Genomic DNA, 44,190 nt, shown 5'->3' on the forward strand with positions numbered 1-44,190 from the left:
CTCGCGGCGCGGACCGCCGAGAGCCTAGCGCTAGCCCAAGGTCACAACCGTGCGCTGGAGGCCGAGCTTGGTCGCTCCCGCGAGAACGTCGCCAAGGTGCATGCGGCCCTGGTCGAGATGACCGGCCGCCTCGCGAACCGCCTGGAGTCTGAGGTCGCGTGACCAACCAGGTCGACCTACGGCAGGACAAGAGTTATCGGCGCGGCCTCGTCCTCGGTCTGACCATGGCTGAGATCATGATCCTCCTGATCTTCGTCCTGCTGATGGCGCTTGCGGCCGCGCTGCAGAAGCGCGACAGCCAGATCCGCCTGCTCGACAGCGGCGGCGCGTCTCGCCTCGTGGAGGCGGTGCAGCGGGCCTATCCGAAAGCCAAGACCGAGGAGGAGTACTTCAAGGAACTCACGCGCGCGATCGAGACGCGGCAGGCCGTGGAGGCGGCCGGCCTGGAAGCGGGCGGTAAGGCGCTGGTCGCCGACGCCGATCTCGGGCGCAGCGTCCGCGAGGCGGCCGACAAGGCCGGGATCGACAATCCGGAACGGTTCGTGCGGCAGGCGATGGCGACGGCCGGCAAGTCCAAGAAGGGCCAATGGCCGCCGTTCTTCAGCCTCAGCGAGGCCGGCGGCTACTACTTCGACAGCGGCAAGGCGACGCTGCGGCCGGAGTTCGAAGCGAACCTGCGGCGCGAGATCATCCCGATGCTGGCGCGCAGCGTGGCGGACTACGACGTCGACGTCATCGAAGTCATCGGACACACCGACGAGGTGCCGATGTCGGGCGAGAGCAACCTCGACGCCAGCCTGATCGCCGCCTCCCGCAACCGCTTCCCGATGGCCGGACTGCGGTCGACAGACAACGCCGGCCTGGCGATCGCCCGGGCGGTCTCGGTGGTCCGCATCCTGCGGGCCGACCCGCGGCTTAAGGGCGTCACCATCCTGCCCCTGTCCGGAGGCCAGATGATCGTGCCGGTTGACCACATGGCCGATGGGGCCGCCCGCGGCGGCGACCAGCGCCGCCGGCGGATCGAGATCCGGCTGCGCAAGTCCACGCAGGAGGCGACGGCCGAGACGCCTGCGCCCGCCCGCAGGGACGCGCGCCGATGAGCGGCGACGAGCTAGACGCCAACCTCGAGCGCCTTCGGCGGGCGGTCGCGCGCCGGCGCCCAGCGCTCGTCGTGGCGCCGACCGCTCCGCCCAACCTCGAACCTGGGATCGAGATGCCGGGGCCGGCCTTGGCGGCCACGCGGCCGGCCTCGCCTGTCGTGGCCCCGCAGCCGTCGCGTCCGGCGATGCTGACGCCGACGGCGACGCCTCCGCCGATCACGCACGCCCCCTCCGCTCGGCCGGACGCGTCTGTCGAACCGCGTCCGTCCGGGTGGTTCGCCCGCCTCCTGCAGCGCCTGCTCCCGCGCCGCGTCTCCCCGGACGCCTGACCCATGTCACGCCGCGCACGCCGCGTACGCGGCCCATCTGCTCCGCCGACCAGCGTAAGAACCGGGCTCGGGCTGGGCGAGCGCTTGGTCCTCGGCCTGGCCTGCCTCGGCTTCCTCGTCGTGATGTTCGTGGTCTTCGAGCGTGGTCCGCGCGTACGCCATGCCGCAGCGCCAACGCCGGCGGAAGCGCCGGCGCCAGCAACCGACGGCGGGCGGCAGTTCGCTTGCGAGAGCGTCGCAGTGGTGGACGGCGACACCCTGCGCTGTGGCCGCCAGCGCGTGCGGCTTGCGTCGATCGATGCGCCGGAGATGCCGGGCCACTGCCGGACGGGCCGCGAATGCACCCCCGGTGACCCCTTCGCGAGCACCGAGCATTTGAAGCGGCTCATCGGAGGTAGCCCTGTGGCGTGCCGCGAAGTCGATATCGACGTCTATGGCCGCTCCGTGGCGTTATGCACTGCGAGGGGCGAAGACCTCTCTTGCGCCCAGGTCAAAGCTGGCGTCGCCATCGTCCGCTACGGAGAGCTCTCGTGCCGCTAGCGCGAGACCCTCGGGGGCGTCCGAAGCGGCGGGCCGCCTAGTGGCGATCGCTTTTGGCATTCTGGCCGTCCTCGCGATGCTCGTGACCTTCGGACTGCAGAAGGCCCATCACGACCAGACCGGCGTGTGGGGACCGTCGCGGGCGCAGATGCGCTACATCCGTCGCAAGGCCCGCAAGTCGGGCATTTCCGAGCACGACGCTTACGAGGCATGGCTCGCGCGTAACGAGCAGGCGCTGGTGGCGACGCCGGCGCCCGCGCTGGCGAACGCCCCGACCGCTGAGGGGCCGAAGCGCCGAGGCGGTTGCCTCGGCGCGTTGCTCCTCGTCCTCGCGGTCGTCGCCGCTTTAGCCGTCATCGGCACAGTGGCGGGCCGGCCGGGCCTTCGCTCCGCCACCGTCGACCGCGCCCGCGTAAACTGCCGGGCCGAGGCCGCCGCAGGCGCGAAGATCGTCATGACATTCTCCCGCGGTGACCCCGTGCGAGTCGTCGAAGAGAGCGGCGGATGGTCCAAGGTCATTGCCGGGGATGTTGGATACGGAGTGAACTCCTCGCGGCCCCTAGGAACGAGAGAAACTGAACGTCCGCTCCTCGACCCGAAACCAATGTCGGCTTATGGCGCATCGCGGAAGGAGGACGCTGACTTCCCTGGCGCATTGGAGACTTCGCCGTACTGCAGAGACTGGGTTCCCTCCCCGATAGGGCGTCTCTGGCGCACTTCTCAAGCCGCTGCGCGCCTGGGCTGGACCACGTCGCGGGCGTGGTCCAGCGCCCACTCCAGGGCAAAGTCAGCCACGGTCTCCCAGCCCGGATCGATACAGGTCCAGTGCGAGCGGCCTTCGAAGATCCTCAGTTCCGTCACCGAGGGCGCGCGCTTCTGCTTCGCGTAGATGGCGCGCGTCATCCCGGCGTCCGCGATCAGGTCCTCCCGCCGCCGATCAGCAGCAGCGGCGCACGGTGGGGTTGTCCCAACGAATGCGGCCTGAGGCGCCGGCGACGCCGTCCCGATAGACATTGCCGGGGGTCGGGACGATGTAGCGGTCGTAGAGGGCGTCCAGAAAGGCGGGTCGAAGAGGTAGAGCGAGGCCGCCTGCAGCGAGGCGGGCCCAAAACCCAGCCCTGTCGGAGTTTCCGCGATGACGACACACCCATGCAGCCGTCCGCTTGATCGGATGCTGCAGGCCAGCGGCCTTTGAGTGAGGCATAATCTCGCCCAGCTCGAGGACCTTTCAGTGAACTATTTTGGCGCCGGCGGCGAGCAACTGCATTGCTCAAAATCGAGGGGCAAATCGGCTTGGCCGACTTTTCAACAGAATAGGCGCTATCCCGGCATAGCGCTGCGCAGCTGCCGTCAGCGGACCACGAGGTCGTCGGTGAGTTCGAAGTAGTCCGGACTACTGTCCGGTAGGCCAACCCCCAGCATCAGAGTGGCGGTCAGCGCCAAACCGGCTGGGTTCGCTCGGGTCGTGAAGAGTAGGCTCTCGCACGACGGCGTCAGCCCTGGGGCGGGTAGAAAGTCCCAACTGACGGCGCATGGTCGAGGCGCGTGAGCGACTATGAACGGTTGATAAGCCTTCTCCGCCAGGTCGTCGAAGGCCGGTCGGCGCGTGATCGCGCCGTTGGCGTCAACACCCAGGCGGCCCGCGTAAGCGGCCGGCCGGCTAACAGTCGTAGGGAACTGCGCTAAGACTTCGGAGTCCGACATCTCGAACTGGATCCGCATCCAACTGATCTCATAGCGCGGGTCGACGCGCAGCTGCAGCCCGCAACGGGCGAGGACGAGCCCTGTCGTAGGGTCCGCAACGGCGACCGGGGTGGCAAACCGCGCCTCGAGTTCGGCGCCCCCGACGGCGGCTTCGTCCGCCCCCTCAGAGCGCCCTTGCCTGGGCGCCTGCCTTCGTAGCCGGGCGGGAGGGCGTAGGCGCAGCGGGACGTCCAGTGGTCTTGCGCTGATGCTGGTCACGAGCGGTTGCCTCCGCTGAAAACACCCAGGGACGCCCAGGCGTAGGGGTGTGGGTCTTGGTGGCGGATCTTACGCTGAGCCAGGGCGAGCGCCTCTTGGATCGACTGACCCGGAGACGGCATGGAAGCCTGGTACATGCCGTCCATGATCGCCGCGGCGGCTTGGTCGTCGAGTTGCCAGAACGCGCCCAACACCGCTTCAGCTCCGCTCGCGAGGAAGGCCGCGGAGAGGCTTTGTACATGACCTCCCAACTCGGGCCGCGCGCGTGCCGTTTCGCAGGCGCTAAGCACGACCAACGGGGGCGCATGTCGTGCGTGCAAGAGCTCAAAGGCGAAGACCGGACGGTCTGCCAGGAGCAGGTGAGACAAGAGGGGCGCTTCGGGAACGAACACGCCATGACAGGCGAGATGCAAGATGTCGCTCTCACGCAGAGCGCTGAGCAAGGCGTCAGCGGTGGCGGCGTCGCCGAGCTTCAGATTTGGCGCCGCGAACTGCTGAGCCACCTGGCGCAATTCGGGTTCGACAAACGCCAGAGGCTGGGCCAATGCGTAGCGTGGGTGAGGGCAGCCAATGCCCTGCCACCGCTGCTCGTGTGTGACAGTCGCGCGCGGTGACCCAGAGATCCGCTGCGCGGAAAGGGCGTAGCCGACGCTATGGGTGGCGATGAGGGGCTGGCCATTCAGTGGCATCGCGGCGAACGAGACGCCCGCCAGGACTTGCGACGTGATGATACGCAGAGCACGCACCTGGTGCAGCGTCTCTGTTAGTGGATCGAGCAGGTGGCGACCGAGTTGCGCGAGTGCGTCGGTCGGAAATCGGCCGAGGATCTCATGCTGTGCTGCGGTCGCCAGCAGCCCGATTTCCAGCGCCGAAACCTCAGTCTGGTGGGCGTAGATCTTTGAGGGCGTCAGGCAGAAGACCACCATCTGTCCGCCAGCTTCCGCGTACTCCAGAAGCGCCGTGTCGGGGGGCAACGAGCCCTGAACCCGTTCGCACCATTTGAGGAGGACACTGCGCGAGATTGGAGCTTCGGCGCGCCGCGAGCGGAGCACATCAGCATGCCCTAACAGCCATTCCGCCTCGTTCTGGATGGCGGCAAGATCTTGTTCGTCCCCGCGGTCCGTCGCCTCCTGGGCCTTCAATATGAGGGGGTCAAGGCGCGTCTCAGGCATCGATGGTGAAGCCGGCGCAGCGCCCGCGACGCTGTCGGGCTGGAATGCCGCCGGGCCGGCCAGGAACAGTTCTGAGAGGCCGAAGGCGGTCGCCGATGCATCGGCAGCGACCGCCGCGACGATCCCCGCCTGAAAGATCTCCTGCGCTTGCCGCGCGTCCGATCGCCGAAAACGGTCTGACGCAGCGCCGCGGATAGTGCGTCCGGCCAGGAGACAGCCTTCGATGTAGTCTTCGAGGGACGCGCTCCGATCGCCAGACTGGGCTCGTAGGTCGCCACGCATCAGATATGGGCGATGGGTGCTAGCGCCGGATTCGATCCAGGACGCGAGGATGGCCTCAGCCTCAGCGTTGCGGCCAAGCGTGAGGTCGCAGGCAGCTTCCTCGGCATAGAGCCGCTCAGTCCACTCTGGCGCGACGTCGCTTGGGGCGACGAACTCTCGAGCGGTGGCAAAGGCTTCCAAGGCGCTAATCGGTAAGCCGATCCGTCGACAGATCGTACCGCGCTCGTAGTGGGCCGCGAGGAGCAGGGCTGGATCGTTAAACTGGTGCCCGCGTTGGACGGCGTGGTCGAGCGCGGCGAGAGCATCATAGTCCACACCGGCCGCCTTGAGGGTCACCGCGAGTTCCAGGTAGGCGCGCCCGACCCGATGTTCGGCACCAACGGCGCGAAGCATCATGGCGGCCTGAACCACGAGATCGATCGCTTCCTCAGGGGAGGTGTCGCCACGGGTGCAGCGGAGGTACGATAGGTAGGTCTCAGCCAACGAGATACTCGGTCCGTAGGGCTGCAGGATCTCAGCCGCAGCCTTGAGGCCGGTCGCCAGCAGTTCGCGGTCCAAACCCTGGCGCGCGACGAATGCCTCAAAGAACGGCCGGGGGAGAAGGATGGCTTCCGGGGCCAAGCGTATGGTGGTTGTCGACGACGCCTTGAGGACCATGGCGTCAAGGCCCTGGACACCAAGGCGGCCCAGCTCCGCCACCAGTTCGCCAGGAGCGCCTTGCCGCGTCATGTCGACAAATCGCGCGCTTGGCCGGCCTGCCGAGCGAGGCCGACAAGCGGGTTGTTGGGATCAATGGCTCGAGCTTGATCGAGGGCGGCCTCGGCGGCCGCGTCCTCATCCGCTAGGCGGGCGACGATCGCAAAGAGCGCATGGCCGAGGGCTTGCTTCGGTGCCGCTTGCCGGTAGCCGTTCAGCAACTCGAGAGCGTCGGTCCACCGCTCCAGCAAGGCATAGGTTACTGCAAGCGCTAGGAGATGCTTGGCGTCGTAAGGGGCCAATCCGAACGCGAACTCGTAGCCCTTGCCGGCTTGGTCCAGCGCCTTGAGGCGGTCATCATCGAGGGTCTGCGAGGCGACGAGTTCTTGGACGGCGTCGTGGATCACGGAGCCATCAATGGCGCGATCGCCGATCTGGATTAGGGCGGCGAGTTCGAACCAAGCGTCAGCGGAGCGCGGCATGGCGCCCACAAGAGCTCGGAGTTCCATCAGGTCGGCGCCGCGATTGCCTTGGGTGAACGCTCTTGAAATCCGTTGAAGGATGCTCGGCGTAGCCTCGGCGCTCGGCGCGGCCGTGGGGTATCGCGTCCGAGCCGCGGCGACGACGTCACCGACGAGCCCGGATGGATCGGCCGCGATCGCGCGCGCATCCGCCAAGTCAGCCACATCCAGGTGGCCCTCAACCCGCATGTCGCGACCGAACATGAGCAGGCTCAAAGCGTCGTGTCGCCCATTGCCCATCATCTCAAGCTGGCTCAGCGCATCCAGGGGGCGGCCGCGGGCCAGGTAGGATTCGACCAGATACTGCCGCGGACTCGGGTCAGTGGTTCCCGTGGCGACTGCGCGAACCCAATGTTCGTGAGCCTGGTGCTCATCGCCTTGGCTCCGACAAAGCAGGGCAGCGCAGATGTGCAGTGTGCCGAGCATGTGCTGAAGTCGCGCCTGCGGGTCTCTATCGCGTCTTGCGGTCAGTTCGACCGCATCCAGGTAAACGCCGCGGAGCGCTTGGCGCGCGGCGCGGATCTGTTCTTCAACGGCTGCCAGCGCCTGATCGAGATCTCGGCCGCTCGACACGGCCGCCTGTGCGCCGTGGATCGCCCGATCCGGGGCCACGTGTAGGGGCTTGGCCGCTTGCGCCAAGGGCAAGTCGTCCAAGAGGTGTGAAAGCATGAGGTAGGGGTGCACGGCCAGCCCTATGCGTCGCCATAGTCGGCTAGACGAAGTCGGGTGGTCTCGATCTTCGGGGACGCGGCGTTTGACACATCGCGCGCTTTCAACGTCGGGCGCGCCATGAGCCGGTTGTGGAGGGATCGCGCGCGGAACAGCGGAGCCAAACCGCCCTGAGCGACCAGTTGCGTGCCGATGTCTCGCGACTGAGCGATGGAGAGGTCTGCGCTCAGATCCACCATCGTCGCTGGCGCCAGCGACGCGCCGGCCTTCGCCTTCAACTCGATAAGAGCATTCCCCGAGGAGGAAATGACGATCGTCGCTGCTTGCGCTTCGACAACCTCCGTCACGACGACATAGTCCTTCTTCCAGTCGCCTTTCTCCGCTGCGGCCACGATCTGCTGCTCTAGGACGAGTAGCGGTGCGATCTCGGACGTTTTGCACTGAGCGGCCTGGAAGAACACAGCCTGCTTCTCAGCGAAGCTGAGTTGGATCCCAGCGTCGCCATGCGCGAGCGCCGAGCCTGCCGCCGGCGTCGCACCGGCCGCCTTGGCAGTGAAGGTTACGGCGTTGGAGGAGACGTAGCTGAGCTCAGCATACGCGACGCCGGTCCTGGTCTCAAAGCCGATGCCGAAGTCCGCAAGGGACCCTAGTGGCTCATAGCCCCCGCCGGTCAGTCGTCCGACGTCCCCGAGGCGAAGAGCGATCGTCGGCAACCAGGTGGCCGAATAGCCGAAGTGCTCACGCATCTCGCGCACGTAGCGAAGATTAAGCTGCACCACCTCCCCCCATTCCGCGCCCCGTTGAAACTCAACCATGGAATGAGCCATTGGGCGATTGCAAGAACGAAGCTCTCCGAACTGGGCGCCGTTGCCGACCGTGGCCGGGCGGGTCCCGCCCGGGGTCAGGTCGCTGCAATCGTGGGGCTGATCGCCACCCGGTCGCGCATGCCGTGTTTGGACGTGCCGGTGATCATGAGCGCACTTGCATTCTCGTCGAACTTGGAGATCTGGGAGGCCAGCGGGAACGGTCGTTGGAGATCTTCGACGGAGATGCGGCTCGTCTCGTCGAGGTCGATCGTACCGTCTCCAGGTCCTGACCCCACGGTGACCCGGAAGATGGTCTCGAACGCGATCGTGCGGCCGCCGAGCCGAATCTCATAGTCGACGCGCACAGGGTACACGACGCGGTCGTTCGCCCGGTTGTTCTCGGGGTTCTCTGGGCTGTCCATCCAGTGCTGTCGAAAGTCACTGAGTTGAAGGATGTTCTGGACTTGGTCACCCTCGGACAAAGCCTTCACGCGGGTAGCTCGCCTGTGATTGTGCCGCCCATGATAACAACCTTTGTCTTGGAGACGCCAAGCCGGAGCTGGTGCGAGAGCGAGGCGAGGGCGATGCAGGAGAGCGTATGGAGTCTGCCAAGCCAAGCTTTGCCGTACATGGCTGGGGAATCTGAGGCCATTGAATGGCTGCTCTCCGGCTGGAGCCCAACTTCAGCTACTGGCGCAACGCTGACGCTCGCTGAACGCTAGCCGTTCAGTCGATCCCTTACCAGAAGGCGATATTCCAGCGGACGGTCGCCCGCATCTACCGGACCTTGTCGGTCGCGGTCCTACGCCGAGCATCCCAAGCCTTCATGATGTTCTTCTGCCGTCCCACGGGGGTATAGCCAATCACGGTGTAGAGCTGCGCCGCACCTCCCAGCCTGGCCAGGCACGTCGTCGGGCTGGGAAGCTCGCTGTCCTCGTGAATGAGGCGCGACGTCAGTCGCCCCTCCCGCGCCAACAGCGCCTTCAAACGCGCGATGAGTTCCGCATCCGACATTGCGGACTTCCGGGCCCACTTCTCCCCCGGCGCCTTGACGCGCGCCCGCGAGGTGCGCTGCCGATACGAAAGCCGCCAACCTGCCAGCTCATAGGCCGCCGTAAGGCTGCCGAAACGCCTGCGGATGATGTGCACGCTGTGAACCCCAGGCGTGGATGCGATCAGCTCCATGTCCAGGCGGCCGTGCTGCCCAATGATGGTGCGAAGTTCTTCGATCAGCGCTTCGTCTGGGACCCCTCGGCCGGAGTGGTATTCCGCCCGTCGGGCCTGGGCTTTGGCAAACAGGCCCTTCGACACCAGCGGGGGACAGGCGTCATGGACCCGGACCCAATCTTCCTTCGGCTGCGCCTGGGATTTCCGCAGCCTTGCGCGCCGCCGATTCAGCACCAGCGTCCCGACATAGGCCTCGTTGGCGATCAGTGCGCGGACGCCCCAAGGAGCCCAAGTGCGACCACTCGGTCCTGTCACCCCTTCCAAGTTTAGACGACGCGCAATGTCCGTGGCTTTCAGGCGCCGGGTCGCATAGTCGGCGAAGATCCGACGCACCGTCGCGACCTCAATCTCGGGTCCCCGTACCAGCTTGCTGCGATGGCCGTGGAGCGCCTTCCGCTCGCCGGGCTCCATCACAGCGCCGGCCTTACCGTCGAAGCGGACCATCTGGCGGCGAAAGCCGTAAGGCGCGGCGCCGCCCCGCCAATATCCCTGCAGTGCGACCCCTCTCTGGGCCCGGATAACCTTGGCGGACAGCTCCCCCAGATACTCGGCAGCCATCGCCCGCTTGATCTGCTTCATGATGCTGGCCGCGAGGCTCGCTTCGTCGCCGAACGCCTCAGCGCAATAGGTGACCTGGACGCCGTAGGACCGGCAGATGAACTCGTAGTGCGCGGCCTCGTCCGGATCCTGGAAGCGTCCCCATCTACTGACATCGAGCACCAGGACCACCTCGAAGGCCGCCGACCCGCTGACAATGTCGGCGAGGAGCTGCTTGAGGCCGCCGCGGGTCTCGAATTCCAGTCCGCTCACGCCAGCGTCGACGTAGCTCTTCACCACGTCGAGGTCACAGGCTTGCGCATAGGCCGCGATAGCTCGGGTCTGGCTCTCCAGCGAGTAGCGCTGGTGCTCCGCTGACATGCGCAGGTACTGCGCTGCGCGCCTCGTCCCTGCGCCTGCCATCCACGCCTCCAAGGTCAACTGCTGAAACAACCTCGAGCGTGCGCCTCGCGTTCCGCGCCGTGCGTCAGGGCCCGAAGGCGAGGGCGGCCAGGCCGACGCCCGCAAGGGCGCCCGCTAGGACGAGGACGGCCCAGCCACTGGCCTTTGCTTCGAGCCAAGTGCCGATCTTCAGCGACAGCGTGGCGGGGGGAGGGGATGAATGTTCTCGGTGCTGCGTCATGGCTGTATCTTAAATACAGTATACGTCAGGAACGGTCGCATGCTTGCCCGCACCTGCGCTTCATCGCATTGATCCCCAACCTCCAGACGACGTCCAAGGTGTCCGTGTCCGAAGCTTCATCGACGATGGCGGTCATGCGCGCCGAGCCCGACGGCTACGACATGGCCAAGATCCAGCTCATGGGACGCCAGGCGGCGGGCCACGGCTTCCTCCGCGCCGCCGTCCAGGCCCGGGGCGACAATCCCGTCCACGCGTTCACCGGCACGAACCGGGCCGCTGAGGGGTTCAAGGCGATCGTACGCAAGATCGACCCGACGGCGACGGTCGAGTGGATCCACACAGAGCATCTTCACCGGGTCGCCGACGTCGGCGTCCTGTTCCTGGCCGACGCGACGGTCGCGTCCCACGCCAAGATGCGTCAGCGCGTCGGGCTCACCGCCTTCTCGTTCTGCGGCGTGACCCACACCACCGCCACCCACGGCGCGATGGACGAGATCGCCGGCCTCCTGCGCGAACCCGTGGCGCCCTGGGACGCCCTGATCTGCACCTCGACCTCCGTCGCCGAGACCGTCCGACGTATTCATGAGGCCGAGGCCGACTACCTCCGTTGGCGCCTGGGCCCCGAGGTGCGGATCCAGGGGCCGCAGCTGCCGCTCATTCCGCTGGGCGTCCATTGCGACGACTTCGTCTTCAGCGAAGCGACCCGGACGGCCGCCCGGACGGCGCTGGCCCTCGAGGCGGACGAGGTGGCCTGCCTGTTCACCGGCCGCCTGGTGTTCCACGCCAAAGCTCACCCGCACGCCATGTTCCGCGGCCTCCAGCTCGCGGCTCAACGAAGCGGCAAGCGGCTGGCGCTGATCCTCTCCGGCTGGTTCCCCAACGCCGACATCGAGGCCGCCTTCCGCGACGGCGCACGAGACTTCGCTCCCGACGTCCGGCTCATCGTCATCGATGGCCGCCAACCCGTGGGGCGCGAGCACAGCTGGGCCGCCGCCGACCTGTTCATCTCCCTGTCCGACAGCATCCAGGAAACCTTCGGCCTCACGCCGATCGAGGCGATGGCCGCCGCCCTGCCCGTCGTCGTCACCGACTGGGACGGCTACAAGGACACGGTCCGGGACGGCGTCGACGGCTTCCGCGTGCGCACCTGGGCGCCGGACGGCGGGGCCGGCGTGGCGCTCGCGCGCGCCCATGAGAACCAGACGCTGAACTATGACTCCTACTGCTGGGCCGCGACCGCAGCGACCGCGGTCGACATGGGCCAGGTCGCCGAGGCGGTCGCGACGCTCGCCGCCAATCCCGACCTGCGACGGCGCATGGGCGAGGCCGGCCGGGCGCGGGCGCGGGCGATCTACGACTGGCGAGTCGTCTTCCATCAGCATCAGGAGCTGTGGGCCGATCTGAACGCACGCCGACGCGCCGCCGCCGCCGATCCCGCCTTGCAGGACCATCTGGGCCGCATGCCCCGCGCGTCGTCAGCCCGCCTGGATCCCTTCCACGCTTTCGGCCACTACCCCACCGAGCTCCTCACGCCCCAGACCCGCCTCGCGCTCGCGCCCGGCGTCACCCGCGCCGACCTGACCGTCGTGCTCAACCACGCCCTCTTCAGCGGCCTCGCCTTCCCCGCCTCGAAGGCCGAAGACGTCTTCGGCGCTCTGGAGTCCGCCGGCCCCGCCACCCTCACCGAAACCGCCACCCGCTTGAACGCCAACCTCGCCCTCATCACACGAGCGGCGGCGTTGCTTGTGAAGGCTGGATTGGTGGGGGCACACTAGGTCAGCACATCGGACAGGTGCGGGGGAACCAGCACTACCGTTCTGTCGAGCTAGCCACGCCATCCCGCTGGCGAGCATTGCCTCATATACGTCCCGCAAAATGCGGCGTCTGGCGCCAGCTTGGCGCGAGGAGGCTCTCGCGCCACACGCGAACGACGTTGACGCGTCACATCACAAGCCAGGAGTGTGGCGGCGTTAGGGGAGACTCTAGAAGATGCAAACTCTCAGGTTTGTGGGTGCCGTCCTCGCGGCCGCTGTCGCTCTGCCGGCTCATGCGGCGATCATCGCGTTCGACAGCGGGACACCCGTGACTAACCCCACCAACCAGACCGGCTTCGAGCGGTTCACGCAGGTGAGCAACCCTGCGAACGTCCCATATGTCGAGGATGGCATTGCGGTGACCTTCGTAAGCACGTCAGGCATCGCGCAGGTTTCCAGCTTTCTGCCGCGGACCGGCGACGACAACTTTCAGATCGGTGGGGCGGGCGACTACGTGCGGATCCGAATGACCAATGGCAGCCTGATCGACGGTATTCACTGGTGGGCGCGCGGCCGGAGCAACCAGGCGATCTACTGGCAGGCCTTGCGCGGCGGCAATCTGGTGCAGGCCAATCACTTCAGCGCGTTCGGAAGCGACGACTTGTACCGCGCCTTCGGTCTCCTTGTGACCTCGCCCGGCCAGCAGTTCGACGAACTGCGCCTGGTGACTGTGCGGGACGGGACGCCGTTCGCGCCGAACAATTCCAGTTCGTTCTTCCTGGATGATTTATTCATCCACGCCATCGATCCGCCGACAGCGGTGCCGGAGCCGGGTGCGTGGGCGCTGATGGTCGCGGGGTTTGGCCTTGCGGGTGCTGGGCTACGCCATCGCCGTTTCCGGGGCATGAGACCTGGGGCGCTTTAGGCGCCGATCCGCGAGTTCGATCGCAGCGCGTACTTTGAAGATCCAATCTGCTTAGCAGAAACTCATGGCTTTCTGGGGCGGTTCGACGACTGTCGATAGGGAGAGACGAGGGGCCTAGCACAGTTCCCTGTCATCCAGGCCATAGCAGGAATATGTGAAACGGCTTGGGAGGCTATCGTCCGTATCCACCTTCACGCACCCCCGCGGCTCGCATGAGGGCCCCTAACTCACGGCCCTGGAGGTTACACTTGGCGACCACGCGGTCATGGCTGCGATGCTGGGCCAAGCACTTCACGCTGCGGCCCTTGGCAATGCGGGCCAGCGCTACCTTTGCTTCTTGGCCGCCCGGGTGCGCCAGTTCGGGCGCGTAGAAGTCGGCTAGGCGAACTTCGGCCCATTGCTGCGGTTCAGGGCCTAGCGCCACGCACAGGCTGTCTCCGTCGCCCACATAGACGACAGGCCCGCTGAACGTCCGGCCAGATTCTAGCGCCTCCGGCATAGGTCCCTTATCGGGGATCAGCTTGCAGGGATCAGCAAGTGCGGGAGAGGCGACCGCAAGGCCTGCAAAGACTGCCGCACGAAGGCTCACGCGGCCACTGGCTCGGGCGGATCGAAGGCTAGTACGCGACTGCCGGGGGGCTTCAGCACGCTACGATAGTCAGCGCTCAGGTCCAGCCAGATCCGCGCGCTCTCGCGGTCCAGAAACACGGGTTGCCGGTCATGGAAGCGGACCATGTCACAGGCGTCGGTCACGCCTTGCATCAGCATCGTGTAGCTCTCGGTCGTCTCGCCCTGCCATGTGTGGCGCGCCCACAGGCCGGCGAGGAAGAGGGGTGAGCCATCGGCCGGGCTAATGGCGTGCTTTGTCATCCGACCCTTCGGTCCCGTGTGCTCGACGAAGTGGGTTGCCGGAATGATGCAGCGCTTCTCTTTGAGGATCTGCCGGAAAGTCGCCTTCTCGTGCATCTCCTCGGAGCGGCAGTTGTTCGTGGCGGCCTTCCAGTCCTTTGCCGGGCCCTTGTGGAAGAACGGCACGACGCCCCACCGGCCCACGGCCGGCTCCAGGCCCGCGGAAGGATTTGCCGGATCGATCGGCCGGACGAAGAGGCCCTGGTAGCGCGGCCAGACCGACTCCGTCGCCCAGGGCTGGTTCGCCAGCGTGGCGTCGCCGGCCGACAAGACCAAGTCGAGGCCTAGCAGTTCCTGAAACTGCCTCACCAGGTCCGGCAGGCTGGCGTTGTTGCTGTAGAGGTTGCACATGTTCCGAACCCTGTGGCGCGGCCTGCAGGGAGTCCATCGGAGGGCTGGAAATCTCCACAGGATATAGCGACAGGAGGCCCGCCTTGACCGTGTCCGAGCAGACCTGGGCCCGTGAGAGCGAAGCGGATCGGCGACGCCTTGTTCTCGAGGCCGCCACCCTGGGCTTCCGCTTGGTCGTCGTGACTCAGGAAGGCACGGAGTGGCAGCCTGATCCAGATCCATCGACCTGGTAGGTCGGCTCACGGACGCGCCCGACACCCTTTTTGCGTCCTCCGAGACAGGTAAGGTCGGGTTCGTTTGGCAGGGGTCGCAGTTGAGCCCATCGGATGTTCCGCGACCGTGCACTACCCGGGTAGGATAGCGAGATGGACCTTGAGGAGCAGCACCGCCGCGCCGTGCACTTACTCTGCGAGGGGCGCTTTCAGGAGGCGTGGCCGCTCTACGAGGCGCGGCGACAAATGCCCGGAACGACAACGCTGGAGCCCGTGGCCGACTACCCGGAATGGCTAGGCGAAGACGTCAGCGGTAGAACGGTGATGGTCGTGGCCGAACAAGGCTTCGGCGATCAATTGATGTTCGCGCGCTACCTACCGAAGCTGGCAGCGCGAGGGGCGACGATCAAGCTCCTGTGCCATCCCTCGATCTGGTTGCTGTTCGGCAGCTTGGGCTACGCAGGTCACCCGTACTTCGTGAACGCGCCTGCCCCGCCGGCCGACTATTGGGTTCTGATGGGCTCTCTGCCCCTTCGACTTGGGATCCCCGAGCCGCCTGAGGCCGTCTACATGTCCCGCACGACGGGGCAGGGCGTGGGCGTCAAAACTTCGGGAAGCCCAACGCACCTGAACGACGCCTTTCGATCCCTGCCGCCGTCCGCTGCATCCCGGCTGCTGTCGATGGGCCGCGATCTGGACCCTTCGGCGACCGGCGCCCGCTCATTCCAGCAGACCGCAGAGATCGTCGCCAAGTTGGGCTTGGTGGTCTCCGTAGATACGTCCGTCGTTCACCTGGCGGGCGCGATGGGAAAGCCTTGCTGGGTCCTCTTGTCCCGTCAGGGCCTAGACTGGCGTTGGGGTGATGGCGTCCGCTCGCCTTGGTATCCGGAGATGCGGCTCATCCGACAGCAGCGGGACGGGGATTGGGATGCCGTCCTCGACGTCGTCAGCCGGGATCTTGAGCGGGCATGATGACGCGGCCAGGGTCCGTCTTCCCGGTAGCGCTAAATCCAGACGCGGGCCGAGCCTCCGCAGACTCTGCAGACAAGCCGGGCGCGAATCTCCATCGGCGTTGCGTCCGAGCCGAAGAGCCTTACCGCCTCGGGACGGGCGAACGTCACACGGCGATCGCATCCTTCGCACTGCGCCTTGAGGACCTGATCCGTCCGCAGGGAGCGGTTCAGGTTCTGGAAGAGCTGTCCCATGTCAGCGCCTCGAGCCCGGCACAGGCTTCGGCCCGTCACGACGCTTTCGGGACCACGCCGCTCGCTCGGCCTCGTGCATCGGCCAATAGACCAGCGTGCGGCCCTTCCATTTCCCCAGCACCTCGCCGCTCGTGCCGCCGCCACTAAGGACGCCCACGCGATAGGGCACATCGAGGTCGTTGAGAGCACTGGGCGCGAAGTTGGCGGTGGCCTCCTCGGCCATGAGCCGGATGCGGATGATGTCGCGCTTCGTGAAGCCAAACTGAGCCAGGAAGACCTTGCGGACGGCGTCGTTCATGTCGCCGGTGATCATCGGCCGATAGGGAGTGCCCGGGGCCGGGGAGGCCATGTAGTGGCCGCGGGCGCCGCACTGTGCGCAGGGCGGCCGGTCATCCCAGAGGCAGGCGTCCCAGCCCAGCTCGCGAGCCAGCGCGGCGAGATCCTGCTCCACCCAGGCTTTGCACCTGGGCGCCGTGCAGCAGAACGCCAAGCGCGTCCCTAGCCGCTTCATCTCCCGGAATGTGCCTTGCCATGTTTGAGGTTGATGCTCGTTGCCGCCGGTCGCCATGACGTGAACGAACAGCGAACATATGCAGACAGTCAACTGACAGTGGAGTGACCCTGGTTGATGGAGGACCGGACGTGACTACGGTTGACCGCGCCCACGAGGCGCGTTCCAGTTGTGCCGTCTGAGGGGGAGTTCATCTTGCGTAGGATCGGTGGGGCAATCGTTGCGGTCTTGGCTCTGGCCGGCGCTGCCGGCGCTCAGGAGACTTCGGCTGGCCTGATGCTGAGCTGCGAGGGGACCGATGTCGCCGTCCAGAAAACGGGATCGACCACGACGGTGAAGACGACGCCGGGCGTCGATCCGGGGATTGGCTCTGCGCAGCACCGCGCCGCAGTCATCGCCGGGTCGACGCGTACGGAGACCACTACGACGCCGGTCTACTCCGACGTACGCGTTCCGGCACGGCTCAGCGTCGCGATCCAAGGCGATGCCATCCGGGTTCGTCCGTCCGACAACACTCGCCCCGGCCTCGGCGCCAAGAGGTCGCCAGACGGCTGGTACGACTTGGCGGAGGTGGCGATCACTGAGGCCCAGATCCGCGGTAAAGCGGCGTACGGCGGAATCCTGAGCGGAAAGTACCGCCTGTCCATCGATCGCCAGACGGGCGATGCCCAGTTCGGGAGCTTCCGGGGCGTTTGCGACAAGGCGGCAAACGGCCCAAAGGAGCGCAGGTTCTAGGCTGTCAGGGCATCTGAGGCCGTATCCTGGAGCTAGACCCCGAGGTTGATGGCCGCATCTGGCGCTTCTTTGATGCCCCAGGCATATGCGCCGCTCTTGCAGAAGCCGACCCCCCAGGGCCTTGCGAGCAAAAAGTTTCAGCGTGCTGAGATGGAAACCTTTGGAGGTGGCTAGCCCGCCTTGTGCAGGTGGCCAACCCGCCGCTTCAGAAGTGCCGTCATACTGGAGCCCCGCGTCGCATCAAAAGCGACGACCAGCGGCTGTTCGGCGACACCGACGAGGTGGGCCAGATTGCCGCCAATGCCTCAGCTTTCACAAGAGGTCGTGCTGGAGGGTGTATCCATCAGGACGCCGATCTCAGGTTCTGGTGGAAGTATCGGCATTTCGTCGACCGAGTGCGGATCATTCTGGCCCCTCCAACAAGGGCCGGGCTTGTCGCGTAGCATGTCGCGTCGAGCCGCCGACGCAATTTCGGAGCCGTTGAAATCCCTTGGGAATTCTTCGCAACATCGACGCAACATGCTATGTCCGGGTAGCGTCTTGCTCCGCCTCAAGGCGCTGAATTCGCAAGGGAAAAATTGGAGGCCCGACCGAGAATCGAACTCGGGTGCACGGATTTGCAGTCCGCTGCGTCACCACTCCGCCATCGGGCCGCCTGAGGCCCGTCAGGGCCGCCAACCGACTTGGGGCGTGACAGCAGGCTGTCATGCTCCAGAGGTGAGGGGCGGGTTGCTAACAGAACGGCCCTTAGGCCGCAATTGCCTTCCCATCGCGCGGGCCTATAACCCGCCGCAAGACGTATGCCGTTCCGCGCAAGGATTCCCGATGGCCGACTTCGCTGCCGCCCGCCTCAACATGGTGGAAAGCCAGGTGCGCACCCAGGATGTCACGGATGTGCGAATCCATGACGCCATGCGCACGCTGCCGCGCGAGCGGTTCGTGCCCGACACGAAATCGCACCTCGCCTACACGGACATCGAGGTGGAGTACGCTCCCGGCCGCTGGCTGCTGAAGCCGCGCGACGTGGCCAAGCTGCTGCAGGCGCTGCGTCCGATGCCGGGCGAGAAGGTGTTGGCGATCAGCGCTCCCTATGCGGCGGCGGTGATAGAAGAACTGGGGGGGCAGGTGACCCGCGCCGAGGCCGGCGAGGCGGTTCCCGGTGACGGCTACGATCTCATCGTCTGCGAAGGCGCCGTGACCCGCGCGCCCGACGCATGGGCCGCCGCGCTTGCGATGAACGGCAGGCTGGGCGTGGTCGAACGGGACGGTCCCGTGGGCAAGGCCGTGCTGATCGTGCGTGCGGCCGACGGCTTGGGCCGCCGCGACCTTTTCGATTCGTTCCCGCCCGTGCTGGCCGGTTTCGAGGCTCAACATGGTTTCGCCTTCTAGTTGGGCTTTGAAACACCCGCGAAACGGCGGCGTGAAAAAAGCTTAAGGTGACGGAGCTTGGTCCAGGCGGCAGACGGAAGCATATAAGGCTGCGTCTCTCGCGAGATCGGGGATAACGAATGTCGATGAACTTCCGTGGCCGCCTGTTGGCCGCGACTGTGTGTGCCGGCGCTCTCGGCGCCGCTGTCCCGGCCTCGGCGGAGACTTTGGCTGACGCTTTGGCGCTGGCCTATCAGAACAACCCGACCCTCCAGGCCCAGCGTGCGACGCAGCGGGCCCTTGATGAGAGCTACGTGCAGGCCCGCACGGGCTGGCGGCCCACCCTCGGCGCCCAGTTCACGGCCCAGTGGGCCGAGACCCAGACGCCGATCGCCGGCCGTGGGGTCGACCTCACCGGCGACGGCGTACCCGACAGCTTCGGCGCCGGCGGCATTCGCCGTTCGAACCGGGGGACCGCGGGTTTGAGCTTCACCCAGCCCCTGTGGACCGGCGGCCGCACGGCGGCGGCGGTCAATGCCGCCAACGCCGACGTTCTCGCAGGCCGCGAAAACCTGCGCCGGATCGAGGCTCAGGTCATGGCCTCGGTCATCACCGCCTATTCCGATACCCGCCGCGACCAGGAAGCCCTGCGGATCCGCCAGGAGAACGTCAACGTCCTGACGCGCCAGCTGCAGGAATCGCAGGCCCGCTTCGACGTCGGCGAAGTGACGCGCACCGACGTCGCCCAATCGCAGGCTCGCCTTTCGCAGGCCCAGGCGCTGTACCAGCAGGCGGTCGCCGCGCTCGCGATCACGCGGGCCAATTATGCGACACTCGTCGGCCAGAACCCCGGTGAGCTGGCCCCCGAGCCGTCGTTGGCCTACCTGCTGCCCACCGATCCCGACGAAGCCTACAAGGTCGCCGAGGCGCAGAACCCTCAGCTGCGCGCTCAGCAGTTCCTGGAACAGGCCAGCCGCGCCCGTGTGGCGGGCGCCCGCGCGGAGCGCATGCCGACCGTATCGGCGAACCTCGCGGTGCAGCACAACGGCCTGATCGACCCCTACGACCCGCGCGACAACTTCGGCCGCACGGTCAGCGCGCAGATCACCGCGACGGTGCCGCTGTTCACCGGCGGTCTCGCGTCGTCGCGCATCCGCCAGGCGGTGGAGCGCAACAATGCCGACCGGATCACGGTCGAGGGCGTGCGCCGCAGCGTGATGCAGGGTGTGACCCAGTTCTGGAGCCAGCTGATCGCCTCGCGCGCCAATATCGCGTCGGCCGAGGAGCAGGTCCGGGCGGCGCGGATCGCCGCTGAGGGGACGCGCCAGGAACAGCAGGTGGGCCTGCGCACCACCATCGACGTGCTGAACGCCGAACAGGAACTGCGCCAGGCCGAGCTGAACCAGGTCACGTCGCGCCGCGACGAGTACGTGGCCGCCGCCAACGTGCTGGCTACCATGGGCCGTCTGGAAGGCCGCAACCTGGTGCCCAGTTCGCCGCAGTACGACGCCGGCAAGAACTTCCGGAAGCTGCGACTCACCTGGGGCTGGGTGCCCTGGGAAGAGCCGGTCAGCATCGTGGATGGCCTGGCGACGCCTTGGCCGTCGGCCAAACCGAGCGAAAAGCCGTTGGAAACCACCATCGCGCCCGGGTTGCAGCCCGGTCCGGCGGCGCCTGCGCCCCGTTGACGCTTCGCTATCCGCAGAAATTGCAAGGACGGCCGTGCGCGCATAGGCTCTAGCCTCAGATTCACACCGCGGCGGCAGGGCGATGTCCGAGACGAGTTCACAAGAACCGACGATGGAGGAAATCCTCGCCTCCATCCGCCGCATCATCTCCGAGGATGAGGCTCCGGCCGAAGCGCCGCCTCCGCTGCCCGAGCCTGAGCCGATCGCCGCTGCGCCCCCCGCGCCGGAGATCGAGATTCCTGTCGATGACCAGATCGCTGCGATTCGGGCGGCGGCCGGCGTCGCGCCCGAAGAGGACGACGACGATGGCGACCTGGAGCTGACCCAGAAGGTCGAGACCCACGGCGACCTCGACTTCGTCGCCGCCGAGCCGGCGCCGGCGCCCGAACCGCTGCCCGTCGCCGAAGCGCCGGCGCCGGCGGTCGAAGGCCTGGTCAGCGCCTCAGTGGCTGCGGCCGCCGCCGCCACCTTCGGCCGCCTGTCGTCGGGCATCCTGATGCCGGCCGAGGGCCGCACGCTGGAGGATGTCGTCCGCGAAATGCTGCGCCCGATGCTCCAGCAGTGGCTGGATGAGAATCTTCCGGCCATCGTTCAGCAGGCCGTTGACGCCGAAGTCGATCGCATCTCGCGCGGCCGAGTACGCTGACCCGAACTTGCTCCCCCGCTGGGGGAGCTCCCGCGAAGCGGGTGAGGGGGCTTCCCCAGCGACATCCGACGCAGCGCGCGGGCGCTAGCCCGACTCTCTGAGCGGACCTCCTCCGTCGGCGTCGCCGACACCTCCCCCTGCGGGGGAGGAACTGCTAATGCACGCCCCCTTACGCACGTAGACAGACATGCTCGACAAGACCTTCGATCCCAAGACCGCCGAACCGCGCCTCTACCAAGCCTGGGAGGCTTCGGGAGGCTTTGCGCCCACCGATGACCCGAACGCCGAGCCGTTCTCGATCGTGATCCCGCCGCCGAACGTGACGGGCTCGCTGCATATCGGGCACGCGCTGAACAACACGCTGCAGGACGTGCTGATCCGGTTCGAGCGGATGCGCGGGAAGGCGGCCCTGTGGCTGCCCGGCACCGACCACGCGGGGATCGCCACGCAGATGGTGGTCGAGCGCCAGCTGGCGCAAGCCGGCAACCAGAGCCGACGCGACATGGGCCGCGACGACTTCGTCGCCAAGGTCTGGGAGTGGAAGGCGCAGTCCGGCGGGACGATCGTCAACCAGCTGCGCCGGCTGGGCGCGAGCTGCGACTGGAGCCGTGAGCGCTTCACCCTGGACGAGGGCCTGTCGGCCGCCGTCCGCAAGGTGTTCGTCCAGCTCCACAAGGAGAAGCTCATCTACCGCGACAAGCGGTTGGTGAACTGGGATCCGCACTTCCAGACCGCGATCTCGGACCTCGAGGTCGAGGCGCGCGAGGTCGACGGCCACTACTGGCACTTCGCGTATCCGCTGGAGGACGGCTCGGGCGAGATCGTCGTCGCCACCACGCGGCCTGAGACGATGCTGGGCGACACCGCCGTGGCGGTGCATCCCGATGACGAGCGCTACAAGGCCGTCGTCGGCAAGGCGGTGCGGCTGCCGATCGTGAACCGTCCGATTCCGATCATCGCCGACGAGTACCCGGATCCCGAGAAGGGCTCGGGCGCGGTGAAGATCACGCCGGCGCACGACTTCAACGACTTCGCGGTCGGCAAGCGACACAGCCTGCCGATGATCAACATCTTCGACGACTTCGCGCGGATCAACGACAACGCCCCGCCCGAGTACCGCGGCCTGGACCGCTTCGAGGCGCGCAAGAAGGTGATCGCGGCGTTCGAGGAACTGGGCCTGCTGCGCGAGATCGAGAAGACCCGCCACACTGTCCCGCACGGGGACCGCTCGGGCGTGGTGGTCGAGCCCTACCTGACCGACCAGTGGTACGTCGCCGCCGACGTCCTGGCCAAACCCGCCATCAAGGCGGTGGAGGAGGGCGACACCGTCTTCGTTCCGAAGAACTGGGAGAAGACCTACTTCGAGTGGATGCGGAACATCCAGCCGTGGTGCGTCTCGCGCCAGCTGTGGTGGGGCCATCGGATCCCGGCGTGGTACGGCCCTTCGCTGGATCCCGAGGCTAAGGACAAGCACACTGCGAAGGTGTTTGTCGCTGAAACCGCCGAGGAAGCTCTCGATGAAGCGAGGCGCTTCTACGGCCCGGACGTCGCAGTCGAAGTCGATGACAACTTCCCCGGCTGGGAGAAGGTCAACGGCGTCTTCTCGAAGGTTCGACTCAAGCAGGATGAGGACGTCCTCGACACCTGGTTCTCGTCGGGCCTCTGGCCCTTCTCGACCATGGGCTGGCCCGAGAAGACGTCGGACCTGGCGCGGTTCTACCCGACCCACACCCTGATCACCGGTTTTGACATCATCTTCTTCTGGGTCGCCCGGATGATGATGCAGGGCCTCCACTTCACGGGTGAGGTCCCGTTCAAGCGAGTCTTCATCAACGCCCTGGTGCGCGACGCCTCGGGCGCGAAGATGTCGAAGTCCAAAGGCAACGTCCTGGACCCCCTGGAACTGGTGGACGAGTTCGGCGCCGACGCCCTGCGGTTCACCCTGACCGCCATGTCGGGACAGGCGCGTGACATCAAGCTCAGCCGCCAGCGCATCGAGGGCTACCGCAACTTCGGCACCAAGCTGTGGAACGCCAGCCGGTTCTGCCAGGTGAACGGTTGCGCCCGGGCGGAAGGATTCGACCCCGCCGCGGTCAAGGCGCCGCTGAACCGTTGGATCGTCGGCGAAACCCAGCGCACCGCCGCCGCGGTCACCGCCGCCCTGGATGGGTGCGGCTTCGATGAGACGGCGAACGGTCTCTATCGCTTCATCTGGAACCAGTTCTGCGACTGGTATGTCGAGCTGGCCAAGCCCCTGCTCACGGGCGCGGACGAGGCCGCCAAGGCCGAGACCCAGGCCACGGCCGCCTGGGTGCTGGATGTGATCCTGAAGCTGTTGCACCCGGTGATGCCGTTCATCACCGAGGAGCTGTGGCAGCAGACCGCCGACCTGGGCGCCGCCCGGGCCGAGCGCCAACTGATGACCGCGCGCTGGCCCGACCTGCCGGCCAGCCTGGTCGATGCGGCCGCCGACGCCGAGATCGGCCTGATCATCGACACGATCACCGAGGGTCGCTCGGTGCGCCAGGGCCTCAATGTGCCGCTGTCGGCCCAGCCGCCGCTGCTGGTGATCGAGGCCCGTCCCGAACAGCGCGCGGTGCTAGGGGCCAGCGCGGCCCTGGTCGCGCGACTGCTCCGTGTGTCGGGCGTCGAGTTCGTCGAGGCGGCGCCCGCCGGCTCGATCCCCTTCGTCGTCGACGGCGCCACCCTGGCGCTGCCGGTCGCCGAGTTCATCGACATCGCCGCCGAACGCGCCCGCCTCACCAAGGAGGTGGCCAGCCTGGCCGGCGAGATCGAGAAGACGGCGAAGAAGCTCGGCAACGCCGATTTCATCGCCCGCGCGCCCGAGGAGGTGGTTGAGGAGAACCGCGAACGGCTGGCTGACGCCCAGGCGGCGAAGGCCAAGCTGGAAGCGGCCCTCGCGCGGCTCCAGACTGTCTGAGTATTCTGCGAACAATGTTATAGGAATGGCGGTATAATTCCGAGATTCAGGATAATGGGTATATTGCTGTCCTAAGCGGCAAAGCCTTACGAAGTACGGCATTGACGAGGGGCCGTGCGTCCGCCAGCCTCCCCATAGAAGCGCAGAAAAAAGCCAAACGCGCTCAAACACTGCTGGGGAGGCAGTCAGAATGAAACTCAGAAACACGCTACTCGCGTCCAGCATCCTGCTGGGCGTCTCCTTCGCCAACGCTGCGGCGCAGGCGCAAGAAGCCAACATGATCGAGGAACTGGTCGTCACCGCCGAAAAGCGGGAGCAGAGCCTGCAGGACGTGCCGGTCGCCATCTCGGCCTTCACCAGCAAGCAGCGCGACCTGGTCGGCATCTCGACGGTGCAGGACCTGACGAACTTCACGCCGGGCTTCGTCTACCAGTCGTCCAACGACCGAGCCAGCATGCGGGGCATCGGCCGCCTGACCAACGTCCACGCGGTGGACGGTGCGGTCTCGATCTACATCGACGGCCTCTTCACCACCTCGACCGTCCTGGCCGGCGGACCCCCGCTGGACGTCGACCGGGTCGAAATCCTGCGCGGCCCCCAGGGCACGCTCTACGGCCGTAACGCCATCGGCGGCACCGTGAACGTGATCTCGGTCCGTCCCACGGACGAGCTCTACGCCGAGGTCCGCGCCATCGCGGAGAACTACGACTTCACGAACTTCCAGTTCGCGGTGTCGGGTCCGATCGCCGAGAACCTGCGGATGCGCGTCTCGGGCTACAAGCTGGACCAGCGCAAGGGCTACTTCACCAACGTCAGCGGCGGGCCGTCGGAAGGCAGCAAGCGCGACGAGTATCAGGTCCAGGCGCAGGTCGAGGCCGACCTGGGCGAGAACGCCGAGCTGTGGGTGTCGTACAAGACCCTCGTCTGGCACAACCGCGGCGGTCCGGGCGCCCGCGCCGGCTATCTCAACGGCGCTTACGAGACGGGTCGTCTCGATCCGAACTTCTCGATCGTCTACAACTCGGCTCACGGCTACACGCCCGAGACCGGCGTGAACGGCATCGTCCCGGGCAGCCTGCGCCAGTTCAACAATTCGACGGTCACGTCGAACCCGGCGCTGGCCGACGAGCACGACTTCAACACCAACATCCCGCAGCGCGTGCGCCTGCGCGACGTCAACTCGCTGACGGCGAACTTCGTCTACCACCTGCCGTCGATCGACGTGAAATACGTCGGCGGCTACCAGGAGTATAAGTACGACCTGTACGGCGACACCGACGCCACCACGGTCCAGTCGTACCAGATCCCGCTGGCCGCCAACTCGATCTGCGGCACCGTCGGCGCGCTGTTCGCGGCGGGCCGGTCCAGCGTCAACTGCTCGCCTCTGACCGTGAACGCCAACAACGGTTACCACTACTTCGAATACCCGAAGTGGTTCAGCCACGAGATCAACTTCTCGTCCAACGGCGACGGGCCGGTCCAGTGGATCGTCGGCGGCTTCTATTACAACGAGAAGTACACCGGCACGGGCAGCACGGCCGACTTCTTCCTGGTCGGTCCGTCCAGTCTGCAGACCCCGATCCTCGGCGCCGCGCCCAACCCGCAGAACTTCTGGTCGACGGGCAACTACTCGCTGACGACGCGCAGCACGGCGGCGTTCGGCCAGGTCGACTGGCAGGCCACCGAGACCATCAAGTTCACGGCGGGCCTGCGCTACACCAAGGACAAGAAGTTCGGCACCGAATTCCGCCGCATCGTCTGTAACTCCGACGCCTGCTACCCGGGCCTCTATCCGGCTCTGGGTCTGGCGGGCTTCGGACCCGGCACGGCGGCAAACTGGGGCAGCCTGCTTGGCAATCTGGCCGCGCTGCCGGCGGTGGGCCAGGCGCTGGGTCTGGGCAACGCCCTGGCTCCGCTGGGCGGCCTGGGCAACGGCGCCATGGACCTCACCGACACCCTGGCGCCCAAGAGCACTGCGGGCCTGATCGAAGGCGTCAAGACGCCGTCGGTCTGCACGGGCGCGACCCCGGTTTGCCGCCAGTACACGATCAACCCGTCGACGGGCGTGGCCAGCCGTGACCTCTCCGACACCTCCGACGCCTGGACCGGCACGGTGGGCGTGCAGTGGGAGCCGGATGGCGACACCATGGCCTATGCCCGCTACAGCCGCGGCTACAAGGCGTTCGGCTTCTCGGCCGGCGGCTTCCTGGCGGTCCCGAAGGCGGACGAAGAGACCGTCAATTCGTACGAAGTGGGCCTGAAGAAGAACTTCTCGAACCTTCAGGTGAACCTGGCGGCCTTCTACCTCGACTACCGCGACCTGCAGGCCCCCGTGGCCGTGCGCGTCGGGGCCACCAACGTCACCCAGTTCGTGAACATCGCGAAATCGGTGTCGAAGGGCATCGAGGCCAGCGTGATCTGGCAGCCGATCCAGCCCCTGCGTCTGACGCTCGACTACGGCTGGAACCCGACCAAGATCAAGTCGAGCATCCCGCTGGTCGATGTGAACGACAACATCAACACCGGCGCCGTCAGCGTGGTGGGCAACAGCCTGCCGCAGGCGCCGGAGCACAAGCTGGCGCTGAACGCCGGCTACACCATCGAGATGGACCCCGGGAGCCTGACTCTCGGCGCCACCTACCTCTATCGGTCCAAGTCGTACGCCAACGTCTTCGAGCGTCAGTACAACTCGGCCCCGAGCTGGGATCAGGTGGACCTGCGGGCCCTCTGGGCGCCCACCGGCAACAAGTACACGGTGATCGCCTACGTGAAGAACGTGTTCAACGACGACGGCTACGCCGCCGCGGTGGCCGCTTCCCAGCGGAACAACAGCGCCACGGTGCCGTCCGACCGCTTCACCAACGGCGCACGGGTCTTCGAACTGACGCCGCCGCGCCTCTACGGCGTCGAGCTGCAGTACCGCTTCTAGGGATCGCACGCCCCGAAGGCTTCGCTTTCGGGGAAATGCGAAGACATCAGACCCCCCGGTCCGCAAGGGCCGGGGGGTCTTCTATTTGGCGCCCTGCCTCAGCGCCGACACTGAGCGCTGTTAGGCTGAGGCCCTGATTCGAGCAGCGCAGGACGCCCTTCACGTGAACGATCCGACCCACCTCAGGATCATCTCCCGCGCGTCCATGGACTATGTGGTCTCGATGTACAGCGCGATCCTGCGCGCCAGCCGCCACGACCCGGTCGACACCCTGCTGTTGAGCACCGTGGCGGTCGCCAACGTGGCGCATCTCAACACCGACAAGGCGCAGTCCCTGGCGTACGCTGGGCTCGACACCCCGGAGCCCATGGACATCAAGCGGCCCATCAGCCGCAACGCCGTGGCGCTGTCACTGGGCCTGTCCTACGAGACCACGCGTCGCCGGATTCAGAAGCTACTGGACGAAGGCTCCCTCATCGAGGTCGAGGGCGGCCTCGTCGGCGCCAACGAGCAGGTGAGCCCTGAGGTTGTCCGGGCGATGGCCGAACAGAACGCCATCCTCCTCAGGCGACTAATTCGCCTCCTGCGCGAACAAGGCGTTGAAGTTTAACCATAATCGCAACTTTCCGTACTCAGAATGGGCTACGACGACCGCCGCAGGTCCGGTCCGCTCGCTAGTCTGTGCATGAGCGGTCGGACTGTCCGATCCATGGCGCCGCCTCGGGCGGAGGCGAGCCGTGGCGATTCGTTGGTCATCAGACGTCCCGATCGGGCTCCGCAGGCGTCCGGCCCTTGGTGCAGGCCGGGCGCCTATTGTGGAGGGGACGCCCAGCTTCGCGGTCGCAGCGTTTGCCTCTTACCCTAGGTTATGCTTGTTCACCCAGGACGCCGGGCATGGAATCCGGCGCGAGTTGGGAGACGATGATGCCTGAGGCCGAGCTGCCGCCCGGTTGGCCTGCAATGTCCATTGAGCAGGCCCATGCCCTGATCGGCCAGCCTGGCCTGCCCAGCGAAGTCGGCGAGGAAACGATCAACGGCGTTCGCCTCAAGGTCTGGAAGAACCAGCCGCCGACGCTGCGCGCCGTGGTCGAGATGGCCAAGGACCACGGCGACAAGGTCTTCCTGGTCTACGAGGACGAACGCGCCACCTACGACGCCTTCCACCGCGCGGTCGCAGCCTTCGCCATCGAACTCCAGGCGCAGGGCGTGGCCAAGGGCGACCGGGTCGCGGTCATCATGCGCAATGTCCCCGAGTGGGCGGTGGCCTTCTACGCGGCTGCGTCGATCGGGGCGATCGTAACCCCCCTGAACGCCTGGTGGACCGGTCCTGAGCTGGAATACGGCCTCACCGATTCCGGGACCAAGGTCGCCGTGATGGACGCCGAGCGCTACCAGCGCATGAGCGAGCATTTCGTCAATTGCCCCGATCTGAAGCGCGTCTACGTCAGCCGCGAGGTCGACGAGATCGCCCACCCGTACGTCACCAAGCTGGAGAGCGTGCTGGGTGGGACCGACGACTGGGCCAAGCTGCCGGACCAACCCATCCCGCCTGTCGACATCGCCACCGACGACGACGCGACCATCTTCTACACCTCGGGCACGACGGGCCGGCCCAAGGGCGCGCTGGCGACGCACCGGGCGATCAACACCAACATCATCACCGCCGGCGCGGCCGCCGCGAGAGGCTTCCTGCGCAAGGGCGAGATGCCGCCGGCCCCCGACCCGAATGCGCCCCAGCGCTCGGCGCTGTTGTCGGTGCCGTTCTTCCACGTGACCGGCTGTTTCGCGGTGCTGAATCCCACCGTGTTCGTGGGCGGCAAGCTGGTGCTGATGTTCAAGTGGGAGCCCATTCGCGCGTTCGAGCTGATCCAGCGCGAGAAGGTGACTTCGGCCGGCGGCGTTCCGACCATCGCCTGGCAGCTCCTGGAGCATCCGGCCCGCGCCAACTTCGACCTGTCGTCGCTGGAGTCGGTGAGCTATGGCGGCGCGCCCTCGGCGCCGGAACTGGTGCGGCGGCTGAAGGAGGTCTTCCCCAAGTCGTCCAGCGGCCAGGGCTGGGGCATGACCGAGACCTGCGCCACCGTCACCTCGAACGTGGCCGAGGACTACCAGAACCGCCCCGACAGCTGCGGACCGCCCGCCGCGGTCGCCGAGCTGCAGATCCGCGACCCCGCCGACGGCAAGACCGTGCTGCCCGCCGGCCAGATGGGCGAGCTGTGGTCCAAGGGGCCGATGAACGCCAAGCTCTACTGGAACAAGCCCGAGGCGACGGCCCAGACCTTCGTCGACGGCTGGGTCCGCACCGGCGACCTGGCGAAGATCGACGAGGAGGGCTTCTGCTTCATCCTCGACCGGGCCAAGGACATGCTGATCCGCGGCGGCGAGAACATCTACTGCGTCGAGGTGGAGAACGTTCTCTACGACCATCCGGCGGTGATGGACGCCGCGGTTGTGGGCAAGCCGCACCGGATCCTGGGCGAGGAGCCCGCCGCCGTTGTGACCCTGAAGCCTGGGACCCAGGCCACGGAAGAGGAGCTGCGCGCCCACGTGGCCGAGCGCCTGGCCGCCTTCAAGGTGCCGGTGGCCGTGAAGTTCTGGCACGAGACCCTGCCGCGCAACGCCAACGGCAAGATCCTGAAGAGCGAGCTGAAGAAGGTCTTCGCCGAAGAGCCGGCGACCTGAAGACGCGGGCTGACCAGCTCCTGGTCGCCCGCGGGCTGTTCGAGAGCCGCGCCAAGGCCCGCGCGGCGATCGAGGCTGGCGGGGTGGTCGCGGGCGGCCGGCCAGTCGCCAAGGCTGCGGAGCTGATCGACGACGACGCGGTGCTGGAGGCGGCCCCCGCCCACCCGTGGGTGGGACGCGGCGCGCTCAAGCTGGCGCATGTGCTGGATCTGTGGCCGGTCGCGGTCGAGGGCCGGGTGGTGCTGGACGTGGGCGCCTCGACCGGCGGTTTCACCGAGGTCTGCCTGAGCCGAGGGGCTTCTCGCGTGTACGCTGTCGATGTCGGCCGGGGCCAACTCCACCCGAAGGTCGCCGCCGATCCGCGGGTTGTGAGCCTCGAGGCCACCGACGCCCGAGATCTGACTCCCGCGATCATCCCCGATCCGCCCGGCCTGATCGTCACCGACGTGAGTTTCATCTCGCTCGCCAAGGCGCTTCCCGCCGCGCTGGCCCTGGCGCAGCCGGGGGCCGACCTGGTGGCGCTGGTGAAACCGCAGTTCGAAGTGGGCCGCGAGCGGGTGGGGAAGGGGGGCGTGGTCACCGACCCGGTCGCGCGACAGGGCGCGTTGGATGACGTGGCTGCGTTCCTCGCGGACTCAGGCTGGACGGTCCGCGAGACGACCGAAAGTCCGATCACAGGCGGCGACGGGAACCGGGAGTTCCTGCTTTGGGCGACGCGATAGAGCCAAAAGAAAATGGCCCGCCCCAGTACGCAGGACGGGCCAGGGTACTAGCCTGGAGTTTGGGATGGCCTCAGTCGACGACGGCGTACTTGCCGCTCGCGTCGCGGCAGACGCGCACGAAGCGGGTCTGGGTGCGGCCGTCGGGCATGTAGATCGGGCTTTCGGCCAGAGTGCAGTCCTCGCCGTCGCGAGCACGTTCTGCGACGCGGCGCTCGGGCGGCAGCTCGCGGTCGCGCCAGCCGGCGTCATCGCGCGCGTCGGCGGCCGCCCGGTCGGCGTAGGCGTCACGCTCGTAGTAGGGCGCGTCGGCTCGCGGCGGCAGCGGCGGGGGCGGCAGCGCGGCGGTGCGCTCGTACGAGTTGGTGCAGGCGGCGGTCTTGTTGCCGATGACGCCGCCGGCGATGGCGCCCAGCAGGCCGCCCAGGAGGGCGCCCTCGGTGCGGGCGTTGCGAGCCGCGGCGTTCGAGCCGATGACCGCGCCCATGCCGCCGCCGATCAGGGCGCCGGCCGTGCCGCGCTGGTTGGCGTCGCGGCGGCAGGGATCGTAGTTGTAGCCGGGGCTGCCGGGACCCTGGCCGGCCGACGGATAGCTCGACTGGGCCTGGGCCGCGCCGGCCACCAGCAGGGCCGCGCCGGCGAGGGCGGCTGCGGCCGCATTGGCTATGGCGTTCGACATCCGGTATTCCCTCTCTCGAAGCTCTCAGGTCGCTTACGGCGACGCTTGTCGCGAAGATGCGGCGGCGAACCTGAACGGCCGTTGAGAATCTCGTTCATGTTCGTTCATCTTTTCCTAATCGCACCCGCGCCGGCGGCCTCCGAATGAGGGGCCCCAAGCGTCGATTCCAGGGCGGCGGACGGCCCAGTCCGAGGCCGCCGCCGGGCCCGCCCGTCGAGCTGACGATTCAGTCCGTCGGCGGCGAGGGCGACGGCGTGGCCGCCGGACCCGTGTTCGTGCCGTTCACTCTGCCAGGCGAACGGGTCAGGGCGCAGGGCTCGGGCGACCGCCTGGAGCTGATGGAGGTGCTGGAGCCCAGCGCCGAACGTATTGCGCCCATCTGCCCGCACTTCGGCAGCTGCGGCGGCTGCGCACTGCAGCACTGGAGCCATGAGCCGTATCTTGCCTGGAAGGTCTCGCGATTGGCAGGGACGCTCGCGCGCGAGCGGATCGAGACCGAGATCCTGGCGCCCTACGCGGCGGGTCCGGCGACCCGGCGACGCGTGACGTTGCACGCCCGGCGCGGCGACCGCGACATGGCCCGGCTGGGCTACAAGGCGCGCAAGTCATGGGACCTCGTGGACATCGCCGTCTGCCCGATCGCCCATCCCACCATCCAGGCGGCGATCCCAGCCTTGAAGCGGCTGGCCGCGCGGCTGTTCGAACATCCGAAGTCGGCGCCGTCGCTGCATGTGACGCTGACCGACGCCGGCCTCGACATCGACATCACCGGCGTCGAGGCCAAGAGCGGCGGCCTCTCGGCCGACGCGCGCATGCAGCTTGCCGAACGGGCCGCCGAGGCCGGGTTCGTGCGCGTCACGCTGGGCGGAGAGGTGGCCTACATGGCCCACGCCCCGCATGTGCGGTTGGGCCCGGCGCGAGTAATCCTGCCGGCCGGCGGCTTCCTGCAGGCGACCAAGGACGCCGAGACGGCGATGGCCGACTTCGTGGCGGCCCAGGCGGCCGGCGCGACCCGGATCGCCGACCTGTTCTGCGGCGTCGGCACGTTCACCTTCCGCCTGGCCGAGATCGCGCCCACGCATGCGGCCGACTCGGCGCCCGAGGCTGTGGCGGCCCTGATGTCCGCGCTTTCGACCGCGCCGGGCCTGAAGGGCGTGACGGCCGAGGCCCGCGACCTCGCCCGTCGCCCGCTGCTGGTCCACGACCTGCGGCACATCGACGTCGCCGTGTTCGACCCGCCGCGCGCCGGCGCCGCCGAACAGACCGCTGAACTCGCCCGCTCAGGCGTGTCCCGCGTCATCGGGGTCTCGTGCAACCCCGCCACCTTCGCCCGCGACGCCCGCACCCTTATCGACGCCGGCTTCACGCTGGAGCGTCTGCTGCCGGTGGATCAGTTCCTATGGTCCCCGCATGTGGAGCTGGTGGGGGTGTTTACGCGGTAGAGGCGCCTCCAGTTCCTCACCCGCTTGCCGGGGGAGGGGGACCACGAAGTGGTGGAGGGGGCGCTGCGACGCCTCGCGAGCTCGATCAGGGAGCTCGAGATCATGCTGGCGTCGTCCAGAACACTGGACGCGGAAACACGAACTGTCGTGACGCCCTGATGGCGCAGGAAGGCATCGCGCCGCTCATCCTTCTGCGGTTGGTTGCCAAACGAATGGCCGTCGCCATCCACCTCGACGCACAGACGAGCCCGTGTACAGTAGAAGTCGAGCACGTGTGGGCCGAACGGGTGCTGCCTTCGGAAGGCTGGCTTGCCTGAACCTCTACCTCTTAGCGCAGTCCAGAGGATCACCTCCGGCAAGGTCATTCGTCGCCGAAGCTGTCGGGCGCGTTTCACGTTGTTGCTTATGCCTCTCATGGCGTCTCCAGCGCCCCCTCCACCACTTCGTGGTCCCCCTCCCCCGCAGGCGGGGGAGGAACTTTCATTCACCGAACAGGTCCAACTGGCCGCCGGGCTGGACGGGAACGCAGAAGCGGGTGACGTCCAGGGCGTTCCAGCTTTGGTTCAGGCCGTAGCGTTTGCGCGCGGCGCGGAAGCGGGCGGCCATCAGGTCGGCCACGGGGCCTTCCCCGCGCATTCGTGAGCGCCACTGCATGTCGTAGTCCTTGCCGCCGCGCATCTGACGGACCAGCGACATGACCCGGCGCGCGCGGTCGGGGTGGTCGGTCTCCAGCCACTCGCGGAACAGGTCCTTGATCTCCAGCGGCAGGCGCAGCGCCACATAGCCGGCGCCGTTCGCCCCGGCCTCGGCCGCGCGTTCGAGCACCGCCTCCATCTCATGGTCGTTCAGGCCCGGGATGGCCGGCGCGAACATCACCGAGACCGGCACGCCGGCCGCCGACAGCCGGCGCACGGCGTCGATCCGCTTCTCGGGCGTGGCGGCCCGGGGCTCCATCGAGCGCGCCAGCTTGCGGTCCAACGTCGTGATCGACATGGCCACCCGCGTCAGCCCCTGGGCGGCGGCCTCGGCCAGCAGGTCGATGTCGCGCACCACCAGCGCCGACTTGGTGATCACGGTGAAGGGATGGCGGAAGCGCAGCAGCACTTCGATCACGCCGCGGGTGATCCGCAGCCTGCGCTCCTGCGGCTGGTAGGGGTCGGTGTTGCCGCCGATGTGGATGAATTCCGGGATGTAGGACGGCTTCGACAGCTCCTTCTCCAAGAGCTTCGCCGCCTCGGGCTTGAAGAAGAGCTTCGATTCGAAGTCCAGGCCCGGCGACAGCCCCATGTAGGCGTGGGCCGGCCGGGCGTAGCAGTAGATGCAGCCATGCTCGCAGCCGCGGTAGGGGTTGATCGAGGCCGAGAAGCCCACGTCCGGGCTGTCATTATGGCTGATGATGACCCGGGCCTTCTCGGCGGTCAGCGTGGTCTCCAGCTTGGCCGGCGCCTCATCCTCCAGCGTCCAGCCATCGTCGAACGCCTCGCGCCCGAGGCTTTCGTACCGCCCGCTGGCGTTCGAGCGCGCGCCGCGGCCGCGCTGGGGCGGCGGGATCTGGGATGTGAAACCGCTGGACACCCTCCGAGCCTAACGGGCCGATCGGAACAAAACAAGAACTCTTGACGCCCTTAGCGGAACCACGGTCTGAGAGGACATGCTCACCGTGATCATCGACGCCCGTGCCACCGCCGACCGGCTGCCGGCGTTGCTGGCGCAGCTGACGGCGGGCGCCGTGGACGGGCTGGTGCGGCAGGTGCTGATCGTGGCGGCCGACGGTCAGGCGGGGATCGACGATCTCTGCGAGGAGACGGGCGCCGAGGCCCATGCCAGCCTTGAGGCGGCGGCCGAGGCCGCGCGGGCGGACCGGTTGCTGGTGTTGCCGGCCGACTTCCGCCTGCGGGACGGCTGGATCGGGTCGCTGGAGGGCCATCTGACGCGCAGCGGCGAGGGCGCCGTGGTCAGTGGCCTGTCGGAGGGCGGCCTGTTCGGCCGCCGGCCGTTCGGAGTGCTAGTTGAACGAGGCCGTCTGGAGGGTCGCCGCGGCGCCGATCTCCAACGTCTGCGTCGGGATCTCGGTCTGCGCGCCCGGCGGATCGGTTAGGTCGAGGCGGGCGTCCACCCGCCGCGCGCCGCCGGCGATCGCGTCGAGGGTCTTGGTCTCCTCGCCGAACATCCGCTTGTACGTCCAGTAGGACGTCATGACCTTCTCGACGTAGTTGCGGGTCTCGAGCGCCGGGAGGCTCTCGATCATCAGCAGCGGATCGTCGTCGCCCACCTTGGCCACGGTGTTGAGCACCGCGCCGGGGCCGGCGTTGTAGGCGGCCACCATCTTGAGCAGGTCGGCGCCCACGCCGCGGTCCATCAGGTAGGCCAGATAGTCCTGGCCCACCCGCAGGTTCACCGCGGGATTGAACAGGGTGCGCGGCTTGCGGACATAGGTCTTGTCGCCGGTGGCCAGCGCCGCCGACGTCGGCATCAGCTGCATCAGGCCCATGGCGCCTACGGGCGACACGGCCATCGGGTTGAAGGCGCTTTCCTGGCGCACGATCGCGTAGACCAGCGCCTTGTCCATCGTGAAGCCGTCCTTCGGCTCCAGCGGCGGGGTCTGGTACTCGCCCAGCGTCAGGTAGGTGGGCTTCTGCGCGCCATAGCCGGCCGAGGGGCCAAGGTCGGAGATGAGGGCCATCCAGGCCTTGCGCTCTTCGGAATTGCGGGCCAGCGCCAGGCCGGCGCGCAGCTCCTGGCGGGCTTCCTCCAGCCGGCCGATCTGGGCCAGGGCCGAGGCGCGGTGCGTGCGTGGATCGGACAGCACCTTGCGCGGCGTATTCACCTGGGGCGCGCGGTAGGACGCCAGCGTGATCTGACCCGTCGGGGCCTCGGCAAGGCGGTTCAACGTCACCTGACGCTCGGCGATCATCCCGTAGAACGTGTGCGGGGTCTGGGCGGCGAGGCGCAGGAAGCTGTGGGCGGTCGAGGCGTCGCCCAGCGCCATGGCCGAGCGGGCGGCCCAGTAGGCGCCGGCCGAGCGGACCCAAGCGTCCTCGTCCTCATCGCGGGCGACCTGGGCGAAATAGTCCTGGGCCTGGCTGTAGTCGCGCAGGCGCCAGGCCGCGAGACCGGCGATCCAGCGCTCGCCCACTTCGACGGCCAGCTTGAAAGCGGTTTGGGCGTCACCCGAGTAGAAGGCGTCTCGGGCGGGGAAGGTGACCTCACTGCGGGCCGTGTCGACCAGCGCCACTTCCGGCTTGGGCAACGGGGCGGCGTCGGCGGGCTTACGCTTGATGGCGAGCGAGAAAACGCGGTCCGCCAGCGGGAGGTCGCGGAACTTGCCCAGCCACGACGCCAACTCCTCGAACGTCGCCTTGTGGGCGGTCGGGTGCATCAGGGCGCGGAACGACAGGTATCCGTCCAGCGACCGGTCCTTGGCTTCGGCGGCCTGAATCTGTGCGCCCAGGAAATCGCCCTGATCCACGGACTGGAAAGCCGCCGCATAGGCGCGCGCGTCATCGTCGGAGAGGGCCTTCGGCGAATCGGCGACCGCTACGCTGGCGACCGAGACGGCGGCGACGAGGGAACATACCCCGACGCGCAGGCGCTGTTTTAGCGTCATGCGGCCCATATCCGCGCACCAAGACTAACGCAAGGTTGAGCGCGGTCCCTTTTCTCGAGTCCCAAACCGGGACGCTAGTTGGGCCCGTCCGGTCGATCAAGCCTTTCCGTGAGGGCCAGGAGATCCTGCCACGCGCGCTTCTTCGCCCCCGGCTGTCGGAGCAGGAAGGCCGGGTGCAGGGTCGGCATCGCGGGCAACTCAAGCTGTCCGTCGGCCGAGCGCCAGTCCAGCCAGCGGCCGCGCAGCGACAGGATGCCCTCGTCGCGCTTGAGCAGGGACTTGGCCGAGGCGCCGCCGGCCAGCAGCAGCATCCTGGGGCGCACCAGCGCGATGATCCGCTCGAGGAACGGCGCGCAGATCGCCTGTTCGGCCGGGGTCGGGGTGCGGTTGCCGGGCGGCCGCCAGAAGACGGTGTTGGTGATGAGCACCCGGTCCTGCAGGCCGGCGGCGTGCAGCATCCGGTCGAGCAGCTTGCCGGCCCGCCCCACGAACGGCTGGCCCATCGCGTCCTCGTCGGCGCCGGGGCCTTCGCCGATGACCATCAGCGGCGCCTTCGGATCGCCCCGATAGACCACGGCCTGGCTCGCGGCGCCCTCGTAGCGCAGCGGGCAGCCTTCGAAGGCGGCGATGGCGGCGACCAGCGCCTCCAGGTCATGCGCGCCGGCCGCGGCGGCCTGAGCCTGGGCCAAAGCCGTCGAGATGTCGGGCTGCGGCGGCCCGCTCTTTCGCACCGCCGGGATCGCCGCCAAGGGCGCGGGCGCTGCGGGTCGTGGCGGCGGAATCACCTTGCCCGCCTCGATCCGGTCGAACGGCTCGTCCAGCAGCATGGCGTCGACGCCCGCGTCCGCCCAGAAGGCGAGCAGGCTTTCGGCCAAGGCGGCGTTGGACGGATCGGCGGCGGCCGACATGCGGTGTTCACTCGCGGTTCAGGCTGGTTCACTCTTGGCTGGAAGCGGTGGGCTTGTCAGCCCGCAACCTCTGCGGGGAGGGCGATGAGGGCGGTTATCGGATTTGTGGTCGCGTTGGCGCTGGCGTCGCCGGCCGCCGCGCAGCCGGCGCGCGAGCATATGCAGCTGGTCACGAGCCTGGGCGGCCAGTTCCTGGGACCTCAGGCCGACTATGTGCAGCAGGTGGGCGATCGGATGGCGCAGGCGGCGGGCATGCGCCGCCGCTGCGTCTTCACGGTGCTGAACTCCGAGGTGGTGAACGCCTTCACGGCGCCGCCGGGCTGTTACGTCTACATCACCCGCGGCCTGCTCTCGATCATGAACTCGGAAGCCGAGCTGGCCGCGGTCCTGGGTCACGAGCTGGGCCATGTCTCCGCCCAGCATGCGCAGCGCCAGGAACAGGCCGAGGCGTTGTCCGGAATCGCCGCGGCCCTGGTGGGCGCGGCGACGAAGTCAAACACGGCCGGCAAGATCGCCAGCCGGGTCGCCAAGCTGGGCACGCTCAGCTACTCGCGCAGCCAGGAGTACGAGGCCGACCAGCTGGCCATCGGCTATCTGCCGCTTGCCGGCTACGACCCCGAGGGCCTCACCCGCGTGCTGGGCGATCTGCAGCGCGAGGACGAATTCAATGCTCGGACGACCGGCCAGTCCGATTCCCGCGCCGCGCCCGCCTGGGCCCGCACCCACCCGCTGACCACCGATCGCATCCAGCGCGCGCAGGCCCAGGTGGCCAGGACGCCGGTGGCCGAGGGCATGGCGCTGGACGAGGAGCCGTACCTCGCGGCCATCGACGGCATGCCCTACGCCGACGACCCGGCGCAGGGATTCGTGCGCGGCGGCAGCTATGTCCACCCGGCCATCGGCATCCGCTTCGACGCCCCGCGTGGCTTCGCCCTCACCAATGAACCCGAGGCCGTGCGCATCGTCGGGCCCGCGGGAACCTTGGCCGAGTTCACGGGCGGCCGCGCGACGGTCCGCCAGCTGGACCGCTTCGCCCAGGACTCGCTGATGAGGGTGATCCAGAGGGGGCGTCACGAAATGGGCGTCCCGCGGCGGACCACGATCAACGGCGTCGAGGCGGTGATGCTGCCGGCCCGTGCGCTTTCGGGCGGTCGGCCCGTCGACCTGGTGGCGATGGCGTACGCTTTGGGCGGCGACGAGGCCTACGCCTTCGTGGCCATGGCCCCGGCGGGCCAGGCGGCGACGTTCGACCCGATGTTCAACTCGTTCCGACGCCTCAGCGAGCGCGAGCAGCGCGCCCTCGGCGGCCGGCGCATCATGGTGACCACGGTAAAGTCCGGCGACACCGCCGAGTCGCTGTCTCAGCTGATGGCGCCCGAGCGCGACCGGCTGGCGCGGTTCGAGATGCTGAATGGCCTTCAGCCGGGACAGCAGCCGCGCGTCGGGACCCGGGTGAAGGTTGTGGTCGAAGGGCGACGCTGAGCGGCGCTTGTTCTCTCAGTGCGCCTTCGCGCTTGACCGCCGCACTGTGACCTTCCGATAAGTCCCTCGAAGAGATGAGGCGTAGCGGCCGGGGGGCTGGCGCGCGAGCAGAGGCGAGGGGACGACGATGAGCGAAGCCATCCAACGGGAAGCGATGGAGTACGACGTCGTCATCGTCGGCGCCGGTCCGTCGGGCCTGGCCGCGGCCATCCGCCTGAAGCAGCTCTCGGCCGACCTGACCGTCGCGGTCCTGGAGAAGGGGTCCGAGGTCGGCGCCCACATCCTGTCGGGCGCGGTGATCGATCCCAAGGGCATCTCCGAACTGCTGCCCAACTGGAAGGAACTGGGCGTGCCGCTGGAGACGGCGGTGACCGAGGACCGGTTCCTGATGCTGGGCCCGCAGGGCGACCTCAACATCAGCTGGCTGCCGTTCCCCAAGTGGATGCTGAACCACGGCAACTACATCGCCAGCCTGGGCAACGTCTGCCGCTGGCTGGCGACCCACGCTGAGGGCCTGGGCGTCGAGATCTACCCCGGCATGGCGGCCAGCGAACTGGTCTACAACGAGAGCGGCGGCGTGAAGGGCGTGGTGGCCGGTGTCGCCGGCCTCGAGAAGGACGGCAGCCTGGGCCCCAACTCCGAGCCGGGGATGGAGCTGCACGGCAAGTATGTCCTGATCGGCGAGGGCGTGCGGGGCTCGCTGGCCAAGCAGCTGCTGGCGAAGTTCGACCTTCAGAAGGGCAAGGAGCCTCAGAAGTTCGGCATCGGCATCAAGGAGCTGTGGCAGGTGCCGGACGCGGCGTTCAAGCCGGGCCTGACCCAGCACACCTTCGGCTGGCCGCTGGACAACAAGACCGGCGGCGGCAGCTTCATGTACCATTTCGGGGACAACTACGTGGCCATCGGCTTCGTGGTTCACCTGAACTACGCCAACCCCTGGATCTCACCCTTCGACGAGTTCCAGCGCTTCAAGACGCACCCCTCGATCAAGCCCTTCCTCGAAGGCGGCAAGCGCATCGCCTACGGGGCCCGCGCCATCACCGAGGGCGGCTACCAGTCGGTGCCGAAGCTGGCGTTCCCCGGCGGCGCGCTGCTGGGCTGTTCGGCCGGCATGGTCAATGTCCCGCGGATCAAGGGCAGCCACAACGCGGTGAAGAGCGGGATCATGGCCGCCGAGGCCGCCTTCGAGGCCATCCAGGCCGGTCGCGGCGGTGACGAGCTGTCGGCCTACCAGGACGCCTACGACCACTCGTGGGTGGCCAAGGAACTCAAGGCCGTCCGCAACTTCAAGCCGATGTGGTCGAAGCTGGGCACGATCCCGGGTGTGCCGCTGGGTGGCGCGGACGCCATGATCGCCAATCTGCTGGGCGGGTTCTCCTTCCTGGGCACCCTGAAGCACGGCAAGACCGATGCGCAGTCGACGGGGCTGGCCAAGGATTTCAAGCCGATCGTCTATCCGAAGCCGGACGGCGTGTTCAGCTTCGACAAGCTCTCCAGCGTGTTCCTGTCGTCGACGAACCATGAAGAGAGCCAGCCGGCGCACCTGAAGCTGACGGACCCGACCATCCCGATCGGAACCAACCTGCCGAAGTACGGCGAGCCCGCGCGCCTGTACTGCCCGGCCGGCGTCTACGAGGTGCTGTACGACGAGGCGGGCCAGAACCCGAAGTTCCAGATCAACTTCCAGAACTGCGTCCACTGCAAAACCTGCGACATCAAGGATCCGTCGCAGAACATCACCTGGACAACGCCGCAGGGCGGGGACGGGCCCAACTACCCGAACATGTAGGGGGCGCCGCGCGGCCCCGTGGCCCACTCTCGGGTGGGCCTGTCTGGGCGAGCCCGTTCTTCCTGACGGGCGAGAGCCAATCCATCGGGACGCGCTCTAACGCCTTATTAGCGGCGGGATTCCAGGTTGTGACGACGCAGCGCTTGCGGCCGCGGCGCGTCACGCCCAGAGTTTGAACATGCGTCTTGCCTTGCTCGCCTTCGCCGCTCCGCTCGTTCTCCTGGGCGGTTGCGCCACCACAGACATGGCCGCGAAGGACGAAGCGTCCAGCGTGCCCGCCGCTGCCGACTCTGCCTACGGCATGTTCCTGGCGGGGAACGCCGCGCTCAGCGAGGGCCGCAACAGCGAGGCCGCGAAATTCCTCGAGGTTGCGCGCGCCCAGGCCGGCGACGATCCGGCGGTCTCGGAGCGCGCCTTCACCGCCGCCCTGATGGCGGGCGAGATCGAGAAGGCGGCGCTGCTGGCGCCCACCGGTCCCAACGCCTCGGAACCCGGTAAGCGGCTGGGCCGGCTGACCAAGGTCGTCGCTGCGCTGAGCGAGGGGAAGCCCAAGATCGCCAAGGCCGAGCTGGGCAACGACGGCATCGGTTTCCCGCACCGCAGCGCCGCGGCCCTGCTGGGGCCCTGGGTGGCCGCCGCCGCGGGTGACGCCGAGGGTGCGGTGGTCCGCCCGCAGCTGCGCGGCGACGCCGGGGTCGACTACTTCGGCCAGCTGGGTCAGGCGCACCTCTTCGAGCGGGCGCGGCGCTATGACGAAGCCGAGACCGACTTCAAGGCCATCACCTCTGGCGACAATCCCAGCGAGATCGCGGTGCTGGCCTATGGCGGCTTCCTGGAGCGGCGTGGCCGTCGCGCCGAGGCGATCGCCCTCTACGACGCCGCGCTGGCTCGCAATCCCTCGAACGCCGCGCTGAAGACGGCCCGCGCCCGCAAGAGCGCGCCGCCGGCGCCCACCATCAGGGAAGGCGCCGCCTTCGCGCTGCTGGCGCCCGCGGCCACCATGATCAGCGCCAAGCAGGAGCCGACGGGCATGGCCTATCTGCGCCTGTCGCTTCGCCTGGATCCCAACCGCAACGACGCCTGGCTGATGCTGGGCGACCTGCTGCAGAGCCGTGGCGACATCGAGGGCGCGCGCGCCGCCTACAGCCGCCCGAAGCCCAGCAGCGCCGAGTTTCCCGCCGCCCAGGCCAAGCTGGCCTGGAGCTACCAGAGCGCCGGTGAAAAAGACGTCGCGCTGAAGATGGCGCGCGCCGCGGCGGCGACGGGGGATCCCGAAGGGCGTCTGACGCTCTCGGACCTGCTGCGTGCGAACGATCAGTACGAAGAGGCGGTCAAGATCCTGAGCGATCTGATCGCGGAATCGAAATCGCCGGAATGGGCGCTCTATTTCGCCCGTGGCCAGGCCTATGAGCGCAGCGGTCGCTGGAAAGAGGCCGAAGCCGATCTGGTCCAGGCCCTGAAAATGCGGCCCGACGAGGCCGAGATTCTGAACTACCTGGGCTACGCCTGGATCGACCGCGGCGAGCGGCTGCAGGAGGCCCTGGGGATGGTCGAGAAGGCCGTCGCCACAAACCCGCGCTCGGGCGCCATCGTCGACAGCCTGGGTTGGGCCCACTATCGCCTGGGCGACTACAAGAAGGCGGTCGAGATCCTGGAGCAGGCCGTCGAGCTGGAAGCCGGCGATCCCGAGATCAACAACCACCTGGGCGACGCCTACTGGATGGTGGGGCGCAAGGACGAGGCAGGCTTCCAGTGGCGCCGCGTGCTGACCCTGAAGCCCGACGACAAGATCAAGGCCGACGCCGAAGCCAAGCTCGCCAAGGGTCTGGGTCCGACGCCGAAGCTCGCCGGGCAGTAGCCCATGGCCGAGGCTTTAGCGCCCGCCAAGGTCAACCTGTTCCTGCACGTGGGCGCTCCCACGCCGGACGGGTACCATCCGGTCTGCAGCCTGATGGCCTTCGCCGACTTCGGCGATGTGGTGAGCGCGCGGCCGGGACAGGGCGGGCTCATCGTGCGCGGACCGTTCGGTCAGGGGCTGGGGCCTGAGCAGGACAACCTGATCTTTCGAGCCGTCCGCGCCTTCGTGGCCGAGCTGGGTCGCGAGATGGGCGAACTCACCTTCACGCTGGAGAAGAACCTCCCCGTGGCCAGCGGCCTTGGCGGCGGCTCGTCCGACGCCGGCGCTGCGCTGCGCCTGCTGCGCGATGTCTACACCCCAGGCTTTGACGACGCCCGGCTCGAGAAGGTGGCTGCCAGCCTCGGCGCCGACGGCGCGGCCTGCCTGTGGGCGCGGCCGGTGCTGGCGGAGGGCCGGGGGGAGCGCCTCAGTCCTGCGCCGGGGCTACCCGCGGTCGACGCGGTTCTGGTGAACCCACGGGTCCCGGTCTCGACGCCCGCGGTCTACCGCGCCCTGGACGTCTCGGGCGCGTTCGGTGATGTGACCCCGCCGCGCGTGCCGGAGGCCTTCGAGAGCGCCGAGGAACTGGCCGCCTGGCTCACGACCCAGCGCAACGATCTGGAGGCGCCGGCCGTGGCCGTGGCCCCTCAGGTGGGCGCGGTGCTCGACACCCTGCGCGAAGAGCCTGAGGCGCTGCTCGCCCGTGTCTCCGGCTCGGGTGGCACCTGCTTCGCCCTCTGCGCCGACGACATCGCCGCCGAGACGCTGGCGGAGCGGATCGAAGCGATCGCGCCGAACTGGTGGGTCCAGCGCTGCCGCCTGGGCGGTCCCTGGGGCTGAAGCCCAAAACAAAACGGGGGCCCCGAAGGACCCCCGTTCGCTCCAGGCCGCCGCTGCACGATCGGCGACGTCTTTCCCGAGAATGCTTACGCGTGGTAGGCGCGCTCGCCGTGCTCGACGATGTCGAGGCCTTCTTCCTCGGCTTCCGGCGAAGACCGCAGGCCGATCGTGTACTTGATGATGAAGAAGACGATCGCGCTCGCGACCGCCGACCAGCCGACCGCCAGCAGCACGGCCTTGATCTGGGCCATGATCTGGAAGCCGGCGTCGTAGCCGGTAGTGCCGTTCGTGAAGTCCACGACGCCCGCGCCGCCCAGGGCCGGATTGACCAGGACGCCGGTGGCCAGCGCGCCGACAATGCCGCCCACGGCGTGAATACCGAAAGCGTCCAGGCTGTCGTCGTACTTGATGGCGTTCTTAACCAGCGAGCAGAAGATCACGCAGATCGGCGAGACGATCAGGCCCAGGACGATCGAACCGACCGGGCCGGCGAAGCCCGCCGCGGGCGTGACCGCCACGAGGCCGGCGACCAGGCCCGAGGCCAGGCCCAGCATCGAGGCCTTCTTGCGCGTCACCCACTCGGTCATGGCCCACGAGAAGCCGGCGGCCGCGGTGGCGAGCAGGGTGTTGATCATCGCCAGACCGGCGTAGCCGTTGGCTTCCAGGTTCGAACCGGCGTTGAAACCGAACCAGCCCACCCACAGGAGACCCGCGCCGACCAGGGTCAGCGTCAGCGAGTGCGGGGGCATCGGCTCGGAGCGGTAGCCCTTGCGCGGTCCCAGGATGATGGCGCCCACCAGGGCGGCGACGCCGGCGTTGATGTGCACCACGGTGCCGCCCGCGAAGTCGAGCGCGCCGAAGGCCCAGATCTGGCCCGCGCCGGCCGAGAGCGCGTCGGCCGTTTGGCCGAACGCCGAGGTCGCGCCGGCCCACCACCAGGTCATGTGAGCCATCGGGTAGTACGACAGCAGCGGCCATAGCACCGCGAACACGACCACGGCGGCGAACTTCATCCGCTCGGCCACGCCGCCCAGCACGAGGGCGGCGGTGATGCAGGCGAAGGTCATCTGGAAGCAGACGAACACGACTTCCGGGATCACCACGTCCTTCGAGAAGGTCTCGACGTTGGTGAAGGCCCCGTCGGCGTTGAAGACCGCCCCGTTCAGCCAGAGCTTGCTCAGGCCGCCCACGAACTTGTTGAGGCCGCCGCCGTCGGTGAAGGCCAGGCTGTAGCCCCAGAAGGCCCACGCCATCATGCCGATGACGGTGACGATCGACACCTGCATCAGCATCGACAGCATGTTCTTCTGGCGGACCAAGCCGCCATAGAACAGCGCCAGGCCGGGCAGGATCATCAGCAGGACGAGGACCGTCGAGGTCAGCATCCAGGTGGTGTCGCCCTTGTTGGGCGAGGGCGGGGCAGGGGCCTCGGCCGCCGGCTCAGCCGGTGCGGGCGTCGCCGCGGCCGCGGCGGCCGATGCTGCGGC

Annotated in this window: 35 protein-coding genes and 1 tRNA gene (1 of these 36 cut by a window edge); 22 read left to right on the forward strand and 14 right to left on the reverse strand. The window is 67.8% G+C overall.

The features are described 5' to 3' along the window. The 4 genes from EPN98_RS07890 to EPN98_RS07905 all read left to right on the forward strand — a co-directional run. Window positions 1-162, forward strand: the 3' portion of a protein-coding gene (locus EPN98_RS07890) for a hypothetical protein (protein ID WP_293362129.1). The gene continues 1,092 nt to the left of window position 1, outside the view; the window shows 162 of its 1,254 coding nt (coding positions 1,093-1,254); its start codon lies off the left edge, out of view; the stop codon is at window positions 160-162. Continuing rightward, a complete protein-coding gene (locus EPN98_RS07895; protein ID WP_293362130.1) occupies window positions 159-1,100 on the forward strand; it encodes a hypothetical protein in 942 nt (313 codons plus the stop codon). The genes EPN98_RS07890 and EPN98_RS07895 overlap by 4 nt, the downstream gene beginning before the upstream one ends. Before the next feature lie 413 nt (window positions 1,101-1,513). Further along, on the forward strand, window positions 1,514-1,969 hold the full coding sequence (locus EPN98_RS07900; protein ID WP_293362131.1) for a thermonuclease family protein: 456 nt from the start codon (window positions 1,514-1,516) through the stop codon (window positions 1,967-1,969). Window positions 1,970-2,009: 40 nt separating this feature from the next. Further along, a complete protein-coding gene (locus EPN98_RS07905; RefSeq protein ID WP_293362132.1) occupies window positions 2,010-2,858 on the forward strand; it encodes an SH3 domain-containing protein in 849 nt (282 codons plus the stop codon). Between the two features lie 1,069 nt (window positions 2,859-3,927). Here EPN98_RS07905 and EPN98_RS07910 read toward each other — a convergent pair. The 5 genes from EPN98_RS07910 to EPN98_RS07930 form a co-directional block, all read right to left on the reverse strand. Further along, window positions 3,928-6,114: a CHAT domain-containing protein gene (locus EPN98_RS07910; protein WP_293362133.1), complete on the reverse strand. Its 2,187-nt coding sequence runs from the start codon at window positions 6,112-6,114 to the stop codon at window positions 3,928-3,930. Next, window positions 6,111-7,241, reverse strand: coding sequence for a hypothetical protein (locus EPN98_RS07915; protein ID WP_293362134.1), 1,131 nt, complete (start codon window positions 7,239-7,241; stop codon window positions 6,111-6,113). Before EPN98_RS07915 ends, EPN98_RS07910 begins: the two co-directional genes overlap by 4 nt. Before the next feature lie 53 nt (window positions 7,242-7,294). Then, window positions 7,295-8,086 (reverse strand): hypothetical protein, encoded by a 792-nt coding sequence (locus EPN98_RS07920; RefSeq protein ID WP_293362135.1) that lies wholly within the window; start codon window positions 8,084-8,086, stop codon window positions 7,295-7,297. 86 nt (window positions 8,087-8,172) lie between these two features. Continuing rightward, the gene (locus tag EPN98_RS07925; RefSeq protein ID WP_293362136.1) at window positions 8,173-8,499 is read right to left on the reverse strand and encodes a hypothetical protein; all 327 of its coding nucleotides are present in this window, start codon (window positions 8,497-8,499) and stop codon (window positions 8,173-8,175) included. Between the two features lie 355 nt (window positions 8,500-8,854). Next, entirely contained in the window at window positions 8,855-10,264 is a 1,410-nt protein-coding gene (locus tag EPN98_RS07930; protein ID WP_293362137.1) for a recombinase family protein, read from the reverse strand. 324 nt (window positions 10,265-10,588) lie between these two features. On the opposite strand from EPN98_RS07930, the gene EPN98_RS07935 reads away from it, so the two are divergent. After that, on the forward strand, window positions 10,589-12,259 hold the full coding sequence (locus EPN98_RS07935; protein WP_293362138.1) for a glycosyltransferase family 4 protein: 1,671 nt from the start codon (window positions 10,589-10,591) through the stop codon (window positions 12,257-12,259). A 214-nt stretch (window positions 12,260-12,473) separates the two neighbouring features. Then, complete coding sequence (locus EPN98_RS07940) at window positions 12,474-13,163, forward strand: PEPxxWA-CTERM sorting domain-containing protein (protein ID WP_293362139.1); 690 nt, start codon at window positions 12,474-12,476, stop codon at window positions 13,161-13,163. Between the two features lie 585 nt (window positions 13,164-13,748). Here the strand turns inward: EPN98_RS07940 and EPN98_RS07945 are convergent. Beyond that, on the reverse strand, window positions 13,749-14,423 hold the full coding sequence (locus EPN98_RS07945; protein WP_293362140.1) for an SOS response-associated peptidase family protein: 675 nt from the start codon (window positions 14,421-14,423) through the stop codon (window positions 13,749-13,751). Window positions 14,424-14,788: 365 nt separating this feature from the next. Between EPN98_RS07945 and EPN98_RS07950 the strand changes: the two genes are divergently transcribed. Further along, window positions 14,789-15,607: a glycosyltransferase family 9 protein gene (locus EPN98_RS07950; protein ID WP_293362141.1), complete on the forward strand. Its 819-nt coding sequence runs from the start codon at window positions 14,789-14,791 to the stop codon at window positions 15,605-15,607. Window positions 15,608-15,841: 234 nt separating this feature from the next. On the opposite strand, the gene EPN98_RS07955 is transcribed toward EPN98_RS07950, so the two are convergent. Further along, entirely contained in the window at window positions 15,842-16,291 is a 450-nt protein-coding gene (locus EPN98_RS07955) for a hypothetical protein (protein ID WP_293362142.1), read from the reverse strand. Between the two features lie 255 nt (window positions 16,292-16,546). Here EPN98_RS07955 and EPN98_RS07960 point away from each other — a divergent pair, with 255 nt between their 5' ends. Beyond that, window positions 16,547-17,086, forward strand: a complete 540-nt coding sequence (locus EPN98_RS07960) for a hypothetical protein (RefSeq protein ID WP_293362143.1) — start codon at window positions 16,547-16,549, stop codon at window positions 17,084-17,086. Window positions 17,087-17,665: 579 nt separating this feature from the next. Here the strand turns inward: EPN98_RS07960 and EPN98_RS07965 are convergent. Then, window positions 17,666-17,739, reverse strand: a tRNA-Cys gene (locus EPN98_RS07965). Window positions 17,740-17,911: 172 nt separating this feature from the next. Here EPN98_RS07965 and EPN98_RS07970 point away from each other — a divergent pair. The 8 genes from EPN98_RS07970 to EPN98_RS08005 all read left to right on the forward strand — a co-directional run bounded on the left by EPN98_RS07970 (window position 17,912) and on the right by EPN98_RS08005 (window position 30,062). After that, entirely contained in the window at window positions 17,912-18,475 is a 564-nt protein-coding gene (locus EPN98_RS07970; protein WP_293362144.1) for a protein-L-isoaspartate O-methyltransferase, read from the forward strand. 119 nt (window positions 18,476-18,594) lie between these two features. After that, entirely contained in the window at window positions 18,595-20,142 is a 1,548-nt protein-coding gene (locus EPN98_RS07975) for a TolC family outer membrane protein (RefSeq protein ID WP_293362145.1), read from the forward strand. A gap of 112 nt (window positions 20,143-20,254) precedes the next feature. Further along, entirely contained in the window at window positions 20,255-20,788 is a 534-nt protein-coding gene (locus EPN98_RS07980; protein ID WP_366558467.1) for a DUF2497 domain-containing protein, read from the forward strand. 187 nt (window positions 20,789-20,975) lie between these two features. Next, window positions 20,976-23,729 (forward strand): valine--tRNA ligase, encoded by a 2,754-nt coding sequence (locus EPN98_RS07985; RefSeq protein ID WP_293362147.1) that lies wholly within the window; start codon window positions 20,976-20,978, stop codon window positions 23,727-23,729. A gap of 190 nt (window positions 23,730-23,919) precedes the next feature. Further along, entirely contained in the window at window positions 23,920-26,658 is a 2,739-nt protein-coding gene (locus tag EPN98_RS07990) for a TonB-dependent receptor (RefSeq protein WP_293362148.1), read from the forward strand. Window positions 26,659-26,821: 163 nt separating this feature from the next. Continuing rightward, the gene (locus EPN98_RS07995) at window positions 26,822-27,268 is read left to right on the forward strand and encodes a hypothetical protein (protein WP_293362149.1); all 447 of its coding nucleotides are present in this window, start codon (window positions 26,822-26,824) and stop codon (window positions 27,266-27,268) included. A 284-nt stretch (window positions 27,269-27,552) separates the two neighbouring features. Beyond that, entirely contained in the window at window positions 27,553-29,340 is a 1,788-nt protein-coding gene (locus EPN98_RS08000) for a class I adenylate-forming enzyme family protein (RefSeq protein WP_293362150.1), read from the forward strand. Next, entirely contained in the window at window positions 29,337-30,062 is a 726-nt protein-coding gene (locus EPN98_RS08005; protein WP_293362166.1) for a TlyA family RNA methyltransferase, read from the forward strand. The genes EPN98_RS08000 and EPN98_RS08005 overlap by 4 nt, the downstream gene beginning before the upstream one ends. A gap of 70 nt (window positions 30,063-30,132) precedes the next feature. Here EPN98_RS08005 and EPN98_RS08010 read toward each other — a convergent pair whose 3' ends face one another. Further along, on the reverse strand, window positions 30,133-30,738 hold the full coding sequence (locus tag EPN98_RS08010) for a glycine zipper 2TM domain-containing protein (RefSeq protein ID WP_293362151.1): 606 nt from the start codon (window positions 30,736-30,738) through the stop codon (window positions 30,133-30,135). A gap of 143 nt (window positions 30,739-30,881) precedes the next feature. Between EPN98_RS08010 and EPN98_RS08015 the strand changes: the two genes are divergently transcribed. Beyond that, entirely contained in the window at window positions 30,882-32,180 is a 1,299-nt protein-coding gene (locus EPN98_RS08015; RefSeq protein ID WP_293362152.1) for a class I SAM-dependent RNA methyltransferase, read from the forward strand. Here EPN98_RS08015 and EPN98_RS24515 read toward each other — a convergent pair. After that, the gene (locus EPN98_RS24515) at window positions 32,129-32,596 is read right to left on the reverse strand and encodes an endonuclease domain-containing protein (RefSeq protein WP_366558468.1); all 468 of its coding nucleotides are present in this window, start codon (window positions 32,594-32,596) and stop codon (window positions 32,129-32,131) included. The genes EPN98_RS08015 and EPN98_RS24515 overlap by 52 nt on opposite strands. A 64-nt stretch (window positions 32,597-32,660) precedes the next feature. Then, window positions 32,661-33,755, reverse strand: a complete 1,095-nt coding sequence (locus EPN98_RS08025; protein WP_293362154.1) for a PA0069 family radical SAM protein — start codon at window positions 33,753-33,755, stop codon at window positions 32,661-32,663. Between the two features lie 76 nt (window positions 33,756-33,831). On the opposite strand from EPN98_RS08025, the gene EPN98_RS08030 reads away from it, so the two are divergent. Beyond that, window positions 33,832-34,278 (forward strand): cell wall biosynthesis glycosyltransferase, encoded by a 447-nt coding sequence (locus EPN98_RS08030; protein ID WP_293362155.1) that lies wholly within the window; start codon window positions 33,832-33,834, stop codon window positions 34,276-34,278. Here the strand turns inward: EPN98_RS08030 and EPN98_RS08035 are convergent. Together EPN98_RS08035 and EPN98_RS08040 are read right to left on the reverse strand one after the other, a co-directional pair. Next, entirely contained in the window at window positions 34,186-35,787 is a 1,602-nt protein-coding gene (locus EPN98_RS08035) for a lytic transglycosylase domain-containing protein (protein WP_293362156.1), read from the reverse strand. The two genes, EPN98_RS08030 and EPN98_RS08035, sit on opposite strands and share 93 nt — an antisense overlap. Before the next feature lie 74 nt (window positions 35,788-35,861). Next, a complete protein-coding gene (locus EPN98_RS08040; RefSeq protein WP_293362157.1) occupies window positions 35,862-36,695 on the reverse strand; it encodes a uracil-DNA glycosylase in 834 nt (277 codons plus the stop codon). An 84-nt stretch (window positions 36,696-36,779) separates the two neighbouring features. Between EPN98_RS08040 and EPN98_RS08045 the strand changes: the two genes are divergently transcribed. The 4 genes from EPN98_RS08045 to EPN98_RS08060 all read left to right on the forward strand — a co-directional run bounded on the left by EPN98_RS08045 (window position 36,780) and on the right by EPN98_RS08060 (window position 42,703). Then, window positions 36,780-38,177, forward strand: a complete 1,398-nt coding sequence (locus EPN98_RS08045; protein WP_293362158.1) for a M48 family metalloprotease — start codon at window positions 36,780-36,782, stop codon at window positions 38,175-38,177. Between the two features lie 127 nt (window positions 38,178-38,304). Further along, complete coding sequence (locus EPN98_RS08050; RefSeq protein WP_293362159.1) at window positions 38,305-39,966, forward strand: electron transfer flavoprotein-ubiquinone oxidoreductase; 1,662 nt, start codon at window positions 38,305-38,307, stop codon at window positions 39,964-39,966. A gap of 178 nt (window positions 39,967-40,144) precedes the next feature. Continuing rightward, window positions 40,145-41,824, forward strand: a complete 1,680-nt coding sequence (locus EPN98_RS08055) for a tetratricopeptide repeat protein (RefSeq protein ID WP_293362160.1) — start codon at window positions 40,145-40,147, stop codon at window positions 41,822-41,824. A gap of 3 nt (window positions 41,825-41,827) precedes the next feature. Further along, window positions 41,828-42,703 (forward strand): 4-(cytidine 5'-diphospho)-2-C-methyl-D-erythritol kinase, encoded by an 876-nt coding sequence (locus EPN98_RS08060; protein WP_293362161.1) that lies wholly within the window; start codon window positions 41,828-41,830, stop codon window positions 42,701-42,703. A gap of 86 nt (window positions 42,704-42,789) precedes the next feature. Here the strand turns inward: EPN98_RS08060 and EPN98_RS08065 are convergent. Next, window positions 42,790-44,190 (reverse strand): ammonium transporter (locus tag EPN98_RS08065; protein WP_293362162.1); only part of this gene is annotated, 1,401 nt, incomplete at its 5' end.

The sequence above is a fragment of the Phenylobacterium sp. genome, assembly GCF_004299445.1.
Classification (GTDB): Bacteria; Pseudomonadota; Alphaproteobacteria; order Caulobacterales; family Caulobacteraceae; genus Phenylobacterium.

Coding starts and splice junctions, on each gene's coding strand:
- EPN98_RS07910 (WP_293362133.1), bottom strand. CDS start 6,114: ATGACGCGGCAAGGCGCTCCTGGCGAACTGGTGGCGGAGCTGGGCCGC.
- EPN98_RS07920 (WP_293362135.1), bottom strand. CDS start 8,086: ATGGTTGAGTTTCAACGGGGCGCGGAATGGGGGGAGGTGGTGCAGCTT.
- EPN98_RS07925 (WP_293362136.1), bottom strand. CDS start 8,499: ATGGACAGCCCAGAGAACCCCGAGAACAACCGGGCGAACGACCGCGTC.
- EPN98_RS07930 (WP_293362137.1), bottom strand. CDS start 10,264: ATGGCAGGCGCAGGGACGAGGCGCGCAGCGCAGTACCTGCGCATGTCA.
- EPN98_RS07940 (WP_293362139.1), top strand. CDS start 12,474: ATGCAAACTCTCAGGTTTGTGGGTGCCGTCCTCGCGGCCGCTGTCGCT.
- EPN98_RS07945 (WP_293362140.1), bottom strand. CDS start 14,423: ATGTGCAACCTCTACAGCAACAACGCCAGCCTGCCGGACCTGGTGAGG.
- EPN98_RS07950 (WP_293362141.1), top strand. CDS start 14,789: ATGGACCTTGAGGAGCAGCACCGCCGCGCCGTGCACTTACTCTGCGAG.
- EPN98_RS07970 (WP_293362144.1), top strand. CDS start 17,912: ATGGCCGACTTCGCTGCCGCCCGCCTCAACATGGTGGAAAGCCAGGTG.
- EPN98_RS07975 (WP_293362145.1), top strand. CDS start 18,595: ATGTCGATGAACTTCCGTGGCCGCCTGTTGGCCGCGACTGTGTGTGCC.
- EPN98_RS07980 (WP_366558467.1), top strand. CDS start 20,255: ATGGAGGAAATCCTCGCCTCCATCCGCCGCATCATCTCCGAGGATGAG.
- EPN98_RS07985 (WP_293362147.1), top strand. CDS start 20,976: ATGCTCGACAAGACCTTCGATCCCAAGACCGCCGAACCGCGCCTCTAC.
- EPN98_RS07990 (WP_293362148.1), top strand. CDS start 23,920: ATGAAACTCAGAAACACGCTACTCGCGTCCAGCATCCTGCTGGGCGTC.
- EPN98_RS08000 (WP_293362150.1), top strand. CDS start 27,553: ATGGAATCCGGCGCGAGTTGGGAGACGATGATGCCTGAGGCCGAGCTG.
- EPN98_RS08010 (WP_293362151.1), bottom strand. CDS start 30,738: ATGTCGAACGCCATAGCCAATGCGGCCGCAGCCGCCCTCGCCGGCGCG.
- EPN98_RS08015 (WP_293362152.1), top strand. CDS start 30,882: ATGAGGGGCCCCAAGCGTCGATTCCAGGGCGGCGGACGGCCCAGTCCG.
- EPN98_RS24515 (WP_366558468.1), bottom strand. CDS start 32,596: ATGAGAGGCATAAGCAACAACGTGAAACGCGCCCGACAGCTTCGGCGA.
- EPN98_RS08030 (WP_293362155.1), top strand. CDS start 33,832: ATGCTCACCGTGATCATCGACGCCCGTGCCACCGCCGACCGGCTGCCG.
- EPN98_RS08035 (WP_293362156.1), bottom strand. CDS start 35,787: ATGACGCTAAAACAGCGCCTGCGCGTCGGGGTATGTTCCCTCGTCGCC.
- EPN98_RS08040 (WP_293362157.1), bottom strand. CDS start 36,695: ATGTCGGCCGCCGCCGATCCGTCCAACGCCGCCTTGGCCGAAAGCCTG.
- EPN98_RS08045 (WP_293362158.1), top strand. CDS start 36,780: ATGAGGGCGGTTATCGGATTTGTGGTCGCGTTGGCGCTGGCGTCGCCG.
- EPN98_RS08050 (WP_293362159.1), top strand. CDS start 38,305: ATGAGCGAAGCCATCCAACGGGAAGCGATGGAGTACGACGTCGTCATC.
- EPN98_RS08055 (WP_293362160.1), top strand. CDS start 40,145: ATGCGTCTTGCCTTGCTCGCCTTCGCCGCTCCGCTCGTTCTCCTGGGC.
- EPN98_RS08060 (WP_293362161.1), top strand. CDS start 41,828: ATGGCCGAGGCTTTAGCGCCCGCCAAGGTCAACCTGTTCCTGCACGTG.